Source organism: Arthrobacter sp. AL12, assembly GCF_029960645.1.
In the GTDB taxonomy this organism is placed as follows: domain Bacteria; phylum Actinomycetota; class Actinomycetes; order Actinomycetales; family Micrococcaceae; genus Arthrobacter.
On the sequence record NZ_JASBQY010000004.1, the window covers coordinates 223,448 to 280,510 of the forward strand.

The following is a 57,063-nucleotide window of genomic DNA, read 5'->3' on the forward strand; positions in this document are numbered from 1 at the left end:
GTCCGGAGCCAGGTGGCCGCGCTGCGCCGGGCGGTGGCCGACGTGTCCGCCTTTGCCGAGGCCGGCATGTTCAGCGGCCGCTACCCGGGCAACATCATCCTGACCGGAACGCAGGGGCCCTGGCCGGAGGCATGGACGGCGGCGCTTACCGCCCGCGGGCCGCACCCCGCGAAGGTGCTCTCCGGCGTCGGCCTCGACGTCCTCTCGGACCAGCCCGACTGACGGCCCCATGGTTGAGGTTCTCCTGACCGGCATGTCCGGCGCCGGCAAGACCTCCGCGCTGGCAGAACTCGCGCGGCGCGGTTTCGAGACGATGGACACCGATGACGGGGGCTGGATCACACGCGACGGCGGCGAGCCGCTGTGGCACGTGCCCCTGATGGACGCGCTGCTGTCCCGGCCGCGGACCGGGCCCCTGTTTGTGCAGGGTACCGTCGCCAACCAGGGACGCTTCTATGACCGGTTCGACGCGGTGGTGCTCCTCAGCGCGCCCGTCGGCGTGATCCTGGAGCGCCTGCGCACCCGGACGGGCAACGATTACGGGAAGTCCCCGGCCGAGCGGGCGAAGATCCTGCGGGACATCGCCGAGGTGGAGCCGCTGCTGCGCGCCGGGTCAACGCATGAGCTCGACACGGGGCAGCCGCTGGAGGAGACGGTCGAGGCGTTGATCACGATCGCCGGCCCGCCGTGACCGGGCCCGCCTAGGTACCGTCGGGATCAGCCGCGGGATCCGGGCCTGCGTCCGGGCCTGCTTCGGCGCTGGGTTCGGCGAACCAGAGCTTGGTCTCCCCGTACTTCCGTTCCGCGAACCGTTCCATTCCGTCGGGCCAGGACGGTTCGGGGGTCCGGGACGATCGCTCCACGACGACGACGGCGCCCTCCGCCAGGTGCGGGAGCAGCTTGGCGAGCACCCCGGCCAGCGCCGGTTCGTCAAGCGGGTAGGGCGGATCGAGGAAGACGAGGTCCCAGCGGACGGCCGCCTGGGTCCGGTCCAGGAACGAGTCGACCCTGGAGCGGTGCACAGTGACGATCTTGTGCCGCGCGACGGTGTTGACCAGGTCCGCGTTGCGCTGGCAGACCTCGCTGGCCTTGCCGTCGGATTCCACCAGGTCCACACTCTGCGCGCCGCGGCTGGCGCTTTCCACGCCGAGTGAACCGGACCCCGCGTAGAGGTCCAGCACCCGGGCGTCCGCGATCACCTCGAAGGCGTCCAGCCGGGAGAAAAGCGCTTCCTTGACCCGGTCCGTGGTGGGCCGGGTCAGCGACCCCGGGACGCTGACCAGGGTGGTTCCGCCCGCGGCCCCGGCAATGATGCGGCTCATGGCCGGGCCGCCCTGGGTGCATCGATGGTGTTAGCCGCGTTCAAGGAACGCCTCCTTTTCCGGGTTGAGGTATTCGTCGATCGCCGCGGCGAGGACGGGGTGGGCGCCCAGTGACGGGTCGCCGCCGACGATCGCCTGCGCGTCCTGCCGGGCCCGGGCGATCACGTGCTCGTGGTCCAGGACGCGCAAAAGCTTGAGCGTGGACCGGCCGCCGGACTGGGAGGCGCCCAGGATGTCGCCTTCCCGGCGCAGCAACAGGTCCTCCTGGGAGAGTGCGAAACCGTCGGTGGTGGCCGCGACGGCGTCGAGCCGTCGGCGGCTCGGGTGGCCGGGTTCCAGGCTGGTGACGAGCAGGCAGGTGCCCGGCAGCCCGCCGCGTCCCACCCGGCCGCGGAGCTGGTGGAGCTGCGAGATGCCGAAGCGGTCCGCATCCAGGATCACCATGAGGGTGGCGTTGTGGACGTCCACGCCCACTTCGATCACGGTGGTGGAGACCAGGAGCTTGGTCTGGTTGGCGGTGAAGGAGGCCATGGTTTCCGACTTCAGCACCGGGTCCAGCCGGCCGTGCAGCGGCGCCACGGGCACTCCCGCCAGGGCCGGCTCGTCCCGCAGGAGTTCGACGACGCCGGCCACGGAGGCCAGCTCGCGGGCCCCCTTCTCGCCGTTCAGGTCCGCGGCGGACGGTTCGGGCTCCCCGGGGCTGAAGTCGCCGTCGTCGTCCGAGCCGATCTTGGGACAGACGATGTACACCTGGTGGCCGGCGTCGATCTCCTCCCGGGCGCGGCTCCAGATGCGCGTGGCCCACGCCGGGTGCTCCGCGAGTCCGACGATGTGGGTGGTGATCGGTGCGCGGCCGGCCGGCAGTTCGTCGAGGACGGACGTTTCGAGGTCGCCGAACACGGTCATGGCCACGGTCCTGGGGATGGGGGTGGCGGTCATGACCAGCAGGTGCGGGGGCTTGCTGGCCTTGGACCGTAGCACATCGCGCTGTTCGACGCCGAACCGGTGCTGCTCGTCCACCACGATCAGCCCCAGGTCGTAGAAGGAGACGTTGTCGCTGAGCAGGGCATGGGTGCCGATGACGATCCCTGCGGTTCCGGAGGCTGCGTCCAGCATCGCCTGCTTCCGGGCCGCGGTGGGCATGGACCCGGTGAGCAGGGTGACCTGGACGGCGTCGGGGCCGAAACCGCCCAGCATGCCGTCGCGGGACAGCGGCCCCAGCGTGCGGCGGATCGATTCGAAGTGCTGCGCGGCGAGGACCTCGGTGGGGGCCAGCAGGGCGGCCTGTCCCCCGGCGTCCACCACCTGCAGCATGGCGCGCAGGGCCACGATGGTCTTGCCGGAGCCGACCTCGCCCTGGAGCAGGCGGTTCATCGGCGAGTCCTGGGCGAGTTCCGCGGCCAGCGTCCTGCCGACGGCGGCCTGGCCGGCGGTCAGGGTGAAGGGCAGCTGGCGGTCAAAGGCGGCCAGCAGCCCCTCCGCGGCGGGGCGGCGGGCGGTGGCCTCCTCGGCGGCGAGCTGGGCACGGCGCCGGGCGAGGGCGGACTGGAGCACCAGGGCTTCCTGGTAGCGGAAACGGTCCCGGGCGCGTTGCCAGTCCTCGGGGCCGTGCGGGGCGTGGATGAGCCGGTAGGCGTCGGCGACCGGCACGAACTTCTCCCGGGCCGTGATCGCCGCCGGCAGCGGGTCAGGCACGGCGTCCAGGTCCGCGGTGTCCAGCAGCGTTTCGACGACTTTCTGGATGGACCAGCTGGTCAGCTTGGCGGTGGCCGGGTACACCGGGATGGGCATGGCGGCGAGCTTCTCCGGGTCCATCCCGGGGGTGTCCGGGTCCCCGTCCAGCAGCTTGAAGTCGGGGTTGGTCAGCCCGAGGGCGCCGCCGTAGCGGGTGATCTTTCCCGAGAACAGGGCGCGGCGGCCCGGCTGCAGTTCGGCCTTGGCCCGGTGGCCGTTGAAGAAGCTCACCGTCAGCGTGCCCGGCCGGCCGGTCCCGGCGCCGGCGTCGTCGGTGATCACGACGTCGGTCAGCGAGCCGCGGCGGGTCTTCATGAACCGGGTGCTGCTGGAGACCACGCGGGCAATCAGGGTGACGTCCTCGTCGAGCGGAACCTCGCTGATGGGTGTGAGTTCGCCGCGGTCCATGTAACGGCGGGGGAAGTGGTTCAGCAGCCCGCCGACGGTGGTGATGCCGAGGTGTTTTTCGATGACCGCCGCAGAGCGCTTGCCGATCCGGCGTTCAAGGTCCAGCCCCAGTTCGGCGTAGGCCAGGTCAGCGTTCATGTCCGTCGGGGACCTGTCCTGCGGGTTCACGGGCAGCGGCGTCGCGGGGTTCGGCATCCGGCACGGCCAGCTCGCTGATGCTGATGTCCGAGGGGTCGCCGACGGACCGGATCAGGGCCACGGCGGGCCCGGCGTGCGGGACGTGGACGTGGACGCGCCAGCGGTAGGCACCGGAGGCGTCGACTGCCCCGCCGACCTGGCTCATGATGACGGAGTCGCCCATTTCGTCGAGCCGCTGGCGCATCATGGCGGCGTCCAGGGGTGACAGGGTGATGGTGCACATGACTTCCACGCCCTCGTCCCGCGGCATGCCGGCGTGGATGTGCGGGTCCTGGACGTCGTAGCCGTGCAGGCCGTCCAGAAGCTGGTCCTGGAGTTCCTCCCCGAGGACGGCGGAGCGGAGGCAGTCGAGGATCAGCAGCATCCCGACGCCGCCTGCATCCACCACATGGGCGGCGTGCAGCGCCTCCAGCTGGTCCTCTGTCCGCACCACAGCCGCGAGGGCGGCCGCCACGACGGCATCGAGGGCCAGGCCCAGGGTGTGGTTGCTGTCGTCGCCGTCGTGCGCCGAATCCACGGCGGCCGCGGCGCGGGCGGCGGCCTCCATCACGGAGAGCATGGTGCCGGGAACCGGGTCGCTCAACGCGGACCAGGCCCGGAGCTGGGCCCGGTTCAGCGCGGCGGCCAGCAGCGGGGCGCTGAGCCGGGTGTGCCCGGCGAGGGGTTCGGCGGCGGCGCACAGGAAAACGGCGAACAGCGTGCCGGAGTTGCCGCGGGCCCTTTCCATGGCGGCCAGGCCGGCCCGGGAGAGGATGGCGCCGACGTCGTTCCGGGCCGGATCCGGCCCAGGAAAGGAATGGACCGTCGGATCCGCGGTGACCTGCGGTATTGCGGCGGTATCCAGGCCGTGGAGTGCCTGGGCGGCGGCCCGCACCGTGAGGTAGAGGTTGGTGCCGGTGTCGCCGTCGGCGACGGGGAAGATGTTGATGGCGTTCAGGCGGTCGCTGTGGTTCCCAAGAGTCGTTTCTGCCTTGCCCAACCACCGCTTCATCGCTTGCGCGTTGGCGGCAATTCTAGTCTGCAAAGTGATCCCATCCCACAGTGTCAGCGGACCTTCCCGCTATCTTGACGCCCGTGCTGTCCGTTGATGCAGGGGCTTCCACCGAGCCTATCGCAGTGAAACCGTGAGGCAGCTGAAGACCTGGGGGGAATGTGGCCAGCAGTCCGTGGTCCTCCCCGCCGCCCAGGATCCAGGCCATCGGATCGGTGCGGAGCAGTTCGGCGGCAGGCAGGAGCGGAACCGCCAGTTGCTCCAGAACCGACGCGTCAAGGTTCAGGACGGCGTGGCTGGCGGCGGCCATCCGGTTGCCGTCGCGGACCAGCCCGTCGGAAATGTCCATCATGGCCGTGGCGCCGGAGTCCCGGGCCAGCGGACCCCCCGCGAGCGGCGGCAGGGGCCGGCACTGGGTGTCCAGCAGGGCGCGCTGCTCCTTGGTCAGCGCCTCGACGGGAACTGCCGATTCCAGCAGTGCGAGACCCGCCGCGGCACGCCCCACGGTGCCCGCCAGCGCGAGAATATCCCCGGCGCGGGCGCCGGAGCGCAGCACGGGTGAGCCGCCGTCGAGGGTGCCGAGAATCGCCACACTGACAGCCAGTTCGCTGCCCCGGCCGAGGTCGCCGCCGGCCACGGCGCAGTCCGGGGCGCCCAGTTCCCGGATGCCGGCACTGAGTCCGTCGGCGAAGTCCTCGACCCAGGCCACCCGGGTGCCCGGGGGCATGGTGAGGCTGACGACAAGGGAGGTGGCGCGGGCCCCCATGGCGTTGATGTCGCTGAGGTTCTGCGCGGCCGCCTTCCAGCCGACGTCGTAGCCCGTGGTCCGGTAGCCGTTGTTCCATTCGAGCCGGAAGTCCTGGTCGGCCACCTGGGTGTCGATGCTGAGGACTGCCCGTCCGTCCGGGGCCGCCACGATGGCGGCGTCGTCGCCCGGGCCCAGGATCAGGGACGGGTTGTGTTCCTGGCCGTAGTGCAGGCGCGGGAAGATGCGTTCCAGGAGCTGGGATTCGGAGAGTTCCGCCACGGTCAGGGGCGGGGCGGGGCGCAGGGTCGCGTTCCGGGGCGGTTCATTCTGGCGTTCGGGCACAGCCCTACGCTACCGCGAGGGTGTGACAACGGCCGACGTCGTGCCTCGCCTGCCGCGCCGTCCATCGCTTGTCCCGCACAAGGATAGGCTTGGAGAATGCAGCGTTTCCGTCTCCTGGCTTCCGCACGTCCACTCCGCCTCCTGGCCGCGGCGGCGGCCGCTGGGATCGTGCTGAGCGCCTGCGCCCCGGTTGTCGACGTCGCGCCCGCCAAGGACGCGGCAAACGCCGCCTGCGCCCCCATGATGGTGGCGCTGCCGGACGCGATCGGCGAGGCCAAGCTGCGGAAGACCAACAGCCAGGCCACCGCGGCATGGGGCGACCCGTCGCTGGTCATCCTGCGCTGCGGGGTGAACGTTCCGGGGCCCACGACGGACCGCTGCGTCAGCGTCAACGGCGTGGACTGGGTCATCAAGGAGGGCGACCCGGTCTGGACCCTGACCACCTTCGGGCGCGAACCCGCCACCGAGATCCTGATGGACCCGGACAAGATCAGTTCCGCGACCGTGCTCGCGGACCTCGCCGCCGCCGCGGCGAAGGTACCGGCGGCGCGGAACTGCGTGGGCCAGGCAGACCTGCGCAACGTGCCGCCGAGCCGGTAGGGCCCTACCGCAGGCCGGTCCTGCGGTGCAGCGCCAGGTAAATCAGTTCGTCGATCAATTCCGCATAACCCAGGCCGGAGGCCTTCCACATCTGCGGGTACATGCTCTTCGGCGTGAACCCGGGCATGGTGTTGATCTCGTTGATGATCAGCTCACCCTCGGGGGTGTAGAAGAAATCGACCCGGCTCAGGCCCTCGGCCCCGACGGCGTCGAAGGCGACGGCGGCCAGCTCGCGGACCCGGGCGATGGCCTCGTCCGGGAGGTCGGCCGGGCAGCTAAGGGCCGCGGCGTCGTCCACGTACTTGGCGTTGAAGTCGTAGAACTCGTGCCCGCCGCCTGCCACGGAAATCTCCCCGGGCATGGACGTCCGGGGAGCGTCGGTCCCCCGGCCTTCCAGGACGGCGCATTCGATTTCGCGCCCGACGATGCCCGCCTCGATGACGAGTTTCGGATCGTGTTCGCGGGCGGCCTCGATCGCGGCGTCCAGGCCTTCGAGTGAGTCCACCTTGGAAATCCCCATGGACGAACCCGCCCGCGCGGGCTTGACGAAGACCGGGAAGCCAAGCTGGTCCACCCGCTTGCGGACCGTCTCCGGGTCGTTGCGCCACTGCCGGTCTGTCACGGCGATGTAGGGGCCCACGCGGAGGCCTGCGGATTCAAACACCACCTTCATGAAGTGCTTGTCCATTCCAACGGCCGACGCCAGCACGCCGGCTCCCACATAACGGGTGTCGGACAGCTCCAGGAAGCCCTGGACGGTGCCGTCCTCGCCGAACGGGCCGTGCAGGAGCGGAAACACCACGTCCACGGCGCCCAGTTCCTGCGGTACCTCGTTCGGGGAGGCCACGATCAGCTGGTGTTCGCCGCCGATCTCGGTCAGCGCGACGGTCCGGGCCGAGGACGCGACCTCCGGCAGGGAGGAGGCAGATAGCGACCAGTCATGGGTGTCCCCGGAGGCCAGCACCCACTGGCCGGTTTTGGCGATCCCGATCGGGATGACCTCGTACTTCGTCTGGTCGATGGCGCCGAGGACCCCGGCAGCCGTCACGCAGCTCACCGCGTGTTCGCTGGAGCGGCCGCCGAACAGCACCGCCACCCGGGGCCGTGCCTGGGCGGATCGTCCCGTTGTGCTCAGATTTTCTTCAGACACGCTCAGTAATCGCCTTCAGGTTTCAGGTCCCGGGACAGCAGGAGCGGCCCCAGTTGGTCGACGGACAGTTTACCGGCCAGCACGGCTACGACCGCCGCGGTGATGGGCATATCGACGCCCAGCTTGCCGGCCAGCTCCTGAACGGCCTGGGCGGATTTGATCCCCTCGGCCGTCTGCGTCATCTCGGCCGCGACCTCGTCCAGGGTCAGCCCTTTGCCCAGCAGCCGTCCGGCCGTGTGGTTCCGGGACAGCGGCGAGGAACAGGTCGCCACGAGGTCGCCGAGGCCGGCGAGGCCGGCCATCGTCTGCGCCTCGCCGCCCAGGGCCAGCGATAGCCGGGAAGTCTCCGCGAGTCCGCGGGTGATGACCGAGGCCTTGGTGTTGTCACCCATCTGCTTGCCTTCGCAGATGCCGACGGCCAGGGCAATGATGTTCTTGACGATGCCACCGATTTCGACGCCGACAACGTCGCCCGTGGTGTACGGGCGGAAGTACGGGGCGGTGCAGCTGCGGGCGATCCAGCCGGCCGCAATCGGATCCGAGCAGGCCACCACGGAGGCGGTGGGTTCTTCCCGGGCGATCTCCATGGCCAGGTTGGGTCCGGAGACCACAGCGATCCGGTTGGCGGGGATTCCGAGTTCCTCGGAAATCACTTCGCTCATCCGGGCATCGGAGTGCAGTTCGAGCCCCTTCATGAGGGAAACCACCAGGGCGCCGGGCGCCAGCAGGTGCTTCCACTGGCGCAGCTGCGGCCGCAGTGTCTGGGCCGGAACGGCCAGGACCACGAGTTCCGCGCCGTCGAGGACCTCGACGACTTCGGTGGATGCGGTGATGCTGGGCGGAAGGGAAATTTCCTTGAGGTATTGCTCGTTCCGGTGCTTCAGGTTGATCTGGTCGACGACTTCACCGCGACGGCCCCAGAGCCGGATATCGCGTTCGACGCCGGAGGCAGTGGCCGCATCGGCGAGCACCTTGGCAAACGTGGTCCCCCAGGATCCGGCGCCGAGTACAGCAACTCTCGTGGCCGACAATTCCCGCGTTTGATCGAATGTCATTCGTCGCTGTCCCCAAGTTTCTCTTCTGGTTTTGCAGAACCGCCAGTTTTTCCGCCATGCTCAATGAAGCGGCCGTGGGTGGACTGCTTATGGGCCGCCGGGTCCCAGCGGACCAGCGGAGGCTGTCCCCCGCGGAGCGTGGCGAGGAGTTCCGTAATGGCCGCCATGATCACGCCGGTGGCCTCGGTCAGGGTGGCCTTGTCCAGCGGACGCCCGGCGAAGGCGCTGAGGTCCACCGGATCGCCCACCACCAGCCACGAGGTTTTCCGCGGAAAGAGGTGGAGCCGCTTGGCATACCGCGGCAGGACCTCGTGTGCACCCCAGTGAGCGATCGGCACCACGGGGATTCCGCTTTCGAGCGCCATTCGCGCGGCACCGGTGTGGCCTTTCATCGGCCACAGCTCGGGGTCCCGGGTAAGCGTCCCCTCAGGGTAGATGATGATGGCTCCGCCCTCGTCCACCACTTCCTGGGCGATCTGCAGCGAGCGGTTGGCGCCCGCCGTCGAGCGTTCCACCGGGATCTGTTTGGTGGCGCGCAGCACGAATCCCAGCACGGGCACCTTGAAGAGCCCGGCCTTGGCCAGGAAGCGCGGCATCCGCTGCTGGTTGTAGAGCATGTGCGCCACGACCAGGGGATCTATTTCGGTGCAGTGGTTGGGTGCTGCGATGAAGCCGCCGGCAGGAAGCTTCTCCAGGCCGATCCATTCCTTCCGCATCAGAAGGTTCATGACCGGACGGACAATCGCGGCCACAACAACAAAAGTGATGTGGCTCTTGGCCGATTCGTTCACGTGGGACCCGCTACTCGGAGGAGGTGATGTCGAAATCGGCGCCCAGGCCCGCGAGCTTCTCCGTGAAGCGCTCGTAGCCGCGGTTGATGATGTCGATGCCGGTGACCCGGGAGGTGCCGTTGGCAGCCAGCGCTGCGATCAGGTGGCTGAATCCGCCGCGCAGGTCGGGCACGTCGATGTCGGTGCCGGTCAACTGGGAGGGACCGGAAATCACGGCCGAGTGCAGGAAGTTGCGCTGGCCGAACCGGCACGGCACACTGCCGAGGCATTCACGGTGGACCTGGATGTTGGCGCCCATCCGGATCAGCGCCTCGGTGAAGCCGAAGCGGTTCTCGTACACGGTTTCGTGGACGATCGACACGCCTTCGGCCTGTGTCAGGGCAACGATGAGCGGCTGCTGCCAGTCCGTCATGAAGCCGGGGTGAACGTCCGTTTCGAGGACCAGCGGGTTGAGCTTGCCGCCCTTGTGATAGAAGCGGATGCCGTCGTCGCCGATGTCCATCCCGCCGCCAACCTTGCGGTAGGTATTAAGGAAGGTCATCATGTCGCGCTGAGTGGCGCCCTCGACGAAGATGTCGCCGCGGGTCACCAGCGCCGCGGATGCCCACGACGCCGACTCGTTGCGGTCCGAGAGGGCGCGGTGGTTGTAGCCGCCGAGGTCCGGGACGCCCTCGATCCGGATGGTGCGGTCCGTCTGGACACTGATGATCGCGCCCATCTTCTGCAGCACTGCGATGAGGTCGACGATCTCCGGCTCTGTGGCCGCACCGGAGAGCTCGGTAATGCCCTCGGCCCTCGTGGCGCTCAGCAGCACCTGCTCGGTGGCGCCGACGGAAGGGTACGGCAGCGAAATCTTGGCGCCCTTGAGGCCGCCGGGCGCGGAGATGTGGATACCGCCGGGACGCTTCTCCACCACGGCACCGAACTGCCGCAGCACGTTCAGGTGGTAGTCGATCGGGCGGTCACCGATCTTGCAGCCGCCCAGGTCCGGGATAAACGCCTCGCCGATCGCGTGGATCAAGGGACCGCACAGCAGGATCGGGATCCGGGAATCGCCGGCGTGCGCGTCGATCGCCGTATGGGAGGCCGTCTTCGCGTTGGTCGGATCGAGCGTCAGATCCCCGGTGATCGGGTCCTTCTCGACCGTGACGCCGTGCAGCTGGAGCAGGCTGGTGACAACCTCGACGTCCTTGATTTCGGGGACGTTGCGCAGCACGGATGGCTCGTTGCCCAGCAGGGCGGCCACCATGGCCTTCGGGACCAGATTTTTGGCCCCCCGCACGGTGACGCGGCCAGTTAGCGGGACGCCTCCGCGGATTGTCAGAACACTACTCATATACCGGTTTCCTTACGACTACTCGCCCCCAAATCCTTACAAAGGCACCTGCTAAGCATAGGAGCTTGCGTTACCGATCTGAAATACGGGGTTGGCCGCGTCGTTGCCGCCGCCGCCCGGACCGCCCCCGAAAAAAGGCAACGCGGGGTCACTTACGGCCGTTCCCGGCGGGCGGGACGGGCCGGAGATGACCCCGCGTTGCAGTTAAGTGCGGCGGAGTGGGCCGGTCAGGACAGCTTGGCCGGCAGGGTCTTGGGCATGAACGCCGGCCGGGTGGCTTCGAAGGCGGTGATGTCTTCCTCGTGCTTGAGGGTCAGGCCGATGTCGTCCAGGCCCTCGAGCAGGCGCCAGCGTGTGTAATCGTCAATCTCGAACGGCGCCACGATGTTGCCGCACTGGACCGTCTTGGAGACCAGGTCCACGGTGACGGCGGTGCCGGGGGCGTTCTCCAGTTCCTTCCAGATGAGTTCGATGTCATCCTGGGCCAGTTCCGCGGCGAGCAGGCCCTGCTTGCCGGAGTTGCCGCGGAAGATGTCCGCGAAGCGTGAGGACAGCACGGTTTTGAAGCCGTAGTCCTTGAGCGCCCAGACGGCGTGCTCGCGGGAGGATCCCGTGCCGAAGTCAGGGCCGGCCACCAGGACCGAGCCCGCGTTGAACGGCTCCTGGTTCAGGATGAACGCCGGGTCCTTGCGCCAGGCGGCAAAGAGCGCGTCCTCGAAGCCGGTGCGGGTGATGCGCTTGAGGTAGACGGCCGGGATGATCTGGTCGGTGTCGACGTTGCTTTGGCGCAGCGGGACGCCGATGCCGGTGTGGGTGGTGAACTTTTCCATGGCGGATCCTTCTAGGCTGTGGGGAGCTGAGCAGGGCGGATCTGGGCGGTGTGGAGTGGGGCAGGGCCCGCTAGGCGGCGTCGGAACGGACGGCCGCGGATTCGGGAGCGGGGTCCAGGTCCGACGGCGAGCTCAGCGTGCCGCGCACCGCCGTCGCCGCTGCCACCACCGGGGAGACCAGGTGGGTGCGCCCGCCCTTGCCCTGGCGGCCCTCGAAGTTGCGGTTCGAGGTGGACGCGCAGCGCTCCCCCGGTTCCAGCTGGTCCGGGTTCATGCCCAGGCACATGGAGCAGCCGGCGAAGCGCCATTCGGCCCCGAAGTCCTTGAAGACCTTGTCCAGGCCCTCGGCCTCGGCCTCGAGGCGGACGCGGGCGGAGCCGGGCACCACCAGCATCCGGATGTCGGGGTCCTTGGTCCGGCCGCGGATGATGTCCGCGGCGGCACGGAGGTCCTCCATCCGGGAGTTGGTGCAGGAGCCCAGGAAGACCGTGTCCACCCGGATGTCCTTCATCGGGGTGCCGGCTTCCAGGCCCATGTACTGCAGCGCGCGTTCCGCCGCGGCCTTGGCGTTCTCGTCGCCGAAGTCCTCGGGCGAGGGCACCCTGGCGGACAGGGACACACCCTGGCCCGGGTTGGTTCCCCAGGTCACGAACGGTTCCAGCGTGTCGGCGTCGAGGTCCACCTGGACGTCGAACGTCGCGTCGTCCTCGGTGCGCAGCGTGTTCCAGTACGCGACGGCGGCATCCCACTCGGCGCCCTGCGGCGCGTGCGGGCGGCCGAACATGTAGTCGTAGGTGGTCTGGTCCGGGGCGACGAGTCCGGCGCGGGCGCCGGCTTCGATGGACATGTTGCAGATGGTCATCCGGGCTTCCATGGACAGCGCCCGGATCGCGGAGCCGCGGTACTCCAGCACGTAGCCCTGGCCGCCGCCGGTGCCGATCTTGGCGATCACGGCCAGGATGATGTCCTTGGCGGAAACACCCGGGCGCAGGGTGCCCTCGACGTTGATGGCCATGGTCTTGAAGGGCTTCAGCGACAGCGTCTGGGTGGCCATGACGTGCTCCACTTCGGAGGTGCCGATGCCCATCGCCAGGGCGCCGAACGCGCCGTGGGTGGAGGTGTGCGAGTCGCCGCAGACCACGGTCATGCCGGGCTGGGTGAGGCCCAGCTGCGGGCCGACGACGTGGACGATCCCCTGCTCGGCGTCGCCGAGCGAGTGCAGGCGGACCCCGAATTCCTGGCAGTTGTTGCGCAGGGTCTGGATCTGCGTCCGGCTGGTGAGATCGGCAATAGGCTTGTCGATGTCCAGGGTGGGAGTGTTGTGGTCCTCGGTGGCGATGGTGAGGTCCGGTCGGCGCAGCGGGCGCCCGGCCAGCCGGAGGCCCTCAAAGGCCTGCGGCGAGGTCACCTCGTGCACCAGGTGCAGGTCGATGAAAAGAAGGTCGGGCTGGGCATTGGCTCCTTCGCCGTCGCCTTTGCGCACCACGTGCGCGTCCCAGACTTTCTCGGCCAGTGTCTTTGCCACGGCCTGCTCCCTTCACTGCGGTGTCCGTACTTGCCGGCTTGTTCTCTCCACTGAATCAGCACTCCCGCGTAATGCGCCAGCGAGTTGACTTGCATCTCAGATAATGAGACGGCAATATCATTACATGGACAATTCTAGTGGCGTCGGTGTCATCGATAAAGCGGCCCATGTGCTTGACGCACTTGAGGCCGGCCCTACCACCCTGGCGCAGCTTGTCGCGGCCACGGGACTGGCGAGGCCCACCGTGCACCGGCTGGCGCTGGCCCTGGTCCACCACCGGCTGGTCAGCCGCGACATCCAGGGCCGCTTTGTCCTGGGCAGCCGCCTCGTGGAGCTCGCCTCCGCGGCCGGCGAGGACCGCCTGATCGCCTCCGCCGGACCGGTCCTGATGCAGCTGCGCGACGCCACCGGCGAAAGCGCCCAGATCTTCCGCCGGCAGGGTGACTGGCGCGTCTGCGTGGCCTCCGCCGAGCGGCCCATCGGGCTGCGCGACACCATTCCGGTCGGCACCCAGTTGTCCATGAAGGCCGGTTCCGCCGCCCAGGTGCTGCTCGCCTGGGAGGACCACGACCGGCTCCTGGAAGGCCTGCAGGCCGCCCGCTTCACCCCCACTGTCCTCGCCGGGGTCCGACGCCGGGGCTGGGGCCAGAGCCTCGGTGAACGCGAGCCTGGGGTCGCCTCCGTGTCGGCCCCCGTGCGCGGTCCGTCCGGCCGGGTGATCGCCGCGGTGTCGATCTCCGGGCCGATCGAACGCCTGACCCGCCAGCCCGGCCGGCTGCACGCCGAAGTGGTCTGCAACGCGGCCCGGGTGCTGACTGAGGCGCTGCGCAAGACCACCGACTGATGTTCTAGGCTGTCCGCATGAGCAGTTATGCGGTGTTCCTGCGCGGGGTCAATGTCGGCGGCATCACCATCAAGATGGCCGATCTGAAGGCAGCCCTGAAGTCCCGTCCGTTTTCGGACGCGAAGACGCTCCTCGCCAGTGGAAATGTGGTGCTCGCCAGCGAGCTGTCCCCCGCCGGCGTGAAGGAGGAATTCGAAGCCTGCCTCCGGGACGCCTTCGGCTATGACGCGTGGGTGGTGGTCCTGGCAGCGGACCGGGTGGGCGAACTGGTGGCGGCCTGCCCCTTCCCCGCGGACGACCCGTCCACCCACACCTACCTCACGCTCGGCTCTGATCCCGGGGTGCTTGCCGGGCTGTATGACGCCGGCCGGGCCCTGGAGGGCGCACAGGTGGCCGTGCTGGGACCGGAGGCCCTGGCCTGGCTGGCGCCCGCCGGCGGCACGCTGGACAGCCCGTTCAGCAAGCTGTCCTCGAAGCCGAAGTACAAGGCATCCACCACCACCCGCAACCTGCGCACCATGGTCAAGGTCCGCGACGCCGCGGCGCTGCTGTAGGTCACTGCCGGACAACGGTCAGCGCGCCGCCTGCAGTGCCCTGTTGAAGGACGCCAGCCGGCTGACCTCAAGCTCCACCGGCTCGACCACAAAATCCTCCGCCACGGCCGCAACAGACGCCTTGAGCCGCTTCCGCGCCGCGGCCCCCCGCGCCCGGGCAGCGGCTCCCGCGATGACCTTCGCCAGGATCGCCAGGACGATGCCGAGCAGTGCGCCGCCGGCGATCATCACGGTCGGCACAGGCCAGCCCTGCACCAGCGGGACCTCCGGGACGGGGAGCAGGAAATATCCCAGCGCGGCGAGCGCCCCGAGCCAGGCGAAACCGCCCAGGGCCGTCAGCAGCGCCAGCCACTGCGCGGTGTTGAACGGCGTCCACCACCAGGCTTTGCCCGCGGCCACCAGATCCGTGGAGGCGATGGCCTGGTCCAGCGCATCGGGCAGTTGTTCGCGGCCCTCCCGGGCGGCGGACCGGATAACGGCCCGCCAGGGGCCGGGGGCGCCGTCGGACGCTGCATCGGCGAATTCCCGGACGGCGGCATCCGTGCGCGCCCGTTCCGGGGCGCCGGCCGGCGGCAGCGAGGTGCGGTTGAGTTCTGGCCGGGATCCCTCCCGCCGCAGGTTGAGCCGGCGCAACGGGTCGGGCCGGAAGCGGACCAGCCAGCGGGTGACGGGCCAGCCGGTGCGGCGGGTCGACTCCAGCTGGAACGACCGGACGACGGCTTCCGCCACGAGCGGCACGTTGGCCGCAACCGCCAGCTCCTCGGCCAGCCGGGCCTTTGACGCCGTTTTGACCCCGGCCGCCTCCCCCGCCCCGGACGCCTTGGCGAGCCGGGCGCAGGCCTGCGTGACATCGGCGCCAAGGCGCTGGGACTGGGCCCGCCGCTGCGTGGCCACCTGGCGGATGGCGGCCCGGACCTTGTCCACGCCGGTTCCCACGACGGCCGAGGCGCCAATGACCTGCACCTTGCCCAGCCCGTCCCGCGCCAGGATGCCCTTCAAGGACTCCAGCACCGGGGGAATGTCCCGGTCCGGAAGCCGGTCGACCTGGTTGAGCACCACCAGGGTGACGGCGCCATGGGAGGCCAGCGGGGCGAGGAAATCGTTGTGCACCGCGGCGTCGGCGTACTTTTGCGGATCGAGCACCCAGACCAGGACGTCGACAAGTCCCACCATCCGCTCCACGGTCTCGCGGTTGGCGGCCCGGGTGGAATCGAAGTCGGGGAGATCCAGGAGGATCAGGCCCGTGCCGTCGTCGGCGAACCCGGGAACCGGGCTGGCGTGGTGCCGGTTGCGCACGCCCAGCCAGTCCAGCAGCTCACCGCTGCCCTCGGCGCCCCAGATGCCGGCGAGCGGCTCGGAGGTGGTCGGCCGCCGGGCGGCCGCCGTCGCGATGTCCTCGCCGCTGACGGCGTTGAACAGGGTCGACTTGCCGCTGCCGGTGGCCCCGAAGAAGCCGACGACGGTGTGGTCCCCGGACAGGGAACGGCGGGAACTGGCCCGCTCCAGCACCTGGAGCACCCCGTCCAGGACCTCGTCCGGGAGCGCCCCGTCGGCCAGTTCGCGGGCCTCGTTCAGGGCCTCAAGCCGGCGGTCCAGCCGCGAGGCTTCGGTGGCGGCGCCATGGCGGCTCATGCGCCGGCCGCCAGCCGGCGCAGTGCCGCGGCATGGCCGGCCAGCACCGCCGGGGCGACACCTCCGGAGATTTCGAGCCGGGCCAGGAAGCGCTGCTGTTCGACCTGGAGCAGGCGCTGGCAGCGGGTGTGGAGATCCTCGCGGGCCGTCTTGGCAAGCCGGCGCACGGCGTCCTCACCGAATACCGCCTCCAGCAGCCGCTGCCCGGCGACTGCGGTTCCGCCTGCAACGCCGACCTCCAGCCCGGTGAGTCCGGCCGTCATGGAGAAGACCACGATCATCAGGGCGGCACCGAGGCCGTTGATGCCAAAGGACAGCCAGCGGGCCTGGGTCCGCTTGCCCTGGCCTTCGGTCCGGATCAGCTCCATCAGGCTCCCCTGCCAGGCCCGGATCTCGGCGGCAGCCTTCTCGGCGAAGCCGTCGGAGGTTCCGGAGAGGTCGTCGCTGCCCAGCAGTTGGCGGCCGGCCGGATCGGAGCGCCAGCGGCCGTCCGTATCTTCGGCGGCGTTGGCGGCCTCGTCGAGAATGACGGCCTGCAGGCCGGTTTCAATCGCCGTCTCCACCCGTACCGCCGGCGCCGGTTCGCCCCGGACGAAGGCACCGACCCGGTCGCGGAAGCGGCCAATGTTCTGCTCCATGGCACGGAAGAACTCGCCGGTCCCCACGAAATCCTGCCAGCGGGCCAGGACCTCGCCCCGCAGCAGGGCGCCGTCCCGGGTGGCCTCCAGGATCCTGGCCACGGCGTCCCGGTAGGCGTCCCGGGCGTCTCCGGCGAGGACGTCGGCGGCGTGTTCCTGGTCTCCGGCGGCCTTCGCCACCGCCTCAACACGGTTCCCCAGAGCCTTGACGGTCCCGTTGAGCGTCCGGCGGGCGATGTCGGCGCGCCCGGCGGCGTCCGCGGCAAGTCCCTGCAGCCAGAGCCGCAGCGGATCCACTGCGGCGGGCGGGAGCATCCCCATCCCGTCCAGGGCGGCCTCGGGAACGACGAACAGGCGGGCCCCGCCCAGGCCCTCCCTGCTGAGCATCGACTGCAGGTCGGCAGTGACCTCCGCTTCGGCGGCGGCCGGGACCCGGTCCAGGACCACGGCGACCGTGATGTCCCGGGAGGCCGCGTCCAGCAGCAGGCGCCACGGAACGGCGTCGGCATAGCGGTTGGCGGTGGTGACGAACACCCACAGGTCGGCGGCAGCCAGCAGCTGCCCGGCGAGCTTGCGGTTGTCCGCGGAAATCGAGTCGACGTCGGGAGCGTCCAGCAGCGCAATGCCCTGCGGCACCGCCGCGTCCGCGACCAGCACCAGCGAGGTGATCGCGGCCGGGTCAGGCGTGGGGCCGGCCTGGCTGGCAGGCACGGGCTCCCGGGTCATCACCGTGCCGCGGATCCGGCTCAGGCTCGGCAGGACCCGCTGGTCCTCGAACCAGCGCCCGTCGGCGGGGTGGTGCAGCAGGATGGGCTGGCGCGTGGTGGGCCGGATGGCGCAGGCGCGGGTGACGGCGTGCCCGACGAGCCCGTTGACGAGGGTTGATTTCCCGGCGCCGGTCGACCCGCCCACGACGGCCAGCAGGGGTGCGTCCAGGCTCCGGTAGCGCGGCAGGATGTAGTCCTCAAGCTGGGCAAGGGCGTTCCGGATGTCCCGCCGGGCCTCGTCCGAGCCGGGCAGGGCCAGAGGCAGGGCGGTTGCAGCCAGGTCGCGGTGGACGGCTTCCAGCAGTTCAACGGCCTGGCCGGTGGTTTCGTCGGAGCTCACCGCAACATCATGCCAGTTTCGGGTCAGGCCGGTGGGGCGCCGCGGTACGGGCAACGAAAAACGGCCCCGGGCTGATGCCCGGGACCGTTCAATCTGTGACCCCAGCGGGATTCGAACCCGCGTTACCGCCGTGAGAGGGCAGCGTACTAGGCCGCTATACGATGGGGCCGCGTACTCTCCAGAACGGCATTCCTGCCGTTCGCGCTAAGCGATTATTTCATACACTCAGCAAGTGTTTCAAATCGGCGGACCGGCTTGAAACCCCTGATCAGCCGCGGAAATCCGCGGATTTTTCAGAGCTGGGATACCAGGACTCGAACCTAGAATGACGGTACCAGAAACCGTAGTGTTGCCAATTACACCATATCCCAATGGAACTTTCGGGCCGGATCCGTGGGTCTAAACCCGCGCTCCCGGCGCCTCAGCACGAGTAATTACTGTACCCGAGAGTTTTGCTGCGCACAAATCGGGCGCCGGGAGGCGCCCGGGGGCGCCCCTGCCCGGCGGGCACCTCCGCCCCAAAACAAGACCCTTGCCAATCCGGCCATTACAAGTTTACTCTCGGTAAGTTACTAACGAGTAACCGCCCTCCCGGATCATTCAGCGGGCAGCGTCGCGGGCAATTCTGACTGTTAGCTGCATCACAGTCCGGGGAGCCCGCGTCATCGCCGCTTCCGGCAAAGCCATTGAGAGGAACCATCTGTGACACAGAGTCGTGCCACCACCAGCAGGACCCGTACCCGGGCCCAGCAAATCGCCATCGCCGTCCTTGCCCTGCTGCTGATAGCCCTGCTGGGGTTCTACACGCTCGTCACCGGAAGGATCGTGGACGGTTCCGCCCGACTGCAGGAGGGCGCCGGGCAGGCCTCTTCGGGCGCCGAGCAGCTGAAGGATGGTGCCGGCAAGCTGGCCACCGGCGCCGGCGCGGCGGACACGGGGGCCGTGAAGCTCTCGGCCGGCGCCAGCAAGGTCCGCGACGGAATCAGCAAGCAGCTGGCCCCGGGCGCGGAGAAGCTTCGCTCCGGCGCGGATGAACTCGCCGCGGGTGCCATGAAAATTGAAACGGATGTCAACAACAAGCTCGCCCCCGGGGTCTACCGGGTCGACACCGGTGCACAGAAGCTTGCCGCCGGAGCTGCGCAGCTCTCGGCAGCCCTGACGCCGACGGCCGGAGGCAACGCAGAGAACAATCTGGCTGACGGGGCCGGGCAGCTCAACACAGGCGCCGCCAAGCTGGCGGCCGGCACCACCGCACTGGAGGCCGGCAGCGGGCAACTCGAAGCCGGTGCCGCCGCGCTTGAGGCCGGCACTACCCAGCTCGTAACCGGTGCCGCCGCGCTGGAGACCGGCACCACGGCGGTGAAGGCGGGCACCACCCAGCTCAAGGGCTACCGGGGGGCGAACAACGACCCTGAAACAGGGACCGGAACCGCGGCCCTCGCCCAGGCCCTGGAGCAGCTGCACGCGGCCGCCAACGATCCCCTCACGGGACTCGTCCCGCTGGCAGCGGTTAAAGACAAGATCGCCAAAATTCTTGCCGGTGCACAGAAGCTGGATGCCGGAGCCGGGCAGCTCCAAGGCGGGGCCGCCCAGCTCCAGACCGGCACGTCCCAGCTGCACGGCGGGGCCTCCAGGCTCCAGGCCGGAGCGTCCGAGCTCCGGACCGGAACCTCCAAGGTCCACACTGGAGCGGGCCAGCTCCACGCCGGAGCAGGCCAGCTGCACGCCGGGACCGAGAAGCTGACGGCCGGGTTCGGAACTCTGGCCGGCAAGCTCAACAGCAGGGACCCGAAGAATCCCGGGGTGGTGCTCGGCACCGAACTGCTCGCCGACGGGACGTCGAAGATCCGGACGGGCATGGACGGGGTCCCGGGTGACCCGGCACGGCCGGGACTCATCGCAGCCGCCGAAAGGATGACAGAAGGCGGCTCGCGCCTCGCGGACGGCACCATCGCACTCAACGCCGGCATCAACGGCGATCCCGCGGATCCGGCAAACCCGGGGCTGCTCCGCGGTTCTATGGCCCTGGCCTCCGGCGCCACCGAGCTTTCGGCAGGCAACAGCAAACTGGCCTCCGGCTCTTCGGAGCTGTCCGCCGGTGCGGAGAAGCTGGCCGACGGAAACGCCAAGATTGCCGAGGGCACAAAGACGCTGTACTCGAGCGCGGCGGCGGTCTCGCCATCGACCATGGCGGGCAAATCCGACGCTGCCTTCGCCGTGGGAATCCTGGGCATCCTTGGTCTGGGCGCAGGTGTGGCATACTTTTTGCTGCGATCAGGTCGGGCCCGTGCCGAGGCAGCCCCGGCAGGCGGCTAGGCCATCAGCTCCAGCAGGCGGTTAGGCCATCAGCTCCAGCAGGGAACCGATCTCGCGGCCGGCAAAACCGGTGGCGGGTTCCCCGCCGCGGTTAAGCCAGACGCCCAGGAGGCCTGCCGCCGTCGAACCGTCAGCATCGAGGAGCCGGTTGTCCCCGACGTAGAGCGTTTCGCCGGCGCCGGTGCCGAGCCTGCGGACGCCCTCCAGGTAGATGGCCGGATCCGGTTTCGCCGCACCGACAGTGTCCGTGCCCACCAGCACGCTGATGCGTGCCAGTCCGGCGGCGTCCAGCTTGACCCGCTGGTAGTCGTGGACATTGTTGCTCACGGCGCCGTAGGGGATGCCGGCGGCATCCAGCGCGTCCAGCACCGGGGACACGTCATCGAAGGCGCGGATGTAGCCGTGCTGCCGGCTGGCGTAGGAACTGACCCAGTGGTGGGCCTGCTCGCCCTCCTCCAGCTCCACGCCGAAGTGCCCCAGGGCGGCCCGGCCGCGGAGCAGTCGCTGTTCGTTGAAGCTCAGTTCACCGGCCAGGTACCGGTCGTAGAAATGGGTGGTCTCGCGGGTAAAGATTCGCCCGAACTTGTCCCACCCGGCCTGGTCCAGGCCGGGCAGGAGGTGTTCACTGACGTCGCGGAGCGCCGCCGTCATGGCGAACTCGAGGTCCACGAGCGTGTCGTCGATGTCGAAGAGTACGCCGCGGACGCCGCTCAGGCCGGCGGCCAGGGCGCTGGTCGTGACGCTGTTCTGCACCGAGGGGTGGCTCATCATCAGCCGCGGAAGGCGCGCAGCCGCGCCAGGGACGAGTCCTTGCCCAGGATCACCATGGATTCGAACAGCGGCGGCGAGATCCGGCGGCCGGAGATGGCCGTGCGGACCGGGCCGAACGCCAGCCGCGGCTTGACGCCGAGGCCCTCCACGAGGGCCTCCTTGAGCGCGGCCTGGATGCTCTCGGCATTCCAGTCGGCCAGGGGCTCCAGCGCAGCCAGGGCGGCGTCGAGCACCTCGGTGAGGTTCTCCGGGAGCCCCTTGCGGGCGTCGTCCGCGACGTCGATCGCGCCGTCGCCCTTGAACAGGAAGGCGAGCAGCTCGGGGGCCTCGCCCAGCAGCGAGATGCGCTCCTGGATCAGCGGGGCGGCATCGGCGAGAATCTCCTCCTGGCGCGCAGTCAGGGTGTCGCCAACAAACCCTGCGGTGCGCAGGTAAGGGACCAGGCGGCCGCGGAAGTCCTCGGCGCCGAGCATCCGGATGTGGGTGCCGTTGATGGCTTCAGCCTTTTTGATGTCGAAGCGGGCCGGGTTGGCGAGCACGTCGTTGACGTCGAAGTGCTCGATCAGCTGGTCCACAGTGAAGATGTCCTCGTCGGCGGAGAGGCTCCAGCCGAGCAGCGAGAGGTAGTTGAGCAGGCCCTCCGGGATGAAGCCGCGGTCCCGGAGCAGGAAGAGGTTGGACTGCGGGTCACGCTTGGAGAGCTTCTTGTTGCCCTCGCCCATAACGTACGGCAGGTGGCCGAAGACCGGCAGGTAGCTGGCGACGCCGATCTCCATCAGCGCGCGGATCAGCACCACCTGGCGGGGCGTGGAGGAGAGCAGGTCCTCGCCGCGGAGCACATGGGTGATGCCCATCAGCGCGTCGTCGACGGGGTTGACCAAGGTGTACAGCGGGGATCCGTCGGCCCGGACGATAACGTAGTCCGGGATGCTGCCGGCCTTGAAGGTGATGTCGCCGCGGACCATGTCGGTGAAGGTGACATCCTCATCGGGCATCCGCACCCGGAGCACGGGCTGGCGGCCTTCGGCCTTGAACGCGGCCAGCTGTTCCTCGGAGAGCTCGCGGTCGAAGTTGTCATAGCCAAGCTTCGGGTCGCGGCCGGCGGCGCGGTGCCGGGCCTCGACTTCGTCCGGGGAGGAGTAGCACTCGTAGGCGTAGCCGGCCCCGATCAGCTTGGCGACGACGTCCTTGTACAGGTCCAGGCGCTGCGACTGGCGGTACGGCTCGTGCGGTCCGCCGACCTCCACGCCTTCCTCCCAGGTGATGCCGAGCCATTTGAGGGCTTCGAGCAGCTGCTGGTAGCTCTCTTCCGAGTCCCGCGCCGCATCCGTGTCCTCGATGCGGAACACGAAGGTGCCCTTTGTGTGGCGGGCGTGGGCCCAGTTGAACAGGGCGGTGCGGATCAGGCCGACGTGCGGGGTGCCCGTGGGCGACGGGCAGAACCGGACACGGACCGGAGTGTCGGCGGTGACTTCGCGAATCACGCTGGGGGCGGAGCTGGAGACGGCGTCGGGCGCAGAGGGAGTAGTCATAGTGACTCCAACTTTACCGCCTGACGACTGCCGCCTTACCGCCTGCGGCCGCGCGGCGGTTGTGGGCGGGACAACGCCTTCACCAGATAATATCCGGCCAGCACCAGGCCGGCCGCGAGGAAGGCCAGCGCCAGCCAAAGCGGCCCGTCCAGCCAGTTGACCGCGCGTGCCGCCATTGAGAACGTGCCGATCGAGCCCAGGGCGAAGAACACGAAGGAACGGCGGTTCCGGGGACGCTGCAGGGCACGAACCAGGCCGCGAATCAACATCTGCATCTTCCGCTCCGCCTAGCGGCGGACAACCGGGTTGGACAGGCGGCCGATGCCCTCGATCTCGACCTCGAAGCGGTCACCGGCCTTCACCAGTCCGACGCCGGCCGGGGTGCCGGTCATGATGACGTCGCCGGGCAGCAGGGTGAAGGCCTGCGAGACGATGGAAACGAGTTCGCGGACGCCGCGGATCATCTGGCTGGTGCTTCCGTCCTGGCGCAGCTCCCCGTTGAGGCGGCCCTGGATCTGCAGGTCCTCGGTGTTCAGTTCGGTCTCAATCCACGGCCCCAGGGGCGCGGAGGTGTCGAATCCCTTGGCCCGGGCCCACTGCAGGTCCGTCTTCTGGACGTCGCGCGCGGTGAGGTCGTTGCCGCAGGTGTAGCCGAAGATGACGTCATCGACACGCTCCTCGGGGACGTCCTTACAGATCCGGCCGATCACGACGCACAGCTCGGCTTCAAAGGACACTTCCTCGGAAAACTCCGGCAGCACGATCGGATCGTTGGGCCCGATCACGGAGGTATTGGGCTTGAGGAAAAGCAGCGGCTGCTTAGGAACCTCGTTGCCGAGTTCCCGGGCGTGTTCGACGAAGTTGCGGCCGACGCCGATAACCTTGCTGCGCGGGATGATCGGGGCGAGCAGGCGCACATCCTCCAGCTTGTGCCGCGCGGCGGTGCGTTCCACGCCGTGGAAGAAGGGGTCGCCGTTGATGACAGTGACTTCCTCACTGCCGGGCTCACCTTCAACAATGCCGTAGAGGGGATCAGAATCGACTACAAACCGGGCGATACGCATGGCTCCAAGCGTACCGTCTCCGGCGGGCTAGGACGTGCCGCTGTCCAGGCGCAGGTAGTGCAGCTGGGCGGCCACGGAAAGCTCCGCCGCGGGCCGCACGGCGGGGTCGACGGCGGCGTACACGGCGTCGGCCACCTCGGCTACCTCGGCACCGGCCCCCAGCTTTTCGAGGGCGGAGCGGATTTGCCCGAGGCGGTCCTGGCGGTGGTCCCGGTAGGCGCGGACGATCGTGTCCAGGGCCGGCAGTATGGGCCCGTGGGCCGGGAGGACGGTTGCGGGGCCCAGGGATTCCAGCCGGTCCAGCGAGGCCAAGTAGTCGCCCAGGGTACCGTCGGGATAGTCCAGGACCGTGGTTCCCATGCCCAGGATCGTGTCGCCGGTGAGGACCGAGCCCCGGGCGCCGTCCTGCGGCAGGTGGAAGCAGACCGAGTCGGAGGTGTGTCCCGGCGTCGCCAGCACCCGTATCTCGGTTCCGGCGGCGTGGATGACTTCGCCGTCCGCCAGGTGGCTGCCCCCGTGGCAGTGCGCGGGATCCTTGGCGCGCACGGGCGCTCCGGTCAGTTCGGCGAACCTGGCGGCTGCGGCGGTGTGGTCCGCATGCCGGTGCGTAATCAGGATGAGCTCGACGGCACCGGCCTGGGCCAGTTCCTGCAGGTGCGGCTCATCCAGGGGGCCGGGATCAACCACGACGGTGCCGGCCGCGCCGGGGGCCGCAATCACATAGGAATTGGTCCCGTGCAGGCTCATCGGCCCCGGATTGGGGGCCAGCCTGAAACGGGTCAGCTCTGTGCTGCGCACCATGGCGCGGGGGTCGTCAGGGATCACAGTTCCATCCTCCCACCGAAGCGGCACCCGCACGAGCGGCCGTCACATGAGCAGCAACACCACGATAACCGCCGGCAGGAGCGCCTCGGCGATGCCGCTCGCCCACAGCCTCCGCTCCGACAGCACCAGGATGATGCCCAGCAGAACATGGCCCACGCTCGTGAAGAGCAGCAGCAACCGCCCCGCAGCCGGCTCCGTCCCCGTCAGCATGAGGGCGCCAATGATCGCCCCCACTCCCCAGATCATGTTGTAAAACCCCAGGTTGAACGTCCACATCCGGACGGCGTCCGTGTCCTCGGGCTTGATCAGGAACAGCCTGTGGAGGCGCTGGTCCCGGAAGAAGAATGACTCGAGGATTCCCACGAGGATCAGCACAACCCCGAAAATGACACCCAGAACCTGAATAAGTCCAGTCATGCCCAATATTGTGCCCCTGCGTCCGGGCCGGGGCTAGGGGCTTCAGACCGTTCGAACCGGGCCCTTTGCCCGGCCCTTTGCCCGGCCGTTTCTCCGGCCGTTTCTCCGGCCGATTCCCGGGCGTTTGTCCGGGCGTTTGTCCGGCCGTTAGCGACGACGGCGGCCCCGCACCGGAAGGTGGGAGCCGCCGTCGAACGCTGCCTCTAAGGGAGTCGCTGCCGCCTAGGCAAGGCGGGTCAGCCAGCCGTGGGTGTCCTCGATGGTTCCGGTCTGGATGCCCAGAAGCTGCTCGCGGATCGCCATGGTGGTCTCCCCCGCCTTCGCGTTCTCTGAGCCGATGAATTCCGTGTCGTCCCTGAGCACGCCGATCGGGGTGATCACGGCGGCCGTGCCGCAGGCGAAGACCTCGGCGATCTCGCCGGAGGCCACGCCGTCGCGCCATTCTGCCAGGGTGATCTTGCGTTCGGTGACCGCCCGGCCCATGTCCCTGGCGACCTGGATGACGGACATCCTGGTGATGCCCTCCAGGATGGTTCCGCTGAGTGCGGGGGTCACGAGCGCGCCGTCCTTCATCACGAAGAAGACGTTCATGCCGCCGAGCTCTTCCACGGCGTTGTCATTGAACTGGTCGAGGAACAGCACCTGCTTGCAGCCATGGGCCTCGGCCTCCTGCTGGGCGATCAGCGAGGCGGCGTAGTTGCCGCCGCACTTCGCGGCCCCGGTGCCGCCGCGGCCGGCGCGGGCGTATTCGCGGGAGATCCAAATGGAGACCGGCTTGAGCTCGCCGCCGAAATAGTTCCCGGCCGGGGACGCGATGACGCGGAAGGATACTTCGCGGGCTGCGCGGACACCGAGGAACGCTTCGGTGGCGATCATGAACGGCCGCAGGTACAGGGCCTCGCCGTCGCCGGAGGGGACCCAGTCCTTGTCCGCCGCGACGAGTTCGCGGATCGCTCCCAGGAAGTACTCCTCCGGGAGCTCAGGGAGTGCCAGGCGGCGGGCCGACTTGTTCAGGCGGGCGGCGTTGGCCTCGGGACGGAACGTCCAGATGGAGCCGTCGGCGTGGCGGTAGGCCTTGAGTCCTTCGAAGATTTCCTGGCCATAGTGGAGCACCGCGGCTGAGGGGTCCAGGGAAATGGGACCGTAGGCCTCGACCCGGGCATCATGCCAGCCGCCCTTGCCCCCGGCGTCGACGCTGTAGTCGACGATGGCCGTGTGGTCGGTGAAATAGTTGCCGAAACCCGGGTTCGCCAGGATGGCAGCACGTTCGTCAGCGGACTTCGGGTTGGCCGAAAGATGCTGGGTGAATTCGACGCCATGGGCAGTCTGAGTCATGGTTCCTCCACGGTCGGCTGCCTGGCGTGTGAACGTGGTTCAGCCTCGGACCACGGCAGCATATTGGTGATTCGAAACAAGCTTACGCCCGTTGGCGCGGCCGCCGGCCCGCGCCGCCGGAGGGCCTAGAGGGCGGCGGCGATGGCGTCGCCGATCGCGCTGGTGCTGCGGACGGTGCCGCGGCGGCCGGCGACGTCGGCGATGACGGCGGCCTCGATCTTCCGGGCCGCGGCGGCGTAGCCGAGGTGGTCCAGAAGCAGGGCGGCCGAGAGGATGGCGGCCGTCGGATCTGCCTTCTGCTGGCCGGCGATGTCCGGCGCCGAGCCGTGGACCGGTTCAAACATGGACGGAGCGGTGCGTTCCATGTTGATGTTTCCGGATGCGGCGAGGCCGATGCCTCCGGTGACGGCGGCGGCAAGGTCGGTGATGATGTCGCCGAAGAGGTTGTCCGTGACGATCACGTCGAACCGCGCCGGGTCGGTGACCATAAAGATCGTGGCGGCATCGATGTGCAGGTAGTCGTGGGTGACCTCGGGGAACTCCTGGGCCACAGCCTCCACGGTGCGCTTCCAGAGGTGGCCGGCGAAGACCAGGACGTTGTGCTTGTGCACCAGGGTGAGCTTCTTGCGCGGGCGGTCGTTGGCGCGGCGGAAGGCATCCCGGACCACGCGGTCGACGCCGTGGGCCGTGTTGAGCGAGACCTCGGTGGCGACTTCGTGCGGGGTGCCGGCACGCAGCGTGCCGCCGTTGCCGACGTAGGGGCCCTCGGTGCCTTCGCGGACCACGATGAAGTCGATGTCGCCGGGGTTGGCGAGCGGGCTGGCGACGCCCGGGTAGAGGCGGGACGGGCGCAGGTTCACGAAGTGGTCCAGGCTGAAGCGCAGCTTGAGCAGCAGTTCACGCTCGATGATGCCGGAGGGGATCCGGGTGTCGCCCGGGGACGCCCCGACCGCGCCGAAGAGGATGGCGTCGCGGGTGCGGAGGTCGGCGAGGGTCTCCTCCGGCAGGGTCTCCCCCGTTTCGAGCCAGTGCTGCGCGCCGAGCTTGTAGTGGGTCTGCTGCAGCACGATCCCCTCGGCGGCAGCAGCCTTCTCCAGAACTTTCAGGGCTTCGGCGGTGACTTCCGGGCCGATGCCGTCGCCGGGAATAACAGCCAGATCAATCGTGGATACGCTCATGTTTTCAGCGTAGCCAAGAGATCCACATGCTGGTCAAGTTGTCTCATTATTCGAACAGCCGGGTCCCTCCCGCTGCGGGACCGTGGTCACGGGCCGCGGGCGGGCGTGGCGACCACCACCACGTTCTTTCCCCAGGGATCCTCCGTGTAGCAGCTGATCAGGACCAGGCGGTTCGGGACGGCATCCCAGACGGGGCTGTCCTTCAGCGTGGACTTTGTGTACGTGGTGACCGAGTCCACCACGTAACTGAGTGCTCCGGTCCCTGTGGCGACTGTCAGGGTATCGCCCGGGGCGGCCGCCGAACTCAAGTGGTTGAACGGTGCATCCAGGCCTTCCCAGCTGTGGCCGATGACGTAGGTGGTGTTCTCCGAGCCCGCCCCGGGTGTCCCGAAGGGTGTGAGCCAGTAGCCGTCCATGGTCTCCGGTGGCACAATGCTCCGGCTTTCAGCGGCGCCATTCTCCGGTTCCAGCGGGTGAACCAGCACGTCCATGCCGGCCGCCGGGTAGGTGATGCGTTGCGGTGCGGAAGCGGCGGGCACCTTCACCGCTGGCTCCGGAGCGGCGGGGGGCGGAGCGGCGGGCGGGGCGGTGGAGTCCCCGGCTGGAACCAGTCCGGCACTGCTGCCGCCCGGGTCCGAGGTGCCAGTCGACGTCGGTTGCGTGCCGGACCCAACCAAGGCCTCGGGTGCCGCTAGCTCCAGGCCGTGGGCCGGCTGCCCGTGGGCTGGCCCGGATGCTGCGTAGAACAACCAGGCGGCGAGGATTCCCAGCACGCAGAAGGCCAGCAGGAGCTTGTCCCTCCGGCTGAGCATCAGTCCACGGATACCAGCTATCCGGCGCCTGCCGGTCTGACGGTGAAAGCCCATGAATGCTCCTGGTGACGTGCCCGCGCTGCGAAGGCGGAAATTGCAGGACGGGTGCTGCCCCGCAGCACCCGTCCTCGATAAGGCTTTACTGCTTTACCGCTTCACTGGCTTTCGGTGTTCCGGGCGCGCCCTCCGCCCTGCCAGAGCACCGTTGCCGCCCCCGCGGTGAGTACTCCGGTCAGCGCCATCAGCCACACGGGAATACCGGCGTCCGAGGTCTGGCCCACCGCGGTCTGGACGTTGTAGCCGGCGTTCGTCTTCTTGGCGGCTGGTTTTGCTACTTTTGCGGCTTTCGCGGCCGCGACAGCAGCTTTGGGTGCCGCGCCGGTGGGTGCTGACGGCGTGAGGACTGCGTTCGGCGTCGTGTCAGCCAACGGGGTTACGTTCTGCGGGTCGGGATCCGTGGCTACCTCCGGGTCAGGATCAGGGGCAACCTCCGGGTCAGGATCCGGGGCAACCTCCGGGTCGGGATCCGGGTCGGGATCCGGGGCTACCTCCGGGTCGGGGTCAACGACCGCCGCGCAGACATTGGCCAGGATCGCCAGATTGGCGGCCGTCAGGTTCTGGCCCTGCGGCATGATGTCGCCGTCATTGATGGGGATGATGTCCAGTGGCGAGTGCTGGGGACCCGTGTGGCCGTTCAGCGCGTTGAGGCTGATGGTTTCGATTACGAACGGGTTGGTCGAGGAGCTCGTCGCGTGGCAGATGGTGATCTTTTTTTCCTCCGGAGGTGTCGCGTTGGCGGAAACAGTGGCGGTCATCAGGCCCAGTCCCACGATCCCCATTGTGGCTATTGTTCTTCTCATTGTCCGTCGCTCCGTCTCGTCAGTTAACTAGCTGGCTTGACCGCGCGGAGTAACCATCATCGAGACCCAAGAAGAGAAAAATTGGAGACCTCCAACAGCGAATTGAATCGTGACAGTTACTCCCCAGCAGTGTCATCAGTTCGCTTGCTATTTCAGGCTAGGGGGACGACCCGTGTCCGTCGTGAGTACCGGGTACTCATCTAACCGATGGACTATTACGCTGGCGTTGCCCAGGGTACTCAGTAGTGCCCGCATTAACTACTTGCCGGTAGCTTCTTGTCGCGGCTGCTCCCAAGACAGGGCCGCCAGCCCGGCCTAACTACTCGGAAAGGCCCCTGCTCGCCCGTGAGTGCAACGCACAAACGCTCCCCCACCTCGGGCGAGGTGCGGGAGCGTTTCCAGGTGAGATTTGACGCCCATGTTGCGGTGCGGCATGGGCGCGAAGTGTCACCTCGGCGGACGGGCCGGCCGGTTATGCCTCGGCGGGCTCCTCGTACTTCGGGAACACCGGCGCCGGGGCCGGCAGGACCGTTCCTGCTGCGATCGGCGACCCCAGGGCGGCGAACTCGCGTGCTTCCCCTTCGGATTGACCCAGGGTGTCCAGGATGGCCGCCGAGGCCGCCGGCATGACCGGCTGGGCGAGGATGGCGACGATCCGCAGCACCTCAAGCGTGACGTACAGGACGGTGTTCATGCGTTCGACGTCGGTCTTCCGCAGCACCCAGGGCGCCTGCTCGGCGAAGTACGCGTTCGTGTCGCCCAGGACAGTCCAGATCGCTTCCAGGGCGCGGCTGAATTCCTGCTTTTCGAACGCGGCGCGGGAAAGGCCCAGCAGCCCGTTCGCCTGGCCCAGCAGCGCGGCGTCCTCGGCGGTGAAATCCCCGGGGACGGGGACGGCGCCGCCGCAGTTCTTCGCGACCATGGACAGCGAACGCTGGGCCAGGTTGCCGAAGTTGTTGGCAAGGTCCGCGTTCATCCGCCCCACGATCGCGTCGTGGCTGTAGGAGCCGTCCGCGCCGAAGGGAACCTCGCGGAGCAAGAAGAAACGCACCTGGTCCAGGCCGTACTGGGCGACCCAGTCCGCCGGTGCCACCACATTGCCGAGCGACTTGGACATCTTCACGCCCTGGTTGTGCAGGAACCCGTGGATCATAACGCGCTTGGGCAGCTCCAGCCCTGCCGACATCAGGAACGCCGGCCAGTAGACGGCGTGGAACCGGGAGATGTCCTTGCCGATCACGTGGACGTCCGCCGGCCAGTACTTCCGGAACAGTTCGGACTCGGTGTCGGGGAAGCCGACGCCGGTCAGGTAGTTGGTCAGCGCGTCCACCCAGACGTACATGACGTGGTCCGGGTTCCCCGGGACAGGGACGCCCCAGTCGAAGGAGGTGCGGCTGATGGACAGGTCCTCGAGCCCGCCCTTGACGAAGCTGACGACCTCGTTGAAGCGGTTGTGCGGGGCGCCGAAGGACGGGTGGTCCGCGTAGAGGGCCAGCAGCCTGTCCTGGTATAAGGAGAGCTTGAAGAAATAGCTCTCCTCTTCGGTCCAGGTCACCTCGGTGCCGGTTTCGGACGCGTAGCGCAGCCCGTCGGCCTGCACCTCGGTTTCATCCTCCACGAAGTAGCGCTCGTCGCGGACCGAATACCAGCCGGCGTACTTGGAGAGGTAGATGTCCCCGTTGGCTTCCATCCGCTGCCAGAGCGCCTTGGCGGCGCCGTAGTGGTCCGGGTCCGTGGTGCGGATGAAGCGGCTTAGGGAGATGCCGAGGTCATCGCTCATCTGCCGGAAGGCGGCGGAGTTTCGGTCGGCAAGCTCCTTGACCGGGATGCCTTCCTTTTCCGCCGTCTGCTGCATCTTGAGGCCGTGCTCATCCGTGCCCGTCATAAAGAAGACATCGAAGCCGTCCAGGCGCTTGAAGCGCGCCATCGCATCGGTGGCGATGACCTCGTAGGCATGGCCGATGTGCGGCACGCCGTTGGGGTAGCTGATGGCCGTGGTGATGTAGAACGGGGTCTTTTCAGAAGTTGTCACAGCTTTAACCTAGATCAGTTCGGTGAGGGTATCGCTCTGGCGGACAAGTTCGTGGTCATGTGAAGCCACCAGGACGGCGATTCCGTCCGAGGTTGTGTCCTTGAGGATGCTGATGATGCGGTTGGCTGAGGCCCGGTCCAGGCTGGCGGTCGGCTCGTCGACGACCAGCACCCTGGTGCCGAGGATCAGGGCCCGGGCGATCGCCACACGCTGGCGTTCACCGCCGGAGAGCTGGGCGGGGCGGTGGCGCATGCGCCGGCCCAGGCCGACGAGGTCCAGGAGGTCCTTGGCCATGTCGCGGCGCTTGTCCACCTCGCCGTCGGGCACGGCGGGCAGCAGCACATTCTCGAGCGCGCTCATGCCGTCGATCAGGGCACCGCCCTGGTCGACGTAGCCGATCAGGGCCCGGCGGCGGTCGGCGATTTCGTCGTCGCCCATGGTCTCGAGCGAATCACCCTCCCAGAACACCCGGCCCGACGTCGGCAGGGTCAGTCCCGCGCCCACCGTCAGGATGCTGGTCTTGCCTGAGCCGCTGCGGCCGGCGACGCAGTGCATCTCGCCGGCGTGCAGGGTCAGGTCGAAGTCGTCCACCACATTGACGGCTTCGGCGCCGCCCTTGCCGCCGCCGTAGTGGATCGTGATGTTGCTGAGCTCCAGCGGCGTGGCGTGGTCCGCGGCCTTCACGATCGTGTTGGCGCGTGTCTGGTGGCCACCGCGGCGGGTGCTCGCCGTCATCCGCTCGTGAGCCTCACGGTCAAGGTTCAGGTCGTTGTTCATCGGACCACTTTCGTTGCAATTGGAATCCAGCAAAGTACAGCCACGAGCCCGGCGACGGCGGCCCAGATCGAGGCATAAGGGGCGAGGAGGAGACCCACGCCCAGGGCGCCGAGGACGCCCACCGGCAGTGCGACCGTCCCCACCATGGCATTTTCGAAGAAGCGGACCTGGCCCAGCATGTCCGGGTTCCAGCCCATGGCCTGCAGCGTGCCGAGATACTGGCGCTTGGCCTGCAGCTCGAAACGGCCGGTGACCATGGTCAGGAGCAGGCCCACAGCCACCCCGGACAGACCGAGAATGATGCTCGGCAGCGTGATGCTGGCGGCAGCCAGCCCGCTGAGCGCGCTAGCACCGGCGGCCCGCGGAATGTCGATCAGCAGGGCGACCATTCCCCCGACCGCTGCGGCGAAGACGCCGACGGCGACCGCCAGGGAAACGGTGTTGAACTTGTTGGTGCTCAGCTGCCGGTTGGCGAAGGTCAGCGGGGAGTCCACGGCGATGAGCCGTTCGTCGTGCTGCGGTTCCTGGTCCACCACATCGCGGTGGCGCAGCTGCTGGGCGGCGAAGAAGGCCGCCCCCGCGTAGAGCACCAGCACGGAGGCCGAGACGATCGCCGTCGCCGGGTTCCAGCTGAGCAGGCTCAGGACGATCCCGGCAACGGCCAGCAGGGCCGCTCCGACGCCAAACTCGGCCAGCACCCAGGACCGGATCCGTCCCTGGGTCCAGCCCATGGCGCGAAGGGTCCCGGCCTCGCTGCGGCGCTTGCGGACGTAGCTGACGGTGGAGGCTCCGGTCAGCAGGGCGGCACCGATCAGGGTCAGGAACAGCAGGGTCAGGTTGGTGCCGGTGAGCGAACCGGAGACGGCGTCCGCGGCGTCCTGGCGGACCCACGACTGCTGCACGGTGCCGAGCGGGGATTCCTTGCCGGCGTCGTCCTTGGAGTAGCCGGGGACGAAGATGCTGGCGTCCTCGCGGGCCGAGCCGGCCACGATGGTTGCCTGCAGGCCCATGTCCCGGATCCCGTCGGCGAGTTTCTCCACCTCGGGCTGTGCCTCTTTCCAGCTGCCGGGCACCTTGGCCCGGACCCGGACGGCATCAATCACGGAGGCGTTGTCCTCGTAGCCGCGGGCGGCGGCGAGGCCGTAGTAGTCGGTGATGGCGCCGGCGGACTGGCTGGCCAGGCCCGTGGCGCTCAGCGAGGGCTTGAGCTCGGTGTTCCCGACCTCCTTGCCGGCGGCGTCCTTGGTCAGCGTAAACGGCGTCGGGTCATAGCCGCCCAGGGGCAGGCGGTTGACGTCCCCGGCCACGTCCTTGACCTGCTCGGCGTCGAACGTTCCGTAGACCATGGCGAGCGGTGTGGCGAGCTTCTGGCCGGTCTCGAGGTCTTCGCGGTAGGCGCGCTCATCCACGGGCTTGCGCTGTGTCTGGTCCACGGGGGCGCCGTTGGGGGCCTTCTCCGGCAGGCGGTTCACGGTGACCCAGTCGCCGGGGGTGGCGCTCTTGTCCACGGCGCCGTTGCCGGCGGTCCCGCCGTCCTGGTATTTCGGGGCGGAGGCGAAGTCGGTGCTCCAGGTCGCGGGGTTGTAGAGGCCCTGGCTGAAGCCGCCCGTGTCGCCGAGCAGCTGCGCCAGGTCTTTGGACCCGGGCCAGGCCAGGGCGAACGGTGACTTGGAGACGAACGGCAGGTAGTCCTTGTCCAGCGAGCGGGTAACGGTCCCGACGTCCTTGACGACGTTGCCGGAATCGTCGATTTCCTCGATCTTGACCGAGTACTCGAGGTCCAGGGAGGTGCCGGAGCGGACAATCAGCGGGATAGCCTGCGAGTTTTCGGTCAGCTGGCCGGCGCGCTTGGCCTGCTGGTACTGGCTCATCAGGGGGGCCCAGTACTTGAGCTTGACGCCGAGGAAGTCGGGGCCTTCCTTGAGTTCGTCCATGCTGAGACCGGTGGTGAAGAGGCTTTCGAAGTGGCGGCCGATCGCGCTGGCGTTGCGGGCGTCGGCGGGCGGCGCCTTCTCCAGCGGGGCGAGGAAGTCACCGGCGGGCCCGAGCAGGGCACGCTCGGCGACGGGGTCGACGGCGACGACGGATTCCGTCACCTGCGGGGCGAGCGGCAGGGACACGGAGAGGTTGAAGAGGCTGTGCTCCGAGCCGCCGGCGGGGGCCGGGAACTTGACGCCGGTCTCCCCCTTCGGGCCCGCGATGCGGACGTTCTTGCCGCCCTGGACCTGTTCTTCAATAAGCCGGGCCTTGCCGAGGGATCCTTCGGCCATGGTTTTGAACAGGGTGTGGTCGGACTGTCCGTCGGAGCTGACGGCGCTGGCGGTGAGCCGGTAGTTCTTCGGCGAGTCGGAGAGGACCGACTCCGCGGCCGGCCATTTGGCCGGATCAGTGGCGCTGGGGTCCCCGGCGGTGCCGACCAGCCCGGCGTTGAAGCCCAGGTAGTCGGTGGCATCCAGGCGCGGGGACTCGAGGTTCTGGGTGACGCGGGAGACCAGGCTGATGGGGGCCGCCACGGAGGTGCCGGAGAGCTTGCGGAGGGAGTCCAGCTGGTCGAAGCTGATTCCGCCCTGGCCGGTGGCGATGTCCGGCTGCATGAGCCCGCCGTTGTCGCCGGCCTTGGCCTGGACAAGAATGTCGTAGAGCCCGCGCGAGTTCTGGTCCACGGTCCGGTTCAGAGCGGCCTGCGACTGCCCCTGCACGAGGACCGAAAGGCACATGGCCGCGATCAAAATGGACGCGGTCAGCAGAAGCACTCGGCTTCTGATGAACCTCTGGACGGCGTTCATTGGGCTCCTGAAAGCTGGGTTGCGTGCGCACACCGATTCATTCCATGCGGAAGTGAAGGCGTCCCCTGCCGGGTGTGCAAAAGTAAAGGCCGGGCTGCCGGCCGGATCCGAAATTCGGACGTAGCCATTGTACGCAGACCGGCCATGTGCCCGCGGACACCGGAGGCGGCTTGACCGCCGCCGGTGTCCGCGGTGAAGACATCAGTCCTCGAGGTCGACCTCGCGCACCATGTCAGCGCCGATTCCGGCCTTGATGGCATCCAGGACCTGCTGCGGGACTGAGCTGTCGATGGTCAGCAGGGCGAGCACTTGGCCGCCCTCATCCTGCCGCGCGACCTGCATGCCGGCGATGTTGATGTTGTTCATGCCCAGGATGTGGCCGATGGTGCCGATCACGCCGGGGCGGTCCGAGTAGGCGACCACCACGAGGTGTTCGCTGATCGGGATCTCCACCTCGAAGCCGTTGATCCCGACGAGCTTCTGGACCTGCTTGGGCCCGGTCAGGGTGCCCGCGACGGAGATCTGCGTGCCGTCGCTGAGGGCGCCGCGGAGGGTCAGGACGTTGCGGTAGGACTCGGTGTCCGGCGTTGTGATCAGGCGGACGTTGATGCCGCGCTGCTCGGCGATCACGGGGGCGTTGACATAGGAGACCTGCTCGGTCACGATGTCGGCGAAGATGCCCTTGAGCGCCGCGAGTTCGAGCACCTTGACGTCGAGGGAGGAGATTTCCCCGGCGACCTCGACGTCGAACTGGGTCAATGAGGCGTGCGTCATGGCGGTGAAGATCCGGCCCAGCTTCTCCATCAGCGGGATGCCCGGGCGGACGTCCGGGGCGATCACGCCGCCGGCGACGTTGACCGCGTCGGGAACCAGTTCCCCGGCCAGGGCCAGGCGGACGGACTTGGCGACCGAGACCCCAGCCTTTTCCTGCGCTTCGTCCGTGGACGCGCCCAGGTGCGGGGTGACCACGACGTTGTCGAGCTTGAAGAACGGCAGGTCGGTGCTTGGTTCCTTGACGAAGACGTCGACGCCGGCCCCGGCGATCTCGCCGGACTCCAGCGCGGCGTGGAGCGCCTCCTCGTCGACGAGACCGCCGCGGGCGACGTTGACGACGTACGCGGTGCTCTTCATCTTCTTGAAGGACTCGGCGCCGAGCATACCGACGGTCTCCGGGGTCTTGGGCATGTGGATGCTGATGAAGTCCGACTGCGCGAGCAGCTCGTCCAGTGTCACCAGCTGAACGCCGAGCTGGGCGGCGCGGGCAGAGGTGATGTACGGATCGTAGGCGAGGATCTTTGTGTCGAAGCCCTTCAGGCGGGCGGCGACCAGGGCGCCGATCCGGCCCAGGCCGATGATGCCGATCTTCTTTTCGAAGAGTTCGATGCCGGTGTATTTGGAGCGCTTCCACTCGCCGTCCTTGAGCGCGGCGGACGCCTGCGGGATGTGGCGGGCGAGGCTCAGGATGTGGCCGACGGTAAGTTCAGCGGCGGAGACGATGTTCGAGGTCGGGGCATTGACCACCATGACACCGGCCTGGGTGGCGGCCTTGATGTCGACGTTGTCGAGGCCGACGCCTGCGCGGGCGATCACCTTGAGGTTCTTCGCGGCGGCGATGGCTTCGGCGTCCAGCCGGGTGGCGGAGCGGACCAGGATCGCGTCGACGTCGGCGATCGCAGAGAGCAGCTGGGAACGGTCGGCGCCGTCGGTGTGCCGGATTTCAAAGTCCGGTCCAAGGGCATCGATCGTGGCGGGCGAAAGTTCCTCAGCGAGGAGTACTACAGGTTTGGTGCTAGTCACCGGTGACCTCTTTAGCTCTCTTGTATATCAGGTGGGGATTTTGGTGCAACAGGTCGTGCGGGCAGTGCCCTGCAGCAGGGAAGCCGGACCCCGGTAATGGTGTCCGGCTTCCCTGCCGGTCAGTGCCTAGCGGGCCACTGAGCCTTCGGTGTAATCGTCTTCGTTCTTGATCCAGGAGAACAGCTTGCGCAGTTCCCGGCCGGTGGCCTCGATCGGGTGGTCCTCACCCTTTTTGCGCAGCGCCGTGAACTCGGGGGCGCCGGCGTCCTGGTCGTCGATGAAGCGCTTGGCGAAAGTGCCGTCCTGGATGTCCGCCAGGACGGCCTTCATGTTTTCCTTCACGTCCGGTGTGATCACGCGCGGGCCGGAGACGTAGTCGCCGTACTCGGCGGTGTCGGAGACGCTCCAGCGCTGCTTGGCGATGCCGCCTTCGACCATGAGGTCAACGATGAGCTTGAGCTCGTGCAGCACCTCGAAGTAGGCAACCTCGGGCTTGTAGCCGGCCTCGGTGAGGACCTCGAAGCCGTACTGGATCAGCTGGGAGGCGCCGCCGCAGAGGACAGCCTGCTCCCCGAACAAGTCTGTTTCGGTCTCTTCGGTGAAGGTGGTCTCGATGACGCCGGCGCGGGTGCCGCCGATGGCCTTGGCGTAGGACAGGGCCAGTTCCTTGGCCTTGCCGGACGGGTTCTGCTCGACGGCGATCAGGTCCGGCACGCCGCGGCCGGCTTCGAACTCGCGGCGGACGATGTGGCCCGGGCCCTTGGGGGCAACGAGGGCGACATCGACGTCTGCCGGGGGCTTAATGTAGCCGTAGCGGATGTTGAAGCCGTGGCCGAAGAACAGGGCATCGCCCGGCTGCAGGTTCGGGGCGATGTCCTCGGCGTACACGTGGCGCTGGACCTGGTCCGGGGTGAGGACCATGATCAGGTCCGCTTCAGCGACGGCGTCGGCGACGTTCAGGACGCGCAGGCCCTCGGCCTCTGCCTTGGCGCGTGACTTGGAGCCTTCCTTGAGCCCGACGCGGACGTCAACGCCGGAATCGCGCAGGCTGAGGGCGTGGGCGTGGCCCTGGGAGCCGTAACCGATGACGGCGACGGTGCGGCCCTGGATGATCGACAGGTCGGCGTCATCGTCGTAGAACATTTCAGTCACTGGGGTGTCTCCTTTTGAGTGGATTCTTGGGTGGTGCTTGTCGTTGAAAATTTGTGTCTTACGGGGTGTCCCACGCTGTGTCGTACCGTGTGTCCCACGCGGTGCCTTACGCGGAGCGCAACGCCCTGTCGCTCATGGAACGGGATCCCCGCCCAACGGCCAGGGTGCCGGACTGCACGATTTCGCGGATGCCGAAAGGCTCCAGCACCGAGAGCAGTGCGGTGAGCTTTTCGGGGTGGCCCGTCGCCTCAATGACCACGGACTCGGTGGAGACGTCAACCACTGATGCGCGGAACAGGTCGGCAGCCTGGGTGACCTGCAGCCGTGTTCCGGCATCCGCACGTACCTTGACCAGGATGTGGTCACGCTGCACGGAAGATTCGGCGGTGAGCTCGACGATCTTGATCACGTTGACCAGCTTGTTCAGCTGTTTGGTGATCTGTTCGATCAGCTCACCGTCGGCGTCGACGACGACGGTCATCCGGGACATGCCCGGAACTTCCGTCGGCCCGACGGCCAGGGAGTTGATGTTGAAGGCCCGGCGGGCGAAAAGGCTGGCGACGCGGGTCAGCACACCGGGCTTGTCTTCGACCAGAACGGACAGTGTGTGGCGGGTCATGTTCAGTCCTCCTCTTCCCATTCCGGGGTCATGTTGCGGGCAACCTGGATCTGGTCGTTGCTGACTCCGGAGGGGACCATCGGCCACACCATGGAGTTGGGGCTCACGACGAAGTCGATGACCACGGGGCGGTCATTGATCTCCAGGGCCTTCTGGATGGTGGCGTCGATGTCCTCGTCGCGGTCGCAGCGGAACGAGGCGCAGCCGTAGGCGTCCGCCAGCTTGACGAAGTCCGGGATCCGGACGGTGTCGTGGCCGGTGTTGAGGTCGGTGTTGGAGTAGCGGCCCTCGTAGAACAGGGTCTGCCACTGCCGCACCATTCCCAGCGAGGAGTTGTTGATGATGGCAACCTTGATCGGGATCTTGTTGATCGCGCACGTCGCCAGTTCCTGGTTGGTCATCTGGAAGCAGCCGTCGCCGTCGATGGCCCAGACCACGCGGTCCGGGTTGCCCACTTTGGCGCCCATGGCGGCCGGTACGGCGTAGCCCATGGTGCCGGCCCCGCCGGAGTTCAGCCAGGCGTGCGGGCGTTCGTACTTGATGAACTGTGAGGCCCACATCTGGTGCTGTCCCACGCCGGCGACATAGACGCCTTCGGGGCCGGTGAGGGCACCGATGCGTTCGATCACGCGCTGCGGGGCGCTGAGGCCGTCGTCGGGTTCGGTCCAGCCCAGCGGGTAGGTCTCCTTGAGGTTGTTCAGGAAGGTCCACCAGTTGGTGTAGTCCGGGGTGCCGGAGACGGCGAACACGGCGCGCAGGGCCTCGCTGAGTTCGGGGATGATCTCCTTGACCGAGCCCACGATCGGAACGTCGGCGGTGCGGTTCTTGGAGATCTCGGCCGGGTCGATGTCCGCGTGGATGACCTTGGCGTTCGGGGCGAAGGTCTTCAGAACTCCCGTCACCCGGTCATCGAAGCGGGCACCGAGAGTGATCAGCAGGTCCGACTGCTGCAGGGCGGTCACGGCGGAGACCGTGCCGTGCATGCCCGGCATCCCGACATGCTGCGGGTGTGAGTCCGGGAAGACGCCGCGGGCCATCAGAGTGGTGACCACGGGGGCACCGGAGAGTTCAGCGAGCTCCAGCAGTTCCGCCGAGGCGTGCGCCTTGACGACGCCGCCGCCCACATAGAGCACGGGCTTACTGGCTGCCGCGATGAGCCGGGCGGCCTCGCGGACCTGCTTGTTGTGGCCGCGGAGCACCGGGTGGTAGCCGGGCAGGTCGATCTTCGGCGGCCAGGAGAAGGTCATCTGACCCTGCTGGGCGTCCTTGGCGACGTCGACCAGGACGGGACCCGGGCGGCCGGTCGAGGCCAGGTGGAAGGCCTCGGCCATAACGTGCGGAATGTCGTTGGGGTCGGTCACCAGGAAGGAGTGCTTAGTGATCGGCATGGTGATGCCGACAATGTCCGCTTCCTGGAAGGCATCGGTGCCGATGACTCCACTGGCGACCTGGCCGGTGATGGCCACCATCGGCACGGAGTCCATATGGGCATCCATGATGGCGGTGACGAGGTTGGTGGCACCCGGACCCGAGGTGGCGATGCAGACGCCCACCCGTCCGGTGACCATGGCGTAGCCTTGCGCGGCGTGGCCGGCTCCCTGTTCGTGACGGACCAGAATGTGGTTCATTCGGGAAGCCATCAAGGGGTCGTAGGTGGGCAGGATCGCGCCACCGGGCAAACCAAAAATATCGTCCACGCCGAGTTCTTCGAGCGAGCGGACAATTGCTTGTGAACCGGTCATCACCGTCGGGGGTACGACGTTGTTCGGTCCAAGGACAGGAGAGACGGCAGCAGTGTCGAGGCCGGCGTCAGCCGGACGCTCGACGCGTTCCGAAGCCTTGTGGGCTCCAGCGGACTTAGTGGCCATCAGCGAGGGGCTGATCGGCGATCCTTTGCTCATCGGACTCTTCCTTTGTGGATCTTCGGTTGGATCTTCGGTGATCGGGTTCTGCTGGTACAGCGTGATGCTGGTGTACCGGTGGTGCGGAAATAAAAAAACCCCTCAGCCTGGCGGCTCTTCGAGGGGTTTGCGCGTGACGGTTCTTTGCCAGTGGAGGCTATGGAGCCACGCGCTTGGCAAGGACGACGGAGCCACCTGCAGTGGCGCCGGCGGTAACGAATACGATCATGCGTTCAGTTTTCCCTCTTCGTGAGACGTGTGTCAACGAGCCTGCGCTCTGTCTCACTATTTGGACTTCGTTGTCCACAGACTGAACGCCTGCCCAACTGGCCCGCAGCTAGTCACCATTATGACCGCTCATAACGGCCACACGTGCGAGCCAGCTGGGTTCAGCAGTTCAGCCGCCGCTACCCGCAGTATGCGCCCGTGGAGGCGCTGTGCACGAGCTTGGCGTACTTGGCCAGCACACCCTTGGTGAACTTGGCCGGGAGCGGCTCCCAGCCGACCTTCCGGGAGTCGAGCTCCGCCTCGTCGACCAGGAGGTCGAAGCTGCGGGCGGCGATGTCCACCCGGATTCGGTCGCCGTCCCGGACGAAGGCGATGGGGCCGCCGTCGACGGCTTCCGGGGCAACGTGGCCGATGCACAGGCCCGTCGTGCCGCCGGAGAAGCGGCCGTCGGTCAGCAGCAGCACGTCCTTGCCCAGGCCCGCACCCTTGATGGCACCGGTGATGGCAAGCATTTCGCGCATGCCCGGCCCGCCCTTGGGGCCCTCGTAGCGGATGACGACGACGTCGCCGGCCTTGATCCGGCCCTTGTCGAGCGCGTCCAGGGCACCCTGCTCGCGTTCGAAGACGCGGGCGGTGCCCTCGAAGACGTCGGCGTCGAAGCCGGCGCTCTTCACCACGGCCCCCTCGGGAGCCATCGTGCCGTGCAGGATGGTGATGCCGCCGGTCTTATGGATCGGGTTGTCCATGGCGCGGAGGATCTTGCCGTCCAGGTCCGGCGGGTTGATCGCCGCGAGGTTCTCCGCGACGGTCTTGCCCGTGACGGTGAGGCAGTCACCGTGCAGCAGGCCGGCGTCGAGCAGCGCCCGCATGATCACGGGGACGCCGCCGATCTTGTCGACGTCGGTCATGACGTAGCGCCCGAACGGCTTCAGGTCCCCCAGGTGCGGGATCCTGTCGCCGATGCGGTTGAAGTCATCCAGGGTCAGCTCCACCTCGGCCTCGCGGGCGATGGCGAGCAGGTGCAGCACGGCGTTGGTGGAGCCGCCGAAGGCCATGGTCACGGCGATCGCATTTTCGAACGCTTTCTTGGTCATGATGTCGCGGGCGGTGATGCCCTTGCGCAGGAGGTTGACCACCGCCTCACCGGACTTGCGGGCAAACTCGTCGCGGCGGCGGTCGGCCGAGGGCGGAGCCGCCGAGCCGGGCAGGGACATGCCCAGCGCTTCGCCAATGCAGGCCATGGTGTTGGCGGTGTACATGCCGCCGCAGGCGCCTTCGCCCGGGCAGATCGCCTTTTCGATGCGCGTCAGGTCTTCGAGGCTCATCTTGCCGGCGGCACAGGCGCCCACGGCTTCGAAGGCGTCGATGAGGGTGACTTCCTTTTCGGAGCCGTCCTCCAGTTTGACCCAGCCGGGCATGATGGAGCCGGCGTAGAGGAAGACGGCGGCGAGGTCAAGGCGGGCGGCGGCCATGAGCATGCCGGGCAGGGACTTGTCGCAGCCGGCCAGCAGCACGGAGCCGTCGATGCGCTCGGCCTGCATGACGGTTTCCACGGAGTCGGCGATGACCTCGCGGGACACCAGCGAGAAGTGCATGCCCTCGTGCCCCATGGAGATGCCGTCCGAGACGGAGATGGTGCCGAACTGCATCGGGAACCCGCCGCCGGCGTGCACGCCCTCCTTGGCGCCCTGGGCAAGCCGGTTCAGGGAGAGGTTGCAGGGAGTGATTTCATTCCAGGAACTGGCCACGCCAATCTGCGGCTTGGCGAAGTCGTCGTCACCCATGCCGACCGCCCGGAACATCCCGCGCGCGGGCGCGGCGTGGATTCCGTCGGTTACGACCCTGCTACGGGGCTTGATGTCCGGTTTTGTGTCTGTCGCTGTTGGGGTGTCCTCACTCATGGCTCAAAGTCTAGGGCTCCGTTGCGCGGCCCAACGACCCGGAAGGGAGCATTAAGCGTAAAACCGGGAATGTTTCGACCAAATAGTGGACTTCCGTCTCACCTGATGGACCAATCGCTGTGAAAACGGCTCAACTGAGGTGAGCGGCGTCACGCAGTTCCGGTGCTTCGGCGACCGACTTCGCTTCGGCTTTGAGCAGGGTGAGCACCTGCTGGATGGTAGTCCGGGCCGCCACGTCGGGGCGCGCGAGCGCGACGATGCTGCGGCTGGCCTTGACCCCCGCCAGCGGGCGCAGCACGAAGCCGCGGCCCTGGTTTTTCAGGGCCGTGTAGCGCGGCAGCAGACTGAGCCCGTGCCCGGCGCTGACCAGGGCCTCGAGGACCCTCAGATCGGGGAACGTCTGGGCGCGGACCGCCGGGGAGTCGGCCTGCACCTCGATCTGGCGGAGCACCGTGTCGAAAGGGAACCCCTCGGGGACTCCCATCCACGGGAAGCCGATGACGTCTTCGGCCCGCAACGTCGCCTTTCCCGCCAGCGCATGGCCCTCGGGGACGGCGACGTCGAGCGGCTCGTCGAGGAGCGGCACGACCGTCAGCCCCAGCCGGGCAAAGACGTCGGGTCCATCGACGCTGTGTGCCAACACGATGTCATAGTCGGACGTCAGGCCCGCGAACCCGGCCACGTTGGGGTCCTCGAAATGAGCCCGGAAGCGGAGACCGTCGATGGATTTGACGCGGTGCAGGAGTCCGGGGAGGAACATCTCGGCGGCGCTCGGGAAGAACGCGGCCTTGACATGGGTCTGCCAGCCGCGCCGGTAGGTGTCGATGGTGGCCTCCGCGCGGGCCATGGCGGTGGACACCTCGGCAGCGGCCCCCGCCATCGCGAGTCCGGCCTCGGTGAGTCGCACCCCCCGGCCCGACTTCTCCACCAGGACGACCCCAAGCTCCTCCTGGAGGGTCTTGAGCTGCTGTGAGACGGCTGAGGGCGTTACATTCATGGCCTCCGCCGTGGCGCCGACCGTGCCGCGGTCGGCAAGCTCGCGGAGAATACGCAGTCTCTTGAAATCCATGAAATGAGGCTACAGTGCGGCGACTTGGAGGCTGGACAGCCCCCTTCGGGCGGACGTACCGTCAAGCGACGGCACCTTGCCTCATGGACAGAAAGGCTCTGCTATGGATTGGATTATCTGGCTCGTCGTCATCGTGGCGATTGTCGCCATCGTCTGGTGGCTGCTTAACCGCAACAGCTCCCGCAGCAGCTCAAGCTCCGCGAAAAGCGGGACCGCCGCCACCCACGATTCCACCCCTCCCCACCTGCACGACGTCGACCACGACGCCTCCCACCGCGGCGCCCTTTCCGGCGGCGGGTCTGCCGCTTCCGCGTCGGCGGCCGGTTTCAACCAGGCCGAACCCGAGGCCGGAGCGGAACCCGAACCCGATGCCAGCGCGACCGCCGAAGATGCAGCGGCCGCCGAGGCGCACGCGAAGCGACGGGCGGCGGCTACGGCAGCCAGTGCCGCCGAGCCGGGCGCTACGGCAGCCAGTGCCGCCGAGCCGGGCGCTGAGGATGCGAGCACCGCCGAGCCGGGCACTGTGGCGGCGTCGGGCGCCGGCGCTGCGCACGCACCCGCCGGTGAAGTGTCCCCGGCCGGAACGTCGCCGACACAAAGCGCTGAATGGGAAACCCAGTGGTCCGAGACCCCGCCGGCAGAACAGCATGCCGCCGTTCACCCGGCGGCTGGCCACCACGAGCCTGTCCAAGGCGCCGGCCCCGGTGCCCACGTCACGGAAGCCACCGCGGCAACAGCGAACGTCCCTGTGCACCACCCTGAATACACCGAGCCCCACGCCGCCACCCTCCCCGGCGCCGAATCCGCCGCCGCGGAGACTGAGGCGGAGGCTGGCGTGGACACGAGACCCGAACGCGGGGCTTCCGTGAAGGTCCCGCCGCCGGTGCAGGAGCAGGAGCGGGCGCCGGCGCAGGCACCGGCTGAACCCGGCCCTGCCCAGGCCGAGACCCGGCAGGCAGCCATGTCCTCGGCGGCGTCCGAGACGGCGGTGGGCCACGCCGCCGAACCCGCCGGCCATCTCGCCGTCGACCAGCCCTATGGCGAGGGATCGGCGGCACCGGCGCCTGATGGCAGCGGGCCCGAGGGGTTCACCGTCAAGGGAAACGCCTCCTCAATGGTCTATTACGACGAGACCAGCCCAGCTTTCGAGGAAACCCGGGCCGAGGTCTGGTTCCTGTCCGCGGCGCACGCCGAGGCAGCGGGTTTCCGGCCGCCGCGGCGGTCGCGGCAGTAGCCCGGTGAACGGGCTGCCGGGAACCGGCGAACGGATCCCGGTGCACCGATGATGGGGACGGGAGCAGGGCGGTGGGCGGGCTTTCCGGTCGCCGCCGCACTTCTGCTGAGCGGCTGCACCCCGGCCGGCGTGGGCGGCAGCCCCGCTCCCGCTGCCACCGCTCCCCCGCCCGGCGGCCCCGTGTCCCCGGCCCCGGAGGGGTCCGCCGGCGCCCGGACGCTGCCGGGCGTCGACCAGCCGACGGCCGCCGAGAAGATCGACGCCGAACTGCAGCTGCCGTGGTCCACGGTCTTCCTGCCCGATGGCACCGCCGTCATTTCCGAACGCGACAGCGCCCTGCTCCGGAGCATTGCGCCCGGCTCAAGAAGCGGACCCGCCGGCACCATCGGAAAGGTGCCCGACGTCGTGCCCGGCGGCGAAGGCGGCTTGTTGGGGCTGGCACTGTCCCCGGACTTCGCGAGGGACCGGTATCTCTACGCCTACTACACCTCCGCCGGTGATAACCGGATCGCGCGGCTGCGCCTCGAGGAGCGTGCCGGAGAATTGGAGCTGGGACCGTCAGAGGTCATCTTCACCGGAATCCCCAAGGCCGCCACGCATAACGGCGGGCGGATCCGGTTCGGGCCGGACGGCAACCTCTACGTCGGCACCGGCGATTCGCAGCGCCGCGGCCAGCCCCAGGACCCGAACGCCCTGGGCGGCAAGATCCTGCGCCTCACCGCGGACGGGCGCCCCGCGCCGGGCAATCCCTTCGACGGCAACCCGGTGTACAGTCTTGGCCACCGCAACGTCCAGGGACTCGCCTGGGACAGCGCCGGCCGGCTGTGGGCGAGTGAATTCGGCCCCGACGTCGACGACGAACTCAACCTGATCGTGCCGGGAGGCAATTATGGCTGGCCGGAGGTCACGGGCGCCCCGCACCGCGCCGGCTTGCTGGACGCGAAGGTGGTGTGGCCGTCGACGTCGGAGTCCTCTCCGAGCGGGATTGAGATCGTCGGCGACACGGCCTACCTGGGCGCGCTCCGCGGCCAGCGGCTCTGGGCGGTTCCCCTGAACGGCGAATTCGCCGGTGATCCTGTGGGCTATTTCACACGGGTGTTCGGGCGGATCCGAGATGTCTCGCTGGCCCCGGACGGCCGCCTGTGGGTGCTTAGCAACAACAAAAACCCTGATTTTGTGCTGGTTTTGCAGCTGCCGGAGTAGCTTCGGGGGCGCCCTCCGAGCCGATTTCACACGCCGCCCAAACTCGTGTAGAGTTTCATGTCGTTGCGGAGAACAACGCGGGAACAAAAAGACCGCGGGGAGCGAAAACAACAGACGCACCTCTAGCTCAACTGGCAGAGCAATTGACTCTTAATCAATGGGTTCCGGGTTCGAGTCCCGGGGGGTGCACCAACAAAAACCCCGTCTTCACTGGCTGCTGGCCAGTAAAGACGGGGTTTTGTTTTGCCCGCATTCCCGCGGAGGGATATTCGGGCCATTTATCCCGGCCGGACCGTCTGAAGTGCTGGGGCTAAGTATTGCAGGCCGGACCAGAGGTCTCGAGCGCGGTTTGGATGTGGGCGTAGCCGGCGAGTTCCGTGCCGCGGACCCACGTGATGGACCGGCGCAGGTGGTCCGGGAGCCTGCCCATCTCCCGGATCATCGCGGCAATCCTGGACCTCGGCGGGGCCATAGTCTGGTCATAGGTAAATCGACGGCACCCGTGTTCACAGTCATCAGCTGGCCAGACCGGGCCCGCCAGGCCCTCCCGGTCCCATGTCCGCGTCCGACACGCCGACTGCAGCGACGCCACAGACCAGGTCAATGAACTGGGTGCGGGTATTCGCAGGAAATGACGTGACCATGAATGCTGCATCAATCAGGGCGTTGCTTCGACCATATGACTTTGCCGCGGGAGCCCCTATCATCTGACGTATGCGAAAACAGATGTTCGTCCTTGGGGTGGCGGCAATCTTCCTGGTTGGCTGCTCTGGCCCTTCACCTCGACCGACGGAAACGACGGCGGCGCCGGCCACCACCTCAGCGTCAGCCACGCCGACGCCTACTACGCCATCGTCAGGCTCGGCCGCGACGGATCTGAACTGGGGTACGCCGACCGCTGGCGACGAGTTCGACTATACCGGCGCACCGGACCCCGCGAAGTGGTCCGTATACGACAGCGTCGGGCACGCGGGGAATGGCATTCGGAGTCCCCAGCAGGTCACGATAGACGGTTCCAAAATGGTCATGACCGGAACACCGGACGGAACGACCGCTGGAATGAGCGCGAAGTTCGCAAACCAGAAGTACGGCCGGTGGGAGGTCCGCGCAGCGGGTTCGGGCGACAATGAGTACCATATGGTGGCGCTCCTGTGGCCGGATAGCAGGAATTGGCCGTGTGACGGCGAGGTTGACTACGCGGAGACGGCTGGCAACTGGAACGAAATCAAGTTCTTCCACCACTATTCATGTTCGAATTCCCAGACGTCCGCGTCCAAAGCTCTGGACGTTAGTCAGTTCCACAACTACGCCCTTGACTGGTCTCCGAATGGGATCGTCGGCTACATCGATGGGGTGAAATGGTTTGAGGACACCGACCCCGCACACCAGCCCCCCGGTCCGATGCACCAGACGCTACAACTGGACTGGTTCCCGGACAGCACTCCCAACGGCGCTGCCGAGATGCGAGTGGACTGGGTTCGAGTCTATGCGGCAGGCGTCGCTACTCCCCCTCCCACGCCGCAGGCATCCGGTGAGTCGTTTGAGTTCGCCGCCACCGGAGATATGAACCCTGCGGGTAACACGTCGGCCACGTCGAACAGTGGCAAGAACGCAGCCAGCATCATCGCCGGCCTTAACGACGGTTCGCTCGACAACTTCCTTGCACTGGGCGATTTCCAGTATGACAAGGGCTCCTGTTCCGCGCTCGGGGCTTTCAACGAGTTGTGGGGTCCGGCTAAGGCCAAGACGTACTGGACCGCTGGCCCGAATCATGATGTTGAACCGGGCCTGCATGACGTTGACCGGTACATGGATGGGCAGTGTGTGTCCACGGTGAAGAGTGCGACGAGCTCCGATCTTGGACGGTACCAAGACGCCCTTGAATGGTATTCATTCGACAAGGGCAACTGGCACATTCTTGTAGCGCCTTCGGCCACATGGCGTTATGACGCTGCGCGGGCGCAGGCGATGACCTCGGAGATGGATGCCAACCTGAAAGCGGCGAAGGCCGCTGGAAAGCATCTGGCGGTCATCTCCCACGATCCGTATTTCACCAGCAACACGTCGAGCCATACCCGCTTCTCTCAGGCGAAGCCGTGGATTGACATGTTCTGGGCGAACCGGGTACGTGTGTTGCTGTCCGGCTCACAGCACAATTACGAGCGGACCTGCCCGATTAACAACGCGGACCAGTGCGTTGCGGACGGGATACAACAATTCCAGGTGTCCACTGGTGGCGTCGGCCTCCGGGCGTTCACCAGCGACCCCTCTTATGTGCAGCGGAAGTTTAGCGACACATGGGGTCACCTACGGATGAGCCTCAAGGCTGACGGCTCTTATACGTGGGAATTCCGTCCCGTTTCTGGCGGAATGCAGACTGACAGCGGGTCTCGAGGCCCTGGCTAATTCGTCGGTTCACGCCGATTCGGGCACAAAACGTTGATACCGTGACCATGCCCGGCGGCGACGACAGCCAGGTTGTCGTGCCGGGCAATCACGGTGGGTATAAGGGACGTACCGCCCCATTCAGCACAAGCCGGTTAGGTCTGCGCCGTCGCTGGTCCGGGCCCAGATGCCCATCTACAGCGCGTCCGGCGCCAGATCGGTATGGACGCTTCTGGCCACTGTCCACGCGACGACGCGTCGGGAGAACACGTCGATGACCAACGTCGCTTGCACCCAGCCAACCCGGCCGGCGAACCCGGTGCGCATGGCGTCGATGCGTATGTCTCGAGATACACCGTATTCCCGGTTACGGCATGGTTACCGGCATCATTGACCGCCCCGCGAGGCGAATGGCGCCGTGCACGCCAGACTGCCCGTCCCGGTCCAGGGCCGGTCGGGGATGCACCCACGCCGACCGGCTGACGGAACAAGGCGCAGGCTTCACCTAAAGGATCAAAGTTGCGACCTGGAACCGTTCCGCGGCTACACCAACGCCATCCGGAACGTACTCCCTGAAGCCATCACCGTGGTCGACGCATTCCTCATCGTCAACTCGGAACGGCCCTGGTTGATGAGCTCCGCCGCCGCGTCCAGCGGAAAACCTTCGGGAGCCACCACCGTGCCGGGCGGCTCATGCGAGCAGTCCCAGGACGCGTGGGAGGAAGAGGACCAGGTACATCGTCCACATCACGGCGACGACCCTGGGGCTGAGCGTTAGGCCCAGGAGTCTGGGGCGTGGGGGCTGCCCGGTGTCTGCTCCGGCGCGTCGGACCTCGAGCGCGACGAGGGTCACGAGCAGGACGGCAGTCGCGAGCAGTCCCGCGAGATCGATCATGGGGTGGCCTCCTGCCGTGCGCGTGCGATGCACGCGAGGATGGTGATGGCGCCCATCGTGATGACGCACGCCTGCCAGGACCACACCACGAGGTAGAACATCACTGTGGATACCGCGGTGAGCGTGGCGAGGCCGAGCGCCAGGACGAGCAGTGCGCTGAGCGCGAGGTCAGTCACCTGCGTGAGGCGGGCCATGGCCTGCCCCGGGAGCAGGACCAGGACGGCTGTCGCGGCGACCGCCTGCAGCGGTGTCGGCAGCCCGATGAGCGTCGCCACCGACAGCGCGAGGGCCGCGAGACCGAGCGCCAGGGTGGGCCGGGTGACGCCGCCGCCGCTCATGGCGTCACCACCCGGTACACGCGTGCGTCGGCGTTGCTGAACGCGAGCTCCACGCCGTCCTGCGCGCCGAGCCACGCCTCCAGCTCATCGAAGCCTTGCGCGCTGGAGGCACCCTGGAGCACGAGACTGGCCTCCGAGGAGCGCGTGAGCAGCACGACGGCACCGCCAGGGCTGTGTCGGGCGTAGTCGTAAACGAGCGGACCGCACGTCGCGGTCGTCAGGTCGGACCGGCACATGTCATCGATCGTCCGGGCCCGGTGTTCGAGGTAGGCCTCGCTGCGCCACGGCGTCGGGTGGGCAGCGGAGATAATCGTCGAGCCCGGAGGCGCGAGACGCTGCACGGCGGCGACGGCGGCGATCTCATCGTCGGTGAAGACGTCAAACTGGGCGTTCCCGAACCGGCCCGTTACGGTCAGCACGGCCAGCAGGAAACAGGTGAGCGCCAGGGCCCCCGCGGCGCGGACAGAGGGGCGGCGGGGGCTGCCCTTCGTGGGAAGCAGGACCGAACACGCCTGCAGGGCGATGAAAGGCAACGCGAACAGCGAGACGCGGATGAGCATCTCCCCGCCGTACAACTGCGCGGGAAAGAGCAGCAGCGGGGTGAGAGCCAGGAGGACCACCCGGATGTCCAGACGTCCTCTGCGCCAGTCGCGCACCGCCCCCGCCGCGGCAAGCGCCCACAGCACAAGAGTGAGAACAATCCGGATCTGGACCACGAGCACGTGCCCGGCGGTCCCGCTCAGGCGGTCGATGACGTTCGCCTCGGTCGCGCCCTGCAGCCCTGCTTCCGCCAGCGGCGGGTTCCCGATCAGATAGGCACTCGCGGGGTAGACGAGCCAGAGCGTCAGCACGACCGCGGTGATCAGAGGCAGCCGGCTGGGCCAGACACGTCCGCTCAGGGTCAGAGCGGTGATGGCGATGAGCACCATAAACGGCGTCAACTGATGGCTCGCGCAGATGACCGCGACGAGCAACAGGGCCACCACGAGGGCACCCACCCGGTACCCCGGCCGGGGCTCCGCGGGCGACCGCCCCCGCCACCACGCCATCAGATCCGCGCGGTCACCGGGCGACCGCCCCCGCCACCACCCCGCCAGGTCGACGCGTCGGTGGCCCCGCAGAACGGGGGTCCGCGCGGCCAACGGGCCAAGGAGCAGCGCGACCACGACGAGATACAGGAAGAAGCTGAAAGCCTGGGGAGACAGGTAGTCCTGGTCCTGCCAGTTGCCGAGGCAGAAGACCCAGAGCACGAGCCAGCGCCGCCGCGGATCGCGCGTCAGGTAGCCCGTCAGCACGCCCAGGGCAACGAGCCACAAACCCATGTTGAGCACCGGCGCCCACAGGGCAACGGCCACCGGATCGAGGCCGGTCGCCGCGAGCACCGTCGCCAGGAGGGCGAAGAAACCCGGCCAGTTGAAATACGCATCAGTGTCCGGGTCGATCCCCGGAGTCCCCGAAAGGGCGTCGGCGATACCAAGATGACGGAACGCGACCTCACCGCGCGGTACGTCCGCGACGAAGGCTGCGGTCCCGAAAAGCACGAGCACCAGCACCACGACGAGCCACATCATGACCGCCCGCCGCGCCGGGCCCGCGGCATCGCCCCGCAGCGCCACGACGAACGCGACATTCAAAAGCAGAACCCCCGCCCAGAACGGGTAGGGCAGCACCGCGACGAGCCCCAGGTCGCTGTTCACCGGCACGGCCACCGTGGAGGCGGCCCACACGGCAAGCGCCAACGCCACGGCGCCCGCCAGCGCGCACCACACCTCACGGGCCTTCCAGCGGCCCCCGGTGCGGGTGGCCGGATCCAGCGCGCCGGTCATCGCCTCTCCTGCCGCCTCTCCTGCATGACGCGCCGCAGGACGGCCACTCGTCGCCTCTGCTGCCACGTCTCCTGCATGACGCGCCGGAGGACGGCCGCTCATCGCGCGTCCTGCCGCACGCGCCGAAGGACAACGACCAGCCGGAGGCCGACACCCGCGGCCCCGACGGAGAGCACCACCAACCACGCAAGGGCCATGGCGGTGGCGCCCCTCTCGGCGGCCCACAACGCCGCGGTGCAAAGGGCGACTCCGAGCATCACGCCAACCACGATCGCCTCCGCATAGCGACCACGGGCCCGGCACACGGCGTTATAAGCCTGCAGCACCGCATACGGCACCAGCCCGGCCGCCAACCACCGCAAAGCGCCGGCGGACGAATCGGCATACCGCTCCCCCATCAGACCAAGCAACGGATGAGCGAGGATGACGAGGACAGCCGCAGCCAGACCCCCGACGGCGACCGACCAACGAAGACTCGCCCAGGTGGTCGAGACCAGCCGGTCAGGTTCGCGGACCCCCTCGGAGAACTGGACAATACCCATCAGCATCGGAGCCGAGTACGCCGCCCAGGCCATCATCCACGCCGGATACCAGTAGGCAGCCGCCTCCGGCGCCACCATATGCGCGAGCAGGAGCGGCAGCACCAGCCCGGGGGCACGCTCCGTGAGCGTGAGGAGCTGGTACGGAAGGCCCACCGCCAGCAACGGACGACCCCGCGCCGAGCGCAAAGACGGCCGCGGCCGGTAGCCCACCAGACGCCGCAACTGGACCGCACCAACCACACACGCCACAGTCGTCCCCAGAGTCCAGCAAGCCATCAACACATCAGCAGAAACCCCCCGCGACCACCACGCCACGAGCGCAGCAGCCCCGAGCGAAACCCCACCGCCCAACGCATACCTCGAAGTCGCACTGGCACCGCGCCCCAACGCCACCAGCGCCTGATCCAACACGATCACCAGAGTCCCGGTAACAGCAGCGACAAGGAACGTGAGCCAGAAAAGAACCGACACCAAAGCCGTATCCGGCATCAACACCGACTGCAACACAAGATAACCCAGGGCCAACACCGACCCGGCCACCCCCACAATCGCAAACGCCGCATCCAGCACCCGCGCAGGCGGCTCCCCCCGCCCCACCGCCACAATAACCGCCGACCCGGCACCCATCACCGCGAGCTGCGTACAGATCATCACCGCCGAAACCGCCGCCATCGTAAGCCCGACCTCACGATCAGACGCCGCACGCGCCGCCACCACCCAGAACGCGAAACCCGCACCCGTCTGGGCAGCCTTAGCCACAACCAGCCCAAGCGAACTACGCAACGCCGAATGCCGGACGATCGAGGCGTCCATGACAACAGTCCCCCGCTCAGCGCTCACGACGCAAACCCCTCGCCATAGCCGCGTAGTTGTACCAACAAAACGCCACATAATAACGCAACCACCGAGGCTGGCCACCGGCGAGGCTCAAGGCGCTGCCCCGGACTGCCGCGGCGGCCGGCAATAGCGCCAACCTCGCACCGCGCCATCCGTGCTTGCGGACCATCCGACCCAGTCCCGTTCCGTCCATGAGGAACTGATCCAGCGCGAAGTCGAAGTCGTCTGCGGCGAAACGATGTTCGACGACGACCCGGCGTGACACCGCCGTTCGCAGCCCGGAGTTCCGCATCCGCCAACGCAGCTCGATGTCCTCCCCCGACTTGAACGAGTCATCGAAACCCACGCCCAGCATCAGCTCCCGGTCGACGATCGTTGCCACGAGCCCGAACCAGTTGCGGCTGCGTCCGGTGCGATGGTGATGTGCCAGCGCCTGCCCCCAGTAGCCCGGTCCAGCGACACTCTCCAAACCGGCCTGGAGGGCGTCGTAGTCGCCCTCGACCAACTCCGTAAGCAGGTCGGCGACCCCGTCGGGCCCGAACACGACGTCGGCGTCGACGAGCAGGACCCATCGGGTGTTGCTGCTCCGCACACCAAGCGTTCGAGCCCATGGCAGGCCGCGGCCCTCGTCACTCACGACCCGGGCACCGGCCGCGAGGGCCAGGTCGACGGTGCGGTCCGTGGAGCATCCGTCCACCACGATGATCTCAGCGACACCGGACTGGCGCAGGGCCTCCAGACAGCGCGGGAGCAGGTCCTCCGCGTTGCGGGCCGGAACGACCGCGGTGACCTCGGAAGGGCTGTGACCCACTGTGTCCACCCCCTCAGATCTGCTCGTCAAGGACCGACGGTAGCAGCTGCTCGAGATACCGGACGATGTCGTCCGATGCCTCGTCCGCCGAGTATGCGGAGGGCACCTGCAGCAGGTGGCAGGGACGTCCGTCCAGCGCCTTGCTGAGCACCACTCCCTTCGCCGCGAAATGCTCGCGCCACGGGAGGACAGACGTGGCCGCCAGGCCGGTCACGACCCGCTGCGAGAAGCCCGCCATCTCGATGTGGAAGTTGCCGAGCATGCGGTCGACCATCCAATCGCTCGTCCGCTCGACGATCCGAGACCGGGAGCCCTCGAAGCGCTCGATGTAGATGGCGGCCGCGAGCGGGGCCGAGGTGGTCACTTCCCGCCCCGGGAAAGCGGTCCCCGGATCGACCATGCGGTGCTCCGGCGACCAGCGCCGGGAGAAGTCCGCGAGGCGCGGATAACGGATGACGTACGGGTGCACCACCGTGGTGAGACGGCCGACGGTCTCCGAGAGCCCTGAGGGGACCAGCGGCTTGCGGACACCTTCGAACAGGTGCGGGTAGATGGCCCGGTGGTGCGGCTTGATGAACATCGGCTTCGCGTAGCCGAGCATGGTGGCGTCCTCGGCGAGGAAGGCCCAATCGTCGCCCATGAACGACCACCCCTCCCGCCGCATCAGCTTGGCGGCAGTGCTCGTCTTACCGGTCCCTCCGGCTGCGGGAAGCGCGATCGCGTGACCCCGGTACGCCATCGTTGCCGCGTGGATCATGCCAGCCCCCTGACCGACCATGGCGGCATCGAGAACGGGGACCACGGAGGTCAACAGCTCGCCCGGCCCGTGAATGCGCCACTGCTCTGCGTCCCTCACGACCTGGACGCGGTCGGCTTGGAAACGCACGCTGTTCTCCGTATACGCGAGCTCGTGCTCAACCAGACCCGCATCCGGCATCGGCTCGAGCCGGTCGTCGACGACGATGTCAGCCGGCCGCTCGGTGTCGGTGGCGAAACACGCCAACATGCTCTGGAGCTGGGCCGCTGCCGGCGCCTCCGCGTCGACGCGAATCATGACGCGGCCGTGGATGTCGAAGTGCAGTGTCTTTGTCTTGGCCTTGGTCTTGGTCCTGGTCCTGGTCTGCATGGTCGTCCCCTGTCTGAGTGGTGTCGGTCGGATGGTGTCTCGGCCCCGGCGACTAGTCCATCCAGTGCCCCTTCAGGGATTAGAAACCCCCGGCCGAGTGACTCTGCCCATATCGACCGTATGGCAGGCCGGCCGGGTAAACACCAGTAGTGATTACTTGCTTTTACACCGCGTCCTACGCTTTTACTTCGCGTCCTACGTAGGGAATTTCGTGCCCCGCCAGAGCCAGGGGTGCGCATCGCACCGGGCTTGATGGAGGCATCGAATACCAGGCAGGATGATTCCCGGGCCAGCGCGACGGAAGTACCCAAACGAGCCGCGTGAGCGCGCAACGCGGATGGCCATTGGAAGGGCCTGCGACCAGGACCGAGGACGGCGGACTCGGACCGGATCACGGAGCTCGAGCGCGATGTCCGTGAGTTGGGCGGGCGAACACGATCCCGAAGCAGGCCTCGGCTCGTCCATCGCGGCGGAGCTCGAACGCCGGCTCGTCTACGCGGGGTCTGTCATCGACGTGTTCGCCCGCAGAGTGGATCAGGTCCCCGGGTGCTCGTCTTCGTAGCGTCGTGGCGCCGGTTTGCGGACGGGCAGCCCGGTACCCTGACCACGGGTGCGCTGACAGCGGTATGGCTCAGCCAACGGCCGGACGCCAGTACCGCAGCCCGCCGCTGGTGGTGCCGTCGCGGGCGACGTCGACCATGGCGTACGGGAACGCCCGACGATCTGACTGGTCAGGCCCGCGACCGCGGACGTCCGAACACCACGTGCCGGTGTTGACGTACCGGGTAGGGGACGCCTCGAGCGCCGACTCGAGGGCCCGGTGCGTGTGGCCCGAGACGTACCAGGCCACCCCTGAACCGTGCATCTCGAGGGTACGTGCGAATCGGCCCGCTGCAGCAGGGGCCGCCTCGCCGGAGACCCTTCGCCCGGCGGCCGCGAGCACCATGCGAGTCGCGGCGACCGGGACCGCCGACACCGTCCGGAACCTGGACAGGCGCGCCAGGTCCCGAACGGCCACCCCGTTGAGCGCGAGCCGCAGTGACTCGTTCTGCAAGAGCTCGTCGTACTCGAGCTCGCGGACGCGGCGTTCCGCCCGCTCGGACGCCAGGCAGGCCCGGGCAACGGCCCCGGCACGGCTCAGGCGCGACCTCGACGGATGAGCGTTCCAGGCAGCGAGCGGCGGTAGGTCCAGATCGTCGGTGCCGTTAACCGCCGAGCGGAGTACCTCGGGCGTCCGGTGCAACGCGTGGTGCTGGTGCCCGTGCTCAGCCACCAGCACGTGGGGCACGTGCAGGAACCAAGGGTGCACCCGGACCCGCGTGGGATCGGCGGGCGACAGCAGCGCCGACAGGCGGGCGGCCACCGAGGGCCGGGCCAGCTCCACATCGTGGTTGCCGCACACGAAGTGCAGCTGCACGCCGCGCTCCGCACACTCCTTCAGCGCCCGGAACGTGTCGACGTGGCGGGCGAGGATGGACTCGAGCCGAGCCAGGCTCTCGTCTTCGGCGAACCCGACCAGCTCAAACGTGTCACCGACGAAGACGACGTGCTGCTGCGGACCGGAGGCTGCGAGCACCTCGCGGCGCAGGAATTCGGGCAGGACTTCGCCGGGGCACCGGGGGTCCTGGTCCGTCATGCCCAGATGGAGGTCGCTGAGGAGCCACCACCGTGCCGGGCGGCTCATGCGAGCAGTCCCAGGACGCGTGGGAGGAAGAGGACCAGGTACATCGTCCACATCACGGCGACGACCCTGGGGCTGAGCGTTAGGCCCAGGAGTCTGGGGCGTGGGGGCTGCCCGGTGTCTGCTCCGGCGCGTCGGACCTCGAGCGCGACGAGGGTCACGAGCAGGACGGCAGTCGCGAGCAGTCCCGCGAGATCGATCATGGGGTGGCCTCCTGCCGTGCGCGTGCGATGCACGCGAGGATGGTGATGGCGCCCATCGTGATGACGCACGCCTGCCAGGACCACACCACGAGGTAGAACATCACTGTGGATACCGCGGTGAGCGTGGCGAGGCCGAGCGCCAGGACGAGCAGTGCGCTGAGCGCGAGGTCAGTCACCTGCGTGAGGCGGGCCATGGCCTGCCCCGGGAGCAGGACCAGGACGGCTGTCGCGGCGACCGCCTGCAGCGGTGTCGGCAGCCCGATGAGCGTCGCCACCGACAGCGCGAGGGCCGCGAGACCGAGCGCCAGGGTGGGCCGGGTGACGCCGCCGCCGCTCATGGCGTCACCACCCGGTACACGCGTGCGTCGGCGTTGCTGAACGCGAGCTCCACGCCGTCCTGCGCGCCGAGCCACGCCTCCAGCTCATCGAAGCCTTGCGCGCTGGAGGCACCCTGGAGCACGAGACTGGCCTCCGAGGAGCGCGTGAGCAGCACGACGGCACCGCCAGGGCTGTGTCGGGCGTAGTCGTAAACGAGCGGACCGCACGTCGCGGTCGTCAGGTCGGACCGGCACATGTCATCGATCGTCCGGGCCCGGTGTTCGAGGTAGGCCTCGCTGCGCCACGGCGTCGGGTGGGCAGCGGAGATAATCGTCGAGCCCGGAGGCGCGAGACGCTGCACGGCGGCGACGGCGGCGATCTCATCGTCGGTGAAGACGTCAAACTGGGCGTTCCCGAACCGGCCCGTTACGGTCAGCACGGCCAGCAGGAAACAGGTGAGCGCCAGGGCCCCCGCGGCGCGGACAGA

The 57,063-nt window shown here is 68.0% G+C and carries 51 protein-coding genes and 3 tRNA genes (2 of these 54 only partly in view); 10 read left to right on the forward strand and 44 right to left on the reverse strand.

Annotated elements, in window-relative coordinates:
• Both QK291_RS07160 and QK291_RS07165 read left to right on the forward strand, forming a co-directional pair.
• On the forward strand, positions 1-222 hold the end of the coding sequence (locus QK291_RS07160) for a fused MFS/spermidine synthase (protein ID WP_282380410.1). It extends 570 nt beyond the left edge of the window; 222 of the gene's 792 nt are visible here — the last part of the coding sequence; its start codon lies off the left edge, out of view; its stop codon occupies positions 220-222.
• A gap of 7 nt (positions 223-229) precedes the next feature.
• On the forward strand, positions 230-691 hold the full coding sequence (locus QK291_RS07165) for an AAA family ATPase (RefSeq protein WP_282380412.1): 462 nt from the start codon (positions 230-232) through the stop codon (positions 689-691).
• A gap of 10 nt (positions 692-701) precedes the next feature.
• Here QK291_RS07165 and rsmD read toward each other — a convergent pair whose 3' ends face one another.
• From rsmD to thiL, 4 genes are read right to left on the reverse strand one after another with little or no spacing between them, the layout of a single operon-like run.
• The gene (gene rsmD, locus QK291_RS07170) at positions 702-1,322 is read right to left on the reverse strand and encodes a 16S rRNA (guanine(966)-N(2))-methyltransferase RsmD (RefSeq protein ID WP_282380413.1); all 621 of its coding nucleotides are present in this window, start codon (positions 1,320-1,322) and stop codon (positions 702-704) included.
• Positions 1,323-1,352: 30 nt separating this feature from the next.
• On the reverse strand, positions 1,353-3,602 hold the full coding sequence (locus QK291_RS07175; RefSeq protein ID WP_282380414.1) for an ATP-dependent DNA helicase RecG: 2,250 nt from the start codon (positions 3,600-3,602) through the stop codon (positions 1,353-1,355).
• Positions 3,592-4,653 carry a DAK2 domain-containing protein gene (locus QK291_RS07180; RefSeq protein WP_282380416.1) on the reverse strand — a complete coding sequence of 354 codons (1,062 nt, stop codon included), beginning with the start codon at positions 4,651-4,653 and terminating at the stop codon, positions 3,592-3,594. The genes QK291_RS07175 and QK291_RS07180 overlap by 11 nt, the downstream gene beginning before the upstream one ends.
• A gap of 22 nt (positions 4,654-4,675) precedes the next feature.
• Positions 4,676-5,743: a thiamine-phosphate kinase gene (thiL, locus tag QK291_RS07185; protein WP_282380418.1), complete on the reverse strand. Its 1,068-nt coding sequence runs from the start codon at positions 5,741-5,743 to the stop codon at positions 4,676-4,678.
• A 96-nt stretch (positions 5,744-5,839) separates the two neighbouring features.
• Between thiL and QK291_RS07190 the strand changes: the two genes are divergently transcribed.
• Positions 5,840-6,343: a DUF3515 family protein gene (locus QK291_RS07190; protein WP_282380419.1), complete on the forward strand. Its 504-nt coding sequence runs from the start codon at positions 5,840-5,842 to the stop codon at positions 6,341-6,343.
• A 4-nt stretch (positions 6,344-6,347) separates the two neighbouring features.
• On the opposite strand, the gene QK291_RS07195 is transcribed toward QK291_RS07190, so the two are convergent.
• The 6 genes from QK291_RS07195 to leuC all read right to left on the reverse strand — a co-directional run bounded on the left by QK291_RS07195 (position 6,348) and on the right by leuC (position 13,030).
• On the reverse strand, positions 6,348-7,493 hold the full coding sequence (locus QK291_RS07195; protein ID WP_282380420.1) for a D-alanine--D-alanine ligase family protein: 1,146 nt from the start codon (positions 7,491-7,493) through the stop codon (positions 6,348-6,350).
• Between the two features lie 2 nt (positions 7,494-7,495).
• On the reverse strand, positions 7,496-8,548 hold the full coding sequence (locus tag QK291_RS07200; protein WP_282380421.1) for an NAD(P)H-dependent glycerol-3-phosphate dehydrogenase: 1,053 nt from the start codon (positions 8,546-8,548) through the stop codon (positions 7,496-7,498).
• A complete protein-coding gene (locus tag QK291_RS07205) occupies positions 8,545-9,339 on the reverse strand; it encodes a lysophospholipid acyltransferase family protein (protein WP_282380422.1) in 795 nt (264 codons plus the stop codon). Before QK291_RS07205 ends, QK291_RS07200 begins: the two co-directional genes overlap by 4 nt.
• Positions 9,340-9,349: 10 nt before the next feature.
• Complete coding sequence (gene murA, locus QK291_RS07210; protein WP_282380424.1) at positions 9,350-10,675, reverse strand: UDP-N-acetylglucosamine 1-carboxyvinyltransferase; 1,326 nt, start codon at positions 10,673-10,675, stop codon at positions 9,350-9,352.
• Between the two features lie 227 nt (positions 10,676-10,902).
• Positions 10,903-11,505 (reverse strand): 3-isopropylmalate dehydratase small subunit, encoded by a 603-nt coding sequence (leuD, locus tag QK291_RS07215; protein ID WP_024367317.1) that lies wholly within the window; start codon positions 11,503-11,505, stop codon positions 10,903-10,905.
• Between the two features lie 70 nt (positions 11,506-11,575).
• Positions 11,576-13,030, reverse strand: coding sequence for a 3-isopropylmalate dehydratase large subunit (gene leuC, locus QK291_RS07220; RefSeq protein ID WP_282380426.1), 1,455 nt, complete (start codon positions 13,028-13,030; stop codon positions 11,576-11,578).
• 124 nt (positions 13,031-13,154) lie between these two features.
• Here leuC and QK291_RS07225 point away from each other — a divergent pair, with 124 nt between their 5' ends.
• Both QK291_RS07225 and QK291_RS07230 read left to right on the forward strand, forming a co-directional pair.
• On the forward strand, positions 13,155-13,874 hold the full coding sequence (locus QK291_RS07225; protein WP_282380428.1) for an IclR family transcriptional regulator: 720 nt from the start codon (positions 13,155-13,157) through the stop codon (positions 13,872-13,874).
• Between the two features lie 17 nt (positions 13,875-13,891).
• Complete coding sequence (locus QK291_RS07230) at positions 13,892-14,428, forward strand: DUF1697 domain-containing protein (RefSeq protein ID WP_282380430.1); 537 nt, start codon at positions 13,892-13,894, stop codon at positions 14,426-14,428.
• Positions 14,429-14,446: 18 nt separating this feature from the next.
• Here the strand turns inward: QK291_RS07230 and QK291_RS07235 are convergent, their stop codons facing one another.
• The 4 genes from QK291_RS07235 to QK291_RS07250 form a co-directional block, all read right to left on the reverse strand.
• The gene (locus tag QK291_RS07235) at positions 14,447-16,060 is read right to left on the reverse strand and encodes a GTPase (protein ID WP_282380432.1); all 1,614 of its coding nucleotides are present in this window, start codon (positions 16,058-16,060) and stop codon (positions 14,447-14,449) included.
• Positions 16,057-17,805 carry a dynamin family protein gene (locus QK291_RS07240; RefSeq protein ID WP_282380433.1) on the reverse strand — a complete coding sequence of 583 codons (1,749 nt, stop codon included), beginning with the start codon at positions 17,803-17,805 and terminating at the stop codon, positions 16,057-16,059. The genes QK291_RS07235 and QK291_RS07240 overlap by 4 nt, the downstream gene beginning before the upstream one ends.
• A 96-nt stretch (positions 17,806-17,901) precedes the next feature.
• Positions 17,902-17,974 (reverse strand) — tRNA-Glu (locus QK291_RS07245).
• Positions 17,975-18,104: 130 nt separating this feature from the next.
• Positions 18,105-18,176 (reverse strand) — tRNA-Gln (locus tag QK291_RS07250).
• Positions 18,177-18,507: 331 nt separating this feature from the next.
• Between QK291_RS07250 and QK291_RS07255 the strand changes: the two genes are divergently transcribed.
• Entirely contained in the window at positions 18,508-20,121 is a 1,614-nt protein-coding gene (locus QK291_RS07255) for a hypothetical protein (RefSeq protein ID WP_282380435.1), read from the forward strand.
• A gap of 21 nt (positions 20,122-20,142) precedes the next feature.
• Here QK291_RS07255 and QK291_RS07260 read toward each other — a convergent pair whose 3' ends face one another.
• The 19 genes from QK291_RS07260 to QK291_RS07350 all read right to left on the reverse strand — a co-directional run bounded on the left by QK291_RS07260 (position 20,143) and on the right by QK291_RS07350 (position 43,177).
• Positions 20,143-20,889: an HAD family hydrolase gene (locus QK291_RS07260; RefSeq protein WP_282380492.1), complete on the reverse strand. Its 747-nt coding sequence runs from the start codon at positions 20,887-20,889 to the stop codon at positions 20,143-20,145.
• A gap of 2 nt (positions 20,890-20,891) precedes the next feature.
• Complete coding sequence (gene gltX / locus QK291_RS07265) at positions 20,892-22,424, reverse strand: glutamate--tRNA ligase (protein WP_282380437.1); 1,533 nt, start codon at positions 22,422-22,424, stop codon at positions 20,892-20,894.
• Positions 22,425-22,459: 35 nt separating this feature from the next.
• Complete coding sequence (locus QK291_RS07270; RefSeq protein WP_282380438.1) at positions 22,460-22,699, reverse strand: hypothetical protein; 240 nt, start codon at positions 22,697-22,699, stop codon at positions 22,460-22,462.
• 12 nt (positions 22,700-22,711) lie between these two features.
• Positions 22,712-23,488: a fumarylacetoacetate hydrolase family protein gene (locus QK291_RS07275; RefSeq protein ID WP_282380439.1), complete on the reverse strand. Its 777-nt coding sequence runs from the start codon at positions 23,486-23,488 to the stop codon at positions 22,712-22,714.
• A gap of 27 nt (positions 23,489-23,515) precedes the next feature.
• On the reverse strand, positions 23,516-24,289 hold the full coding sequence (locus tag QK291_RS07280; RefSeq protein WP_282380494.1) for an MBL fold metallo-hydrolase: 774 nt from the start codon (positions 24,287-24,289) through the stop codon (positions 23,516-23,518).
• A 66-nt stretch (positions 24,290-24,355) separates the two neighbouring features.
• Complete coding sequence (locus tag QK291_RS07285) at positions 24,356-24,730, reverse strand: DUF1304 family protein (RefSeq protein WP_282380440.1); 375 nt, start codon at positions 24,728-24,730, stop codon at positions 24,356-24,358.
• A gap of 222 nt (positions 24,731-24,952) precedes the next feature.
• Positions 24,953-26,065: a branched-chain amino acid aminotransferase gene (locus QK291_RS07290; protein WP_282380441.1), complete on the reverse strand. Its 1,113-nt coding sequence runs from the start codon at positions 26,063-26,065 to the stop codon at positions 24,953-24,955.
• Between the two features lie 125 nt (positions 26,066-26,190).
• Positions 26,191-27,243 (reverse strand): 3-isopropylmalate dehydrogenase, encoded by a 1,053-nt coding sequence (locus tag QK291_RS07295; protein ID WP_282380442.1) that lies wholly within the window; start codon positions 27,241-27,243, stop codon positions 26,191-26,193.
• Between the two features lie 86 nt (positions 27,244-27,329).
• Entirely contained in the window at positions 27,330-28,109 is a 780-nt protein-coding gene (locus QK291_RS07300) for a class F sortase (protein ID WP_282380443.1), read from the reverse strand.
• A gap of 101 nt (positions 28,110-28,210) precedes the next feature.
• Positions 28,211-28,894 carry a hypothetical protein gene (locus QK291_RS07305; protein ID WP_282380445.1) on the reverse strand — a complete coding sequence of 228 codons (684 nt, stop codon included), beginning with the start codon at positions 28,892-28,894 and terminating at the stop codon, positions 28,211-28,213.
• Between the two features lie 493 nt (positions 28,895-29,387).
• The gene (gene metG / locus QK291_RS07310; RefSeq protein ID WP_282380447.1) at positions 29,388-30,947 is read right to left on the reverse strand and encodes a methionine--tRNA ligase; all 1,560 of its coding nucleotides are present in this window, start codon (positions 30,945-30,947) and stop codon (positions 29,388-29,390) included.
• 9 nt (positions 30,948-30,956) lie between these two features.
• Positions 30,957-31,682, reverse strand: a complete 726-nt coding sequence (locus tag QK291_RS07315) for an ATP-binding cassette domain-containing protein (protein ID WP_282380495.1) — start codon at positions 31,680-31,682, stop codon at positions 30,957-30,959.
• A gap of 38 nt (positions 31,683-31,720) precedes the next feature.
• Positions 31,721-34,510: an FtsX-like permease family protein gene (locus tag QK291_RS07320; protein WP_282380449.1), complete on the reverse strand. Its 2,790-nt coding sequence runs from the start codon at positions 34,508-34,510 to the stop codon at positions 31,721-31,723.
• 201 nt (positions 34,511-34,711) lie between these two features.
• On the reverse strand, positions 34,712-36,307 hold the full coding sequence (gene serA / locus QK291_RS07325; RefSeq protein WP_282380450.1) for a phosphoglycerate dehydrogenase: 1,596 nt from the start codon (positions 36,305-36,307) through the stop codon (positions 34,712-34,714).
• 126 nt (positions 36,308-36,433) lie between these two features.
• The gene (ilvC, locus tag QK291_RS07330; protein WP_282380451.1) at positions 36,434-37,459 is read right to left on the reverse strand and encodes a ketol-acid reductoisomerase; all 1,026 of its coding nucleotides are present in this window, start codon (positions 37,457-37,459) and stop codon (positions 36,434-36,436) included.
• A gap of 106 nt (positions 37,460-37,565) precedes the next feature.
• Complete coding sequence (gene ilvN, locus QK291_RS07335; RefSeq protein WP_282380452.1) at positions 37,566-38,078, reverse strand: acetolactate synthase small subunit; 513 nt, start codon at positions 38,076-38,078, stop codon at positions 37,566-37,568.
• Between the two features lie 2 nt (positions 38,079-38,080).
• Complete coding sequence (locus QK291_RS07340; protein ID WP_282380453.1) at positions 38,081-39,979, reverse strand: acetolactate synthase large subunit; 1,899 nt, start codon at positions 39,977-39,979, stop codon at positions 38,081-38,083.
• Between the two features lie 407 nt (positions 39,980-40,386).
• Entirely contained in the window at positions 40,387-42,108 is a 1,722-nt protein-coding gene (gene ilvD, locus QK291_RS07345; RefSeq protein ID WP_282380454.1) for a dihydroxy-acid dehydratase, read from the reverse strand.
• Positions 42,109-42,238: 130 nt separating this feature from the next.
• Complete coding sequence (locus tag QK291_RS07350; RefSeq protein ID WP_282380456.1) at positions 42,239-43,177, reverse strand: LysR family transcriptional regulator; 939 nt, start codon at positions 43,175-43,177, stop codon at positions 42,239-42,241.
• A gap of 103 nt (positions 43,178-43,280) precedes the next feature.
• Here QK291_RS07350 and QK291_RS07355 point away from each other — a divergent pair, with 103 nt between their 5' ends.
• From QK291_RS07355 to QK291_RS07365, 3 genes are all read left to right on the forward strand, one after another.
• Positions 43,281-44,411, forward strand: coding sequence for a hypothetical protein (locus tag QK291_RS07355; RefSeq protein ID WP_282380458.1), 1,131 nt, complete (start codon positions 43,281-43,283; stop codon positions 44,409-44,411).
• 48 nt (positions 44,412-44,459) lie between these two features.
• The gene (locus tag QK291_RS07360; protein ID WP_282380460.1) at positions 44,460-45,614 is read left to right on the forward strand and encodes a PQQ-dependent sugar dehydrogenase; all 1,155 of its coding nucleotides are present in this window, start codon (positions 44,460-44,462) and stop codon (positions 45,612-45,614) included.
• A gap of 116 nt (positions 45,615-45,730) precedes the next feature.
• A tRNA-Lys gene (locus tag QK291_RS07365) sits at positions 45,731-45,806 on the forward strand.
• A gap of 118 nt (positions 45,807-45,924) precedes the next feature.
• Here the strand turns inward: QK291_RS07365 and QK291_RS07370 are convergent.
• Entirely contained in the window at positions 45,925-46,086 is a 162-nt protein-coding gene (locus tag QK291_RS07370; protein ID WP_282380462.1) for a hypothetical protein, read from the reverse strand.
• 242 nt (positions 46,087-46,328) lie between these two features.
• Between QK291_RS07370 and QK291_RS07375 the strand changes: the two genes are divergently transcribed.
• Positions 46,329-48,020, forward strand: coding sequence for a family 16 glycosylhydrolase (locus QK291_RS07375; protein ID WP_282380464.1), 1,692 nt, complete (start codon positions 46,329-46,331; stop codon positions 48,018-48,020).
• Between the two features lie 670 nt (positions 48,021-48,690).
• Here QK291_RS07375 and QK291_RS07380 read toward each other — a convergent pair.
• The 10 genes from QK291_RS07380 to QK291_RS07425 form a co-directional block, all read right to left on the reverse strand.
• Positions 48,691-48,894, reverse strand: a complete 204-nt coding sequence (locus tag QK291_RS07380; protein ID WP_282380466.1) for a hypothetical protein — start codon at positions 48,892-48,894, stop codon at positions 48,691-48,693.
• On the reverse strand, positions 48,891-49,232 hold the full coding sequence (locus QK291_RS07385; RefSeq protein WP_282380468.1) for a hypothetical protein: 342 nt from the start codon (positions 49,230-49,232) through the stop codon (positions 48,891-48,893). The genes QK291_RS07380 and QK291_RS07385 overlap by 4 nt, the downstream gene beginning before the upstream one ends.
• Complete coding sequence (locus tag QK291_RS07390) at positions 49,229-50,977, reverse strand: glycosyltransferase (protein ID WP_282380470.1); 1,749 nt, start codon at positions 50,975-50,977, stop codon at positions 49,229-49,231. The genes QK291_RS07385 and QK291_RS07390 overlap by 4 nt, the downstream gene beginning before the upstream one ends.
• A 179-nt stretch (positions 50,978-51,156) precedes the next feature.
• Positions 51,157-52,413: a polysaccharide biosynthesis protein gene (locus tag QK291_RS07395; RefSeq protein ID WP_282380472.1), complete on the reverse strand. Its 1,257-nt coding sequence runs from the start codon at positions 52,411-52,413 to the stop codon at positions 51,157-51,159.
• Between the two features lie 16 nt (positions 52,414-52,429).
• Positions 52,430-53,278, reverse strand: coding sequence for a glycosyltransferase (locus QK291_RS07400; protein ID WP_282380474.1), 849 nt, complete (start codon positions 53,276-53,278; stop codon positions 52,430-52,432).
• A complete protein-coding gene (locus QK291_RS07405; RefSeq protein WP_282380476.1) occupies positions 53,262-54,374 on the reverse strand; it encodes a hypothetical protein in 1,113 nt (370 codons plus the stop codon). Before QK291_RS07405 ends, QK291_RS07400 begins: the two co-directional genes overlap by 17 nt.
• A gap of 631 nt (positions 54,375-55,005) precedes the next feature.
• Positions 55,006-56,058 (reverse strand): hypothetical protein, encoded by a 1,053-nt coding sequence (locus QK291_RS07410; protein WP_282380478.1) that lies wholly within the window; start codon positions 56,056-56,058, stop codon positions 55,006-55,008.
• Complete coding sequence (locus tag QK291_RS07415; protein ID WP_282380466.1) at positions 56,055-56,258, reverse strand: hypothetical protein; 204 nt, start codon at positions 56,256-56,258, stop codon at positions 56,055-56,057. Before QK291_RS07415 ends, QK291_RS07410 begins: the two co-directional genes overlap by 4 nt.
• Positions 56,255-56,596: a hypothetical protein gene (locus tag QK291_RS07420; RefSeq protein ID WP_282380468.1), complete on the reverse strand. Its 342-nt coding sequence runs from the start codon at positions 56,594-56,596 to the stop codon at positions 56,255-56,257. The genes QK291_RS07415 and QK291_RS07420 overlap by 4 nt, the downstream gene beginning before the upstream one ends.
• Positions 56,593-57,063 carry the end of a glycosyltransferase gene (locus QK291_RS07425; protein ID WP_282380470.1) on the reverse strand. The gene runs 1,278 nt beyond the window's last position, so the window shows 471 of its 1,749 coding nt (coding positions 1,279-1,749); its start codon lies beyond the right edge, outside the window — the gene reads right to left on this strand; it ends in the stop codon at positions 56,593-56,595. The genes QK291_RS07420 and QK291_RS07425 overlap by 4 nt, the downstream gene beginning before the upstream one ends.

Excerpts from the sequence above, each read along its gene's own strand:
- QK291_RS07175 (WP_282380414.1), bottom strand. The coding sequence starts at position 3,602 with ATGAACGCTGACCTGGCCTACGCCGAACTGGGGCTGGACCTTGAACGC.
- QK291_RS07405 (WP_282380476.1), bottom strand. The coding sequence starts at position 54,374 with ATGCAGACCAGGACCAGGACCAAGACCAAGGCCAAGACAAAGACACTG.
- QK291_RS07275 (WP_282380439.1), bottom strand. The coding sequence starts at position 23,488 with ATGCGTATCGCCCGGTTTGTAGTCGATTCTGATCCCCTCTACGGCATT.
- QK291_RS07355 (WP_282380458.1), top strand. The coding sequence starts at position 43,281 with ATGGATTGGATTATCTGGCTCGTCGTCATCGTGGCGATTGTCGCCATC.
- QK291_RS07235 (WP_282380432.1), bottom strand. The coding sequence starts at position 16,060 with ATGAGCCGCCATGGCGCCGCCACCGAAGCCTCGCGGCTGGACCGCCGG.
- QK291_RS07420 (WP_282380468.1), bottom strand. The coding sequence starts at position 56,596 with ATGAGCGGCGGCGGCGTCACCCGGCCCACCCTGGCGCTCGGTCTCGCG.
- QK291_RS07285 (WP_282380440.1), bottom strand. The coding sequence starts at position 24,730 with ATGACTGGACTTATTCAGGTTCTGGGTGTCATTTTCGGGGTTGTGCTG.
- QK291_RS07395 (WP_282380472.1), bottom strand. The coding sequence starts at position 52,413 with ATGGACGCCTCGATCGTCCGGCATTCGGCGTTGCGTAGTTCGCTTGGG.
- rsmD (WP_282380413.1), bottom strand. The coding sequence starts at position 1,322 with ATGAGCCGCATCATTGCCGGGGCCGCGGGCGGAACCACCCTGGTCAGC.
- QK291_RS07200 (WP_282380421.1), bottom strand. The coding sequence starts at position 8,548 with ATGACATTCGATCAAACGCGGGAATTGTCGGCCACGAGAGTTGCTGTA.
- ilvD (WP_282380454.1), bottom strand. The coding sequence starts at position 42,108 with ATGAGTGAGGACACCCCAACAGCGACAGACACAAAACCGGACATCAAG.
- QK291_RS07380 (WP_282380466.1), bottom strand. The coding sequence starts at position 48,894 with ATGATCGATCTCGCGGGACTGCTCGCGACTGCCGTCCTGCTCGTGACC.
- QK291_RS07290 (WP_282380441.1), bottom strand. The coding sequence starts at position 26,065 with ATGACTCAGACTGCCCATGGCGTCGAATTCACCCAGCATCTTTCGGCC.
- QK291_RS07190 (WP_282380419.1), top strand. The coding sequence starts at position 5,840 with ATGCAGCGTTTCCGTCTCCTGGCTTCCGCACGTCCACTCCGCCTCCTG.
- QK291_RS07305 (WP_282380445.1), bottom strand. The coding sequence starts at position 28,894 with ATGGGGATCGTGGGACTGGGCCTGATGACCGCCACTGTTTCCGCCAAC.
- QK291_RS07370 (WP_282380462.1), bottom strand. The coding sequence starts at position 46,086 with ATGGCCCCGCCGAGGTCCAGGATTGCCGCGATGATCCGGGAGATGGGC.
- QK291_RS07300 (WP_282380443.1), bottom strand. The coding sequence starts at position 28,109 with ATGGGCTTTCACCGTCAGACCGGCAGGCGCCGGATAGCTGGTATCCGT.
- QK291_RS07340 (WP_282380453.1), bottom strand. The coding sequence starts at position 39,979 with ATGAGCAAAGGATCGCCGATCAGCCCCTCGCTGATGGCCACTAAGTCC.
- QK291_RS07385 (WP_282380468.1), bottom strand. The coding sequence starts at position 49,232 with ATGAGCGGCGGCGGCGTCACCCGGCCCACCCTGGCGCTCGGTCTCGCG.
- QK291_RS07320 (WP_282380449.1), bottom strand. The coding sequence starts at position 34,510 with ATGAACGCCGTCCAGAGGTTCATCAGAAGCCGAGTGCTTCTGCTGACC.
- QK291_RS07260 (WP_282380492.1), bottom strand. The coding sequence starts at position 20,889 with ATGAGCCACCCCTCGGTGCAGAACAGCGTCACGACCAGCGCCCTGGCC.
- QK291_RS07295 (WP_282380442.1), bottom strand. The coding sequence starts at position 27,243 with ATGAGCGTATCCACGATTGATCTGGCTGTTATTCCCGGCGACGGCATC.
- leuD (WP_024367317.1), bottom strand. The coding sequence starts at position 11,505 with ATGGAAAAGTTCACCACCCACACCGGCATCGGCGTCCCGCTGCGCCAA.
- QK291_RS07350 (WP_282380456.1), bottom strand. The coding sequence starts at position 43,177 with ATGGATTTCAAGAGACTGCGTATTCTCCGCGAGCTTGCCGACCGCGGC.
- murA (WP_282380424.1), bottom strand. The coding sequence starts at position 10,675 with ATGAGTAGTGTTCTGACAATCCGCGGAGGCGTCCCGCTAACTGGCCGC.
- QK291_RS07180 (WP_282380416.1), bottom strand. The coding sequence starts at position 4,653 with ATGAAGCGGTGGTTGGGCAAGGCAGAAACGACTCTTGGGAACCACAGC.
- QK291_RS07165 (WP_282380412.1), top strand. The coding sequence starts at position 230 with ATGGTTGAGGTTCTCCTGACCGGCATGTCCGGCGCCGGCAAGACCTCC.
- gltX (WP_282380437.1), bottom strand. The coding sequence starts at position 22,424 with ATGACTACTCCCTCTGCGCCCGACGCCGTCTCCAGCTCCGCCCCCAGC.
- QK291_RS07415 (WP_282380466.1), bottom strand. The coding sequence starts at position 56,258 with ATGATCGATCTCGCGGGACTGCTCGCGACTGCCGTCCTGCTCGTGACC.
- QK291_RS07360 (WP_282380460.1), top strand. The coding sequence starts at position 44,460 with ATGATGGGGACGGGAGCAGGGCGGTGGGCGGGCTTTCCGGTCGCCGCC.
- QK291_RS07270 (WP_282380438.1), bottom strand. The coding sequence starts at position 22,699 with ATGCAGATGTTGATTCGCGGCCTGGTTCGTGCCCTGCAGCGTCCCCGG.
- QK291_RS07375 (WP_282380464.1), top strand. The coding sequence starts at position 46,329 with ATGCGAAAACAGATGTTCGTCCTTGGGGTGGCGGCAATCTTCCTGGTT.
- QK291_RS07315 (WP_282380495.1), bottom strand. The coding sequence starts at position 31,682 with ATGACGGCGAGCACCCGCCGCGGTGGCCACCAGACACGCGCCAACACG.
- QK291_RS07410 (WP_282380478.1), bottom strand. The coding sequence starts at position 56,058 with ATGAGCCGCCCGGCACGGTGGTGGCTCCTCAGCGACCTCCATCTGGGC.
- QK291_RS07280 (WP_282380494.1), bottom strand. The coding sequence starts at position 24,289 with ATGGTGCGCAGCACAGAGCTGACCCGTTTCAGGCTGGCCCCCAATCCG.
- ilvN (WP_282380452.1), bottom strand. The coding sequence starts at position 38,078 with ATGACCCGCCACACACTGTCCGTTCTGGTCGAAGACAAGCCCGGTGTG.
- QK291_RS07230 (WP_282380430.1), top strand. The coding sequence starts at position 13,892 with ATGAGCAGTTATGCGGTGTTCCTGCGCGGGGTCAATGTCGGCGGCATC.
- QK291_RS07225 (WP_282380428.1), top strand. The coding sequence starts at position 13,155 with ATGGACAATTCTAGTGGCGTCGGTGTCATCGATAAAGCGGCCCATGTG.